Annotated in this window: 49 protein-coding genes (2 of these 49 cut by a window edge); 27 read left to right on the forward strand and 22 right to left on the reverse strand. The window is 63.1% G+C overall.

Translation table 11 applies throughout. The features are described from left to right. Positions 1-1,586, forward strand: the 3' portion of a protein-coding gene (locus NCT03_RS24900) for an acetolactate synthase large subunit (protein ID WP_250494306.1). The gene continues 79 nt to the left of window position 1, outside the view; 1,586 of the gene's 1,665 nt are visible here — the last part of the coding sequence; its start codon lies off the left edge, out of view; it ends in the stop codon at positions 1,584-1,586. Then, the gene (locus tag NCT03_RS24905) at positions 1,583-2,710 is read left to right on the forward strand and encodes a zinc-dependent alcohol dehydrogenase family protein (protein ID WP_250494307.1); all 1,128 of its coding nucleotides are present in this window, start codon (positions 1,583-1,585) and stop codon (positions 2,708-2,710) included. Before NCT03_RS24900 ends, NCT03_RS24905 begins: the two co-directional genes overlap by 4 nt. Positions 2,711-2,906: 196 nt before the next feature. Here NCT03_RS24905 and NCT03_RS24910 read toward each other — a convergent pair whose 3' ends face one another. From NCT03_RS24910 to tauA, 3 genes are read right to left on the reverse strand one after another with little or no spacing between them, the layout of a single operon-like run. Next, complete coding sequence (locus tag NCT03_RS24910; RefSeq protein WP_250494308.1) at positions 2,907-3,725, reverse strand: ABC transporter permease subunit; 819 nt, start codon at positions 3,723-3,725, stop codon at positions 2,907-2,909. Positions 3,726-3,775: 50 nt separating this feature from the next. Further along, positions 3,776-4,555 (reverse strand): taurine ABC transporter ATP-binding protein, encoded by a 780-nt coding sequence (locus NCT03_RS24915; RefSeq protein ID WP_250494309.1) that lies wholly within the window; start codon positions 4,553-4,555, stop codon positions 3,776-3,778. Beyond that, on the reverse strand, positions 4,552-5,583 hold the full coding sequence (tauA, locus tag NCT03_RS24920; RefSeq protein ID WP_250494310.1) for a taurine ABC transporter substrate-binding protein: 1,032 nt from the start codon (positions 5,581-5,583) through the stop codon (positions 4,552-4,554). The genes NCT03_RS24915 and tauA overlap by 4 nt, the downstream gene beginning before the upstream one ends. A 390-nt stretch (positions 5,584-5,973) precedes the next feature. On the opposite strand from tauA, the gene NCT03_RS24925 reads away from it, so the two are divergent. Beyond that, positions 5,974-6,426: a YjjA family protein gene (locus NCT03_RS24925; RefSeq protein ID WP_284503458.1), complete on the forward strand. Its 453-nt coding sequence runs from the start codon at positions 5,974-5,976 to the stop codon at positions 6,424-6,426. 138 nt (positions 6,427-6,564) lie between these two features. Here the strand turns inward: NCT03_RS24925 and NCT03_RS24930 are convergent, their stop codons facing one another. Next, entirely contained in the window at positions 6,565-7,452 is an 888-nt protein-coding gene (locus tag NCT03_RS24930; RefSeq protein ID WP_250494311.1) for an SDR family oxidoreductase, read from the reverse strand. 98 nt (positions 7,453-7,550) lie between these two features. On the opposite strand from NCT03_RS24930, the gene NCT03_RS24935 reads away from it, so the two are divergent. The 12 genes from NCT03_RS24935 to NCT03_RS24990 all read left to right on the forward strand — a co-directional run bounded on the left by NCT03_RS24935 (position 7,551) and on the right by NCT03_RS24990 (position 21,766). Then, positions 7,551-8,381, forward strand: coding sequence for a helix-turn-helix transcriptional regulator (locus NCT03_RS24935; RefSeq protein WP_250494312.1), 831 nt, complete (start codon positions 7,551-7,553; stop codon positions 8,379-8,381). A 129-nt stretch (positions 8,382-8,510) separates the two neighbouring features. Next, positions 8,511-8,738 carry a hypothetical protein gene (locus NCT03_RS24940; protein WP_244830270.1) on the forward strand — a complete coding sequence of 76 codons (228 nt, stop codon included), beginning with the start codon at positions 8,511-8,513 and terminating at the stop codon, positions 8,736-8,738. 187 nt (positions 8,739-8,925) lie between these two features. Further along, positions 8,926-9,903: a serine O-acetyltransferase EpsC gene (gene epsC, locus NCT03_RS24945; RefSeq protein ID WP_244830271.1), complete on the forward strand. Its 978-nt coding sequence runs from the start codon at positions 8,926-8,928 to the stop codon at positions 9,901-9,903. Next, positions 9,900-10,160: a helix-turn-helix domain-containing protein gene (locus NCT03_RS24950; protein ID WP_250494313.1), complete on the forward strand. Its 261-nt coding sequence runs from the start codon at positions 9,900-9,902 to the stop codon at positions 10,158-10,160. Before epsC ends, NCT03_RS24950 begins: the two co-directional genes overlap by 4 nt. Positions 10,161-10,475: 315 nt before the next feature. After that, entirely contained in the window at positions 10,476-13,217 is a 2,742-nt protein-coding gene (locus NCT03_RS24955) for a winged helix-turn-helix domain-containing protein (RefSeq protein WP_250494314.1), read from the forward strand. A gap of 143 nt (positions 13,218-13,360) precedes the next feature. After that, a complete protein-coding gene (locus tag NCT03_RS24960; protein WP_250468180.1) occupies positions 13,361-14,500 on the forward strand; it encodes an acyl-CoA dehydrogenase family protein in 1,140 nt (379 codons plus the stop codon). A gap of 27 nt (positions 14,501-14,527) precedes the next feature. Next, on the forward strand, positions 14,528-15,715 hold the full coding sequence (locus tag NCT03_RS24965; protein WP_250468181.1) for a lipid-transfer protein: 1,188 nt from the start codon (positions 14,528-14,530) through the stop codon (positions 15,713-15,715). A gap of 93 nt (positions 15,716-15,808) precedes the next feature. Then, positions 15,809-16,966: an acyl-CoA dehydrogenase family protein gene (locus NCT03_RS24970; RefSeq protein WP_250494315.1), complete on the forward strand. Its 1,158-nt coding sequence runs from the start codon at positions 15,809-15,811 to the stop codon at positions 16,964-16,966. 25 nt (positions 16,967-16,991) lie between these two features. Further along, the gene (locus tag NCT03_RS24975; protein ID WP_250494316.1) at positions 16,992-17,996 is read left to right on the forward strand and encodes an acyl-CoA dehydrogenase family protein; all 1,005 of its coding nucleotides are present in this window, start codon (positions 16,992-16,994) and stop codon (positions 17,994-17,996) included. Positions 17,997-18,069: 73 nt separating this feature from the next. Further along, on the forward strand, positions 18,070-18,864 hold the full coding sequence (locus NCT03_RS24980) for a crotonase/enoyl-CoA hydratase family protein (protein ID WP_250494317.1): 795 nt from the start codon (positions 18,070-18,072) through the stop codon (positions 18,862-18,864). 23 nt (positions 18,865-18,887) lie between these two features. Continuing rightward, positions 18,888-20,444: a long-chain-fatty-acid--CoA ligase gene (locus NCT03_RS24985; protein ID WP_250494318.1), complete on the forward strand. Its 1,557-nt coding sequence runs from the start codon at positions 18,888-18,890 to the stop codon at positions 20,442-20,444. Positions 20,445-20,605: 161 nt separating this feature from the next. Further along, a complete protein-coding gene (locus NCT03_RS24990) occupies positions 20,606-21,766 on the forward strand; it encodes a CaiB/BaiF CoA transferase family protein (RefSeq protein WP_250494319.1) in 1,161 nt (386 codons plus the stop codon). Positions 21,767-21,848: 82 nt separating this feature from the next. Here the strand turns inward: NCT03_RS24990 and NCT03_RS24995 are convergent, their stop codons facing one another. From NCT03_RS24995 to NCT03_RS25030, 8 genes are all read right to left on the reverse strand, one after another. Beyond that, positions 21,849-22,673 carry an SDR family NAD(P)-dependent oxidoreductase gene (locus tag NCT03_RS24995; protein ID WP_250468187.1) on the reverse strand — a complete coding sequence of 275 codons (825 nt, stop codon included), beginning with the start codon at positions 22,671-22,673 and terminating at the stop codon, positions 21,849-21,851. 23 nt (positions 22,674-22,696) lie between these two features. Further along, positions 22,697-23,113, reverse strand: coding sequence for a MaoC family dehydratase (locus NCT03_RS25000; RefSeq protein WP_244830293.1), 417 nt, complete (start codon positions 23,111-23,113; stop codon positions 22,697-22,699). A gap of 12 nt (positions 23,114-23,125) precedes the next feature. Further along, positions 23,126-23,566 (reverse strand): MaoC family dehydratase N-terminal domain-containing protein, encoded by a 441-nt coding sequence (locus NCT03_RS25005; protein ID WP_250494320.1) that lies wholly within the window; start codon positions 23,564-23,566, stop codon positions 23,126-23,128. A gap of 28 nt (positions 23,567-23,594) precedes the next feature. Further along, positions 23,595-24,779 carry a lipid-transfer protein gene (locus tag NCT03_RS25010; RefSeq protein WP_250494321.1) on the reverse strand — a complete coding sequence of 395 codons (1,185 nt, stop codon included), beginning with the start codon at positions 24,777-24,779 and terminating at the stop codon, positions 23,595-23,597. 30 nt (positions 24,780-24,809) lie between these two features. Next, positions 24,810-25,949, reverse strand: coding sequence for an acyl-CoA dehydrogenase family protein (locus NCT03_RS25015; RefSeq protein ID WP_244830299.1), 1,140 nt, complete (start codon positions 25,947-25,949; stop codon positions 24,810-24,812). A 44-nt stretch (positions 25,950-25,993) separates the two neighbouring features. Then, positions 25,994-27,883 carry a feruloyl-CoA synthase gene (locus NCT03_RS25020; RefSeq protein WP_250494322.1) on the reverse strand — a complete coding sequence of 630 codons (1,890 nt, stop codon included), beginning with the start codon at positions 27,881-27,883 and terminating at the stop codon, positions 25,994-25,996. 176 nt (positions 27,884-28,059) lie between these two features. Further along, positions 28,060-30,900: a winged helix-turn-helix domain-containing protein gene (locus NCT03_RS25025; RefSeq protein ID WP_250494323.1), complete on the reverse strand. Its 2,841-nt coding sequence runs from the start codon at positions 30,898-30,900 to the stop codon at positions 28,060-28,062. Between the two features lie 135 nt (positions 30,901-31,035). Next, a complete protein-coding gene (locus NCT03_RS25030) occupies positions 31,036-31,632 on the reverse strand; it encodes a DUF2889 domain-containing protein (protein WP_250494324.1) in 597 nt (198 codons plus the stop codon). A gap of 382 nt (positions 31,633-32,014) precedes the next feature. Between NCT03_RS25030 and NCT03_RS25035 the strand changes: the two genes are divergently transcribed. Next, entirely contained in the window at positions 32,015-33,178 is a 1,164-nt protein-coding gene (locus tag NCT03_RS25035) for a porin (protein ID WP_250494325.1), read from the forward strand. A gap of 15 nt (positions 33,179-33,193) precedes the next feature. Next, positions 33,194-33,589, forward strand: coding sequence for a BON domain-containing protein (locus NCT03_RS25040; RefSeq protein ID WP_502800418.1), 396 nt, complete (start codon positions 33,194-33,196; stop codon positions 33,587-33,589). 70 nt (positions 33,590-33,659) lie between these two features. On the opposite strand, the gene NCT03_RS25045 is transcribed toward NCT03_RS25040, so the two are convergent. From NCT03_RS25045 to NCT03_RS25070, 6 genes are all read right to left on the reverse strand, one after another. Beyond that, positions 33,660-35,081 (reverse strand): aldehyde dehydrogenase family protein, encoded by a 1,422-nt coding sequence (locus NCT03_RS25045; RefSeq protein WP_250494326.1) that lies wholly within the window; start codon positions 35,079-35,081, stop codon positions 33,660-33,662. 9 nt (positions 35,082-35,090) lie between these two features. Continuing rightward, positions 35,091-36,011 carry a TauD/TfdA dioxygenase family protein gene (locus NCT03_RS25050; RefSeq protein ID WP_244830311.1) on the reverse strand — a complete coding sequence of 307 codons (921 nt, stop codon included), beginning with the start codon at positions 36,009-36,011 and terminating at the stop codon, positions 35,091-35,093. Between the two features lie 28 nt (positions 36,012-36,039). Beyond that, positions 36,040-37,728: a GMC family oxidoreductase gene (locus NCT03_RS25055; protein WP_250494327.1), complete on the reverse strand. Its 1,689-nt coding sequence runs from the start codon at positions 37,726-37,728 to the stop codon at positions 36,040-36,042. A gap of 83 nt (positions 37,729-37,811) precedes the next feature. Further along, entirely contained in the window at positions 37,812-39,125 is a 1,314-nt protein-coding gene (locus NCT03_RS25060) for an MFS transporter (RefSeq protein WP_250468199.1), read from the reverse strand. A 383-nt stretch (positions 39,126-39,508) separates the two neighbouring features. Then, positions 39,509-40,126 (reverse strand): flavin reductase family protein, encoded by a 618-nt coding sequence (locus NCT03_RS25065; RefSeq protein WP_250468200.1) that lies wholly within the window; start codon positions 40,124-40,126, stop codon positions 39,509-39,511. Positions 40,127-40,224: 98 nt separating this feature from the next. After that, complete coding sequence (locus NCT03_RS25070) at positions 40,225-41,154, reverse strand: DMT family transporter (protein WP_250494328.1); 930 nt, start codon at positions 41,152-41,154, stop codon at positions 40,225-40,227. 77 nt (positions 41,155-41,231) lie between these two features. Between NCT03_RS25070 and NCT03_RS25075 the strand changes: the two genes are divergently transcribed. After that, positions 41,232-42,083: a LysR substrate-binding domain-containing protein gene (locus NCT03_RS25075; RefSeq protein ID WP_250468201.1), complete on the forward strand. Its 852-nt coding sequence runs from the start codon at positions 41,232-41,234 to the stop codon at positions 42,081-42,083. Positions 42,084-42,246: 163 nt separating this feature from the next. Here NCT03_RS25075 and NCT03_RS25080 read toward each other — a convergent pair whose 3' ends face one another. Next, positions 42,247-42,504 carry a hypothetical protein gene (locus NCT03_RS25080; RefSeq protein WP_244830318.1) on the reverse strand — a complete coding sequence of 86 codons (258 nt, stop codon included), beginning with the start codon at positions 42,502-42,504 and terminating at the stop codon, positions 42,247-42,249. A gap of 514 nt (positions 42,505-43,018) precedes the next feature. Here NCT03_RS25080 and NCT03_RS25085 point away from each other — a divergent pair. The 8 genes from NCT03_RS25085 to NCT03_RS25120 all read left to right on the forward strand — a co-directional run bounded on the left by NCT03_RS25085 (position 43,019) and on the right by NCT03_RS25120 (position 52,944). After that, positions 43,019-45,040, forward strand: a complete 2,022-nt coding sequence (locus NCT03_RS25085) for an acyltransferase family protein (RefSeq protein WP_250494329.1) — start codon at positions 43,019-43,021, stop codon at positions 45,038-45,040. A gap of 172 nt (positions 45,041-45,212) precedes the next feature. Beyond that, positions 45,213-46,343, forward strand: coding sequence for an acyltransferase family protein (locus NCT03_RS25090; protein ID WP_250494330.1), 1,131 nt, complete (start codon positions 45,213-45,215; stop codon positions 46,341-46,343). Between the two features lie 150 nt (positions 46,344-46,493). Beyond that, a complete protein-coding gene (locus tag NCT03_RS25095; protein ID WP_250494332.1) occupies positions 46,494-47,486 on the forward strand; it encodes an ABC transporter substrate-binding protein in 993 nt (330 codons plus the stop codon). Between the two features lie 35 nt (positions 47,487-47,521). Then, on the forward strand, positions 47,522-48,511 hold the full coding sequence (locus NCT03_RS25100; RefSeq protein WP_250494333.1) for a quinone oxidoreductase family protein: 990 nt from the start codon (positions 47,522-47,524) through the stop codon (positions 48,509-48,511). A 94-nt stretch (positions 48,512-48,605) separates the two neighbouring features. After that, entirely contained in the window at positions 48,606-49,913 is a 1,308-nt protein-coding gene (locus tag NCT03_RS25105) for an MFS transporter (RefSeq protein ID WP_250468206.1), read from the forward strand. Further along, a complete protein-coding gene (locus NCT03_RS25110; protein ID WP_244830328.1) occupies positions 49,910-50,587 on the forward strand; it encodes a response regulator transcription factor in 678 nt (225 codons plus the stop codon). Before NCT03_RS25105 ends, NCT03_RS25110 begins: the two co-directional genes overlap by 4 nt. Continuing rightward, positions 50,568-51,971 (forward strand): sensor histidine kinase, encoded by a 1,404-nt coding sequence (locus NCT03_RS25115; RefSeq protein WP_250494334.1) that lies wholly within the window; start codon positions 50,568-50,570, stop codon positions 51,969-51,971. The genes NCT03_RS25110 and NCT03_RS25115 overlap by 20 nt, the downstream gene beginning before the upstream one ends. A gap of 130 nt (positions 51,972-52,101) precedes the next feature. Beyond that, positions 52,102-52,944, forward strand: coding sequence for a PA4780 family RIO1-like protein kinase (locus NCT03_RS25120; protein WP_244830330.1), 843 nt, complete (start codon positions 52,102-52,104; stop codon positions 52,942-52,944). Positions 52,945-52,969: 25 nt separating this feature from the next. Here NCT03_RS25120 and NCT03_RS25125 read toward each other — a convergent pair whose 3' ends face one another. The 3 genes from NCT03_RS25125 to NCT03_RS25135 form a co-directional block, all read right to left on the reverse strand. Continuing rightward, a complete protein-coding gene (locus tag NCT03_RS25125) occupies positions 52,970-53,812 on the reverse strand; it encodes a polysaccharide deacetylase family protein (protein WP_244830331.1) in 843 nt (280 codons plus the stop codon). Continuing rightward, positions 53,809-54,891, reverse strand: a complete 1,083-nt coding sequence (locus tag NCT03_RS25130; RefSeq protein WP_250468210.1) for a glycosyltransferase family 4 protein — start codon at positions 54,889-54,891, stop codon at positions 53,809-53,811. Before NCT03_RS25130 ends, NCT03_RS25125 begins: the two co-directional genes overlap by 4 nt. Before the next feature lie 720 nt (positions 54,892-55,611). Further along, positions 55,612-56,340 carry a GlcG/HbpS family heme-binding protein gene (locus NCT03_RS25135; protein WP_244830334.1) on the reverse strand — a complete coding sequence of 243 codons (729 nt, stop codon included), beginning with the start codon at positions 56,338-56,340 and terminating at the stop codon, positions 55,612-55,614. A 387-nt stretch (positions 56,341-56,727) separates the two neighbouring features. Here NCT03_RS25135 and NCT03_RS25140 point away from each other — a divergent pair, with 387 nt between their 5' ends. Further along, a protein-coding gene (locus NCT03_RS25140) for a pyrroloquinoline quinone-dependent dehydrogenase (RefSeq protein WP_250494335.1) crosses the window boundary here: on the forward strand, positions 56,728-57,671 show its 5' portion. 796 nt of this gene lie beyond the right edge of the window; the window shows 944 of its 1,740 coding nt (coding positions 1-944); the start codon lies at positions 56,728-56,730; its stop codon lies beyond the right edge, outside the window.

Genomic DNA, 57,671 nt, shown 5'->3' on the forward strand with positions numbered 1-57,671 from the left:
ACCTCGATGTCGTGGAATCGCTGCGCAAATCGAGCATTCAGCTCATCGTGACGCGCCATGAGCAGTCGGCGGCCTTCATGGCGGCCACGCACGGTCGTCTGACCGGTCAGCCGGGCGTGTGCATGGCGACGCTCGGTCCCGGCGCGCTGAACCTCGTCACCGGGGCGGCTTACGCGCAACTCGGCGCCATGCCGATGATCCTCATCACCGGCCAGAAGGCCATCATGACCTCGCGGCAGGCGCGCTTCCAGATCGTCGATATCGTGGCGACGATGAAGCCGCTCACCAAGGCATCGCGTCAGATCGTGAGCGGCGCGAGTATTCCGACGGTCATACGCGACGCGTTCCGGCTCGCCGCCGAAGAGCGTCCCGGCCCCGTGCATCTCGAACTCCCGGAAGACGTGGCGGCCACCGAAGTGAGCGACGACGTGGGCATCGTTCCCAGGCATCCGGTCGAACTGCCCGTCGCGCACGACGCCGCGATCGAACGCGCCGCGAACTTGCTGATGCACGCCGAACGGCCGCTCGTCATGTTCGGCGCGGCGAGCAACCGGCCGCGGCTCGCGGGCCAGTTGACCGACTTCATTCGCCGCACCGGCATTCCGTTCTTCAATACGCAGATGGGCAAGGGCACGGTCGCGGCTATCGGCAACGACGAAGCCACCGAGCTGTGGATGGGCACGGCCGCGCTCAGCGAGCGCGACTATCTGCACGAAGCGATCGACCGCGCCGACCTGATCCTCGCAATCGGTCACGACACGGTCGAAAAGCCGCCGTTCTTCATGGGACCGAAGGGGCCGCAGGTGATCCATGTGGGCTACACGCCCGCCAATGTCGAGCAGGTGTTCTTTCCGCATGCGGAAGTCGTCGGCGATCTGGGCTTGAGCCTGTCGCGCCTCGCCGCGCGCGTCGAAGGCAGGTTGCCGTGCGCGGGTGCGCTGGCGCCGCTGCGCGAAGGCATTCTGAAGCGCACGCTCGACCGCGCCGACGAATCGCGCTTTCCGCTGACGCCGCAGCGGATCGTCCACGACGTGCGCGAAGTCATGCCCGCCGATGGCATCGTCGCGCTCGACAACGGCATGTACAAGATCTGGTTCGCGCGCTGTTACCGCACACGCAGCGCCAACACGCTGCTCCTCGACAACGCCCTGGCGACGATGGGCGCAGGCCTTCCATCCGCGATGATGGCCGCGCTGCTCTACCCCGAGCGGCGCGTGATGGCGGTGTGCGGCGACGGCGGATTCATGATGAATTCGCAGGAGCTGGAAACCGCGGTGCGGCTGAAGCTGAACCTCGTGGTGCTCATCATTCAGGACGACGCGTACGGCATGATTCGCTGGAAGCAGGCCGTCGACAAGTTCATCGACTGGGGCCTCACCTTCGGCAATCCGGACTTCCTCAAGTATGCCGATGCCTACGGCGCGAAAGGGCGGCGCGTAGAATCGGCCGAAGGGCTGGTTCCGGCGCTGGAGGGCGCGTTCGAGGACGGCGGCGTGCAGCTCGTGATCGTGCCGGTAGACTATTCGGAAAACATTCGCGTGCTTGTCGAAGAACTCGGCAACCGCGGCATCGAGGGGACGAAATGAAGATCAAGGCAGCAGTTCTGAACGCGATGGGTACGGCCACGCCTTACGCGGAATCGAAGCCGCTTCGCATCGAAGAGGTCGAGCTTGCGCCGCCCGGCCCGGGCGAAGTGCTGATCAAGGTCGCGGCGGCGGGGTTGTGTCACTCGGATCTGTCGGTCATCAATGGCGACCGGCCTCGTCCCATGCCGATGGCGCTCGGGCATGAAGCGTCCGGCATCATCGAGGAACTCGGCGCGGGCGTGACCGATTTGAAAGTGGGCGATCACGTGGTCGTCGTGTTCGTGCCGAGTTGCGGACACTGCGCCCCGTGCGCCGAAGGGCGGCCGGCGTTGTGCGAGCCGGGCGCGGCCGCGAACGGCGCCGGCACGCTGCTGTCCGGCGAGCGGCGGCTTTCGCATGGGGGCGAGCCGCTCAACCATCATCTCGGCTGCTCCGTGTTCGCCGAGTACGCGACCGTGTCGCGCCGCTCGGTCGTGAAGATCGATCCCGCCGTGCCGCTCGGCGATGCCGCGCTCTTCGGCTGCGCGGTGCTCACGGGCGTCGGCGCTGTCGTCAATACGGCGCAGGTGCGAGTCGGTGCGTCGGTGGCGGTGATCGGGCTGGGCGGTGTCGGTCTCGCCGCGCTCATCGGTGCACACGCGGCGGGCGCGCGGCAGATCATCGCCATCGACCTGGCCGACGACAAGCTCGAACAGGCACGCGCGCTCGGGGCCACGCATACGGTCAACGCGGGTCAGGACAATGCGCTCGAACAGATTCGCTCGCTGAGTTCGGGCGGCGTCGAATTCGCATTCGAATTCGCGGGCTCGATTCGCGCGCTCGATCTCGCGTATCGCATCACGCGTCGCGGCGGAATGACGGTGACCGCCGGGCTGCCGCCATCGACCGCCAACTGGCCGCTGCCGGCGGTGAGTCTCGTTGCGGAGGAACGCACGTTGAAGGGCAGTTATATCGGCACGTGCGTGCCGTCACGCGATATTCCCCATTACGTCGATCTCTATTCGCAAGGCCGCTTGCCCGTGAACAAGCTGCTCACGGGACGCCTGAAGCTCGACGAGATCAACCATGGCTTCGACCTGCTGCATGAGGGAAAAGCGATTCGGCAGGTGGTCGTGTTCGATTGATTCGGCTTGACCACGCGTAGCCGCATGAAGTCCTTCGCGAAGGAAGGCAATCGCGCCTTGCCTTCGCGGACGATGTCTTTCGGTTCGCGAAGCTGCCTTGTGACCGCCGCAGTCCATCGAGAAACGCGCTTCGACGACTGCTTGAGGAACGCATCGCGCTTGTCTTCGCTGTGATGATTGCGTGGAAGGCGCGCCTTCAACGCCCCTTCCACGGCACGAGCCGCCGTTCCAGCGCGCGCATGCCGAAGTCGAAGATCCACGCAATCGCACCGATGAGCACGATGCCCATCACCACTACGTCGGTGCGCAGAAAGCTCGACGCGTTCAGCACCATCTGTCCGAGACCGGCGTTAGCCGCGACCATTTCCGCCGCGACGAGCGTGGTCCAGCCAAAGCCGACCGCTATGCGCAAGCCCGTCAGAATCTCGGGCAACGCGGCGGGCAGCACGACATGCCGCACCACTTGCCGAAAGCTCGCGCCGAGCGACCACGCCGCGTTCACCTGCTCGGTGGTCGCGCTGCGTACGCCCGCGTGCGCGGCCATGGCGATCGGCGCGAAACACGCGAGCCAGATGACGACGATCTTCGCGGTTTCATCGATACCGAACCAGATCACGACGAGCGGCAGATAAGCGAGCGGCGGCAGCGGCCGGTAAAACTCCAGAGGCGGATCGAGCACGCCGCGCGCAATCCGGCTCACGCCCATCAAAATGCCGACCGGCACCGCCGTCACGACCGCGAGCGCGAACGCGCCGAACACGCGAATCGCGCTCCACAGCAGATGCTCCGATAGCGGCAGACCGCCCTGAATGCGCCCGTGCACGGCATCGATGAAAGCACGCCACACGGCCTCGGGCGACGGCAGAAAAAGCGGTGGTAACCAGTGAAAATGCGTGGTCGCCCACCACAGCACGGCGATCGCCACGACGCATAACGTGCTCGGCATCGCAGTGGGTCCTGCGCCCGGCATGCCGCGATAGCGCTTGCCACGCTTTGCGCGCCGGGCGCGAGGCACTGCCGCGCTTTCCGAGGGTGGAGCGAAGCGGGCCTCCTGAACGGGCTGCGTCACACGGCCTCCGTGACAGGACGATGCAATCGCCACGTCAGGCGCTCGCGCCACTCGATGAAGGCGGGCGATGCCTTCACCGCACGGGCATCGCCATTCGCGACGTACTCGCGCGAGAACGGCAGTTCGTGCACTTCCTCGATACGGCCCGGACCCGGCGTCATCAACACGAGACGGGTGGCGAGAAAGAGCGCTTCCTCCACGCTATGCGTGATGAAAAACACCGTCTTTTGCGTGCGCGCCCAGACATCGAGCACGAGTTCCTGCACGGTTTCGCGCGTGAGCGCATCGAGTGCGCCCATCGGTTCGTCCATCAGCAGCACTTCGGGATCGCTGGCGAGTGCCCGCGCGATGCCCACGCGCTGCTGCATGCCGCCCGACAGCGCATAGACCTTCGCGTGCTCGTATTGCGCGAGGCCGACGAGGGCAAGCGTGCGGCGCGCGATCTCGCGACGCTTGTCGCGCTTGACGCCGCGAAAGCGTAAGCCGAGCGCGACGTTGTCGAGCACGTCGAGCCAGGGCATGAGCGCGTACTTCTGGAACACGACGCCGCGTTCCGCGCCCGGCCCGAGAATCGGCTCGCCGTTGAGCGACGCTTCGCCTTCGGTTGGATCGAGAAAGCCTGCAAGGCAATTGAGCAGCGTGGTCTTGCCGCATCCGGAAGCGCCGAGCGCGACGACGAACTCGCCGCTGCCGATTTGCAGATCGACGCCCTTGAGCGCGGGCGCGCTCGCGCCTTCATACGTGACGCCGAGATTGCGGATGGACAGCGAAGTCATTTCGCGGCCTGCTGCGCGAAGCGCGGATCGACGCCCGTCGAATAGTCAGCAAGGACGTTCTGGATCGTGCCTTGTTGCTTGAGGAACTGTGCGGTGGCCGTGAGCGACTTTGCAGCGCCGGATTGCTGACCGCCGCCGAGCCAGGTTGGCGACGCCTGTTCTCTCGCGCTTGGAAAGGCGTAGAGCGAGAGACTCGCGGGCACGTCGGCGGCGGTTGCACCGGACTCTCGCGCCACGGCCTCGACCTGTTTCGAACCGGCGGTCCAGTCGGCTTTGTGATCGCGGTATTGCGCGTCGGTATCGGCGAGCACCTTGGTGAGACCCGCCATGAACGCGGCGTTGTCCTGCGCGAACTTGCGCGAGGCGACGAAGCCATCGAAGGTCGCCTTGCCGCTTTCCTTCGCAACTTCGCCCGATGTCACGAGCACCTTGCCGTTCTGCTTGACCTTGGCGAGCACCGGGTCCCAGATGTAGGTCGCGTCGATATTGCCGCGTTCCCACGCCGCCGCCACTTCAGGCGGCCGCAGGTTGACGATCTTCACCGATGAAGGATCGACGCCCGCTTGCTGCAACGCCACGAGCGCATGAAAATGCGAGGTCGATACGAACGGCAGACCCAGCGTCTTGCCCTTCAGATCAGCGAGCTTCGTCACGCCGGAGCCGTTGCGCACGACGAGCGCTTCAGCGTCGTTGATGTTGTCGAGAATCCAGAAGAGCGAGAGATCGACGCCTTGCGACAGTCCGGCCGCGATCGGGCTCGACCCTGCTTCGCCCACTTGTATCGAGCCGGACGCCAGCGCGCGAATCACGTCCGCGCCGCTGCCTAGCTTGCGGTACGTGACCTTGTAGCCGGTCGCCTTTTCGACCGCGCCGCTTGCCTGCGCATAGCGCCACGGCACGACCATGTCCTGATAGCCGATGACGACCTCGCGTGTCTCCGCGCGCGCGTGCATCGGTGCGAGAACGACGGTTCCAAGTGCAAAAGAGGCGAGGCTGGCGAGGAGTTGACGACGGGTCGTGTGTTTCATGGAGCAGGCGCTATGGTCGTTGTAAAGCCTTCGACTATAGGCACTTCACGTGCCGCGGCTACCAATGTTTTATGCGTAGCAAATCACATCGCGACTGCTTTGGTCTTCATTGAAACCGCACCCTGATGCGCGGCGTAAAAAGCGGCGCGACACTTGACGCCGACACTCGAAGATGCGCTCCGCATCCACGAGCCGATCGCACAGTTCGACGAGTCGGACCGTTTAGGCAAGCGCATCGGGTCGACATTCCGTAAGCTTGTCTGAACGCGTGGCGCGCGTGCATTGCTCGATCTCGCGAGCACTGTTTCATCGAAGGGTTCGAGTCCGGGTCGCCGCTTCTTCGAAACGCACTATAGTGGAGGATGTTTTCAACGAAGAGAGAGGGCTCGCATGATCTCACGCACTCGTTCCACCCTGGCCGCTACGATGTTCGCCGCGACGCTCGCGTATGTCCCCGCCGCGCATGCGCAGCTCGGCAATCTGCTCAATCAGGGGGGCGATAGCGGAGCCGGTGGCGGACTGAGCAGCCTCGGCAGTCTGGGCAGCGGGATGTCGTTGCAATCGCTGACATCGAACAGCACGGGCAACGTAGCCGGCGTGCTCCAGTATTGCATCAAGAACAACTACCTCGGCGGTGGCGCGTCATCGGTCAAGGACGGCTTGATGAGCAAGTTGCCGGGCGGTGCATCGACGAGCGATAGCGGATACACCGACGGCTCCAAGGGCATTCTCAATAGCGGCAGCGGCAAAGTCGATCTGAGCGGCGGCGGGCTCAAGGAGCAGATTACCAAGCAGGTCTGCGACAAGATACTGTCGCAAGGCAAGTCGTTGCTGGGTGGTTGACGGTTTGACGTCGGCAATGGAACGCTTCCGCGAGAGCGTCCTCGATGTTTGCGTCGAAGACGCTCCACCGCCGCTTAAGCGATCCAAAAGCGATGCGCAGCGCTCTCATGCCGAGGCGCCGCGCCGCGCGTTCAAGCGTTAAACATACCGCGCCTCGTCCAGATCGGCGATCAACGTCGGCCCGGTCGGATGCCAGTCGAGCCGCGCCTGCGTCAACGCGCTCGATGCGGGCATATCCAGACCGACGAACATGGCCATCCATCCGAAATGCGCGGCGGCTTCCTCCGGCGCGATGGAAACGGCCGGCAGCTTCAGGCCTCGTCCCAGCGACTCGGCGATCTCCCGGCTGCTGACGCCTTCTTCACCCACTGCGTGATATCGCGCGCCCCGTTCGCCCTTTTCCACGACCAGCCGATAAAGCCGCGCGACATCCGACAGATGACCCGCCGGCCAGCGGTTTTGGCCATCGCCGACATAAGCGGATACGCCTTTCTTCCGCGCGACCTCGACGAGCGGCGTAATGAGTCCCTGCTTGAACGGATTGTGGACTTGGGGCAGCCGCACGACCGAGACGTTGATGCCCGCGTCCAGCAACGCATGACCCGCGAGTTCCGACGCGATGCGCGGGTTCGGATGACTCGCGTTGAACACATCCTCGCTCGCCGCCTCGCCATGCGCGCCACCGCCCATCCCGGTTCCCGACGTGATGACGAGCGGCCGGTCCGAGCCTTCGAGCGCCGAGCCGAGCGCGGCAATGACGCGCTTGTCCTTCTCGCAGTTCTCGATGAACCTCGAGAAGTCGTGATCGAAAGCCGTGTGGATGACGGCGTCTGCTTGCGCCGCGCCAGCGACGAGACTGTCCGGCTCTTCCAGCGTGCCGCGATAAACCTCGGCGCCCGCTTTCTCGAGCGTTTGCGCACCCGCGTCGGAGCGCGTCATGCCGAGCACCTGATGCCCGGCGCGAATGAGTTCGGTAACGAGGGCCGAGCCGATGAAACCGGTCGCGCCTGTCAGAAAAATACGCATGGTCAAAGCTCCCTGGTCGTGACCCGCTTACTATCCGATCGTTTCTTATCCCGTTAAAGTAGTGACTTCATCATGGTAAAGCGACTAACAGGGTCTTCATGTCAGTCAACACCGCACGATCGCTGGGCGATTTCCTGAGGAGCCGTCGCTCGCGGCTCGACCCGGCGAGCTTCGGATATTCCGGGCGCAGACGAACGCCCGGCCTGCGCCGGGAAGAGGTCGCGCAGCGCGCGCATATCAGCCCGACCTGGTACACGTGGCTAGAACAAGGGCGGGGCGGCGCGCCATCGGCGGAAGTGCTCGACCGCATCTCCGGCGCATTGATGCTGACGGATACCGAACGCGAGCATCTCTTCATGCTGGGCCTCGGGCGGCCGCCCGAAGTGCGCTACAAATCGGTCGAAGGCGTTCACCCCCGCTTGCAACGCCTGCTCGATTCGCTCGAAGCGAGTCCGGCAATCATCAAGACCGCCATCTGGGATGTGGTCGCGTGGAACCGCGCCGCCGCTGTCGTGCTGACCGACTACGGCACGCTGCCGCCCGGCGAGCGCAATATCCTGCAGTTCTTGTTTCGCAATCCCACGGTCAGGGCCAAGCAGCACGATTGGGAAAGCGTCGCGCGCTTCGTCGTGGGCGCGTTCAGAGCGGATGTGGCGCGTGCCGGACTCGCTTCCGAGGTGAGCGAACTCGTGGACGAACTCTGCGGCGCGAGCCCGGAATTCGAGGCGTTATGGCGCGACAACGATGTGCTGAACCACGGCGACAGCAATGGCATCAAGCGCCTGCTTCATCCCGTGCTCGGTCAGATCGAGCTGGAGTATTCCGCATTTTCCGTCGATGGCCGGCCCGATCTCGGCATGATCGTCTACACGCCAATGGACCCGGAGATAGCCGCGCGCGTCAAGGTCCTCGCTGCCGCGAAGGCGTAACGATCCTATCCAAGTGAGCGCGATGCGAATTTGCTAAGACCAAAGGCTTCGTTGGTGCGGCATGGCGCGCGTACTAGGATAAAAACGTCGCGGACGCTACGGTCCGCACGCGCATAAACGGAGACCTCCATGCGATACAAGGGATACGACGTGGCACCGTCTGCCCATGCCATGCCGAGCGGCCTGTTCGCGGCAAACCTGACTATCGAGAACAAGGTGTCGCCGCACGGCTCGTCGTTCACGTTCGATGCACTCGATTACTTCTTCGAGGCGGATCACGCGGTTGCGTATGCGTTGCGCTGGGCGCGGATGTGGATCGACCAGCGCAACAAGCGGTTTGCGGCGCTCAGGCGCTAGCAGCAATCTTCACCGCCGCGCGGCGCCGCGCCATCCGCACCATCTTCTATGCAAATGAATTTTGCTTGGTTCCACTTTCCCGCCATGTCTCGCATAGTCGGGATTGATGGCTATAGACGGTTGCCTTTTTGTCGGGCGACTGTCAGGTGACCAAGACGTCGAGCTTCAAACATAGAGGACTGCAACCGTGGCCGTATTCGATATCGATGACATCGTCCAGTCGCTTCAGACGGTGCGCCAGCAATGGCGGGAAGTGCAGCGGCGATCGCTCGAACCGGGCGGGCGCGAACTTCCGGCGCGCGAGGCGCTGACCGATATCGTCGGCGCGATGAAGGGCGCGCTCTTTCCAATGCGGCTCGGACCGCCCGATCTGCGTCAGGAAAGCGAGAACTTTTACGTGGGCCATGCGCTCGACTTCGCGCTGCAAGGGCTTCTCGTGCAAGCAAAGCTGGAACTGCAATACAAGGCGCGTCACGCACCACGCGACGATGCGGCCATCGACGCACGCGCGAGCACCGCGGTGAAGGCCTTCGCGAAGACGTTGCCGCGCATTCGGAGCCTTCTGGACAGCGATATTCTCGCGGCCTATCAGGGCGATCCGGCGGCGGGCAGCGTCGATGAAGTGCTGCTCTGCTATCCCGGCATTCTCGTGATGATTCATCACCGGATCGCGCATGAGTTGTACCGGCTGGAGTTGCCTTTGCTCGCGCGCATCGTCGCGGAACTCGCGCATAGCGAGACGGGCATCGATATTCATCCGGGCGCGAAGATCGGCGCGGGATTCTTCATCGATCATGGCACGGGCGTGGTGATCGGCGAGACGACGGTGATCGGCGACCGCGTGCGCATCTATCAGGCGGTGACGCTCGGCGCCAAACGCTTTCCACGCGATGCCGCAGGCAATCTGGAGAAAGGACTCGCACGGCATCCCGTGGTGGAAGACGATGTCGTCATCTACGCGGGCGCGACCATTCTGGGCCGCGTTACGCTCGGTCAAGGCGCGGTGATCGGCGGCAACGTATGGCTCACGCACGATGTCGCGCCGGGAAGCTACGTGACGCAGGCGCTTTCGCAGAGCGCGGCGGTGTCGCATGCGCAGACGCCGACCCAAACGGTCGTGCAAACGCCCAAGCGCGCGCCGCAAGCCGAACAGGTCACGCCATGAGCACGGTCGTGCGTTACTTCGGCGCGACCGTGCGCGAGTTGCGCGAGTCGTTCGGCTGGACGCAGGAACAACTCGCCGAATATGCCGGGCTCAATCGCTCCTATGTCGGCGAGATAGAACGTGGGACGTGCATCGCTTCCATCGTGACGCTCGACAAGATCGCGCAAGCGTTCAATGTGCCGGCGGGGCGTCTTTTCGGCGCGTCGCGTGGAGATCTGGCGTCGCTGATATCGGAGTCCACGCCATCGGCGAAGTGACGCGGGCGCGTCGGGTTCATCGGCCGTATTGCGTGCGATGCATGCACAGACGCTTCTTTTGAAGTGTCTCGTAAGCCTGCGGCAGCATCGCGCTTGGCCGTCCCGGCGGGCCGCTCCTCAAGACGATCTCAATTCGGAACAAAGGCCGCGGGTCGATGAATCCGCCGATGCCGTCGCCGCATGCGTGGCCATCGGGGTAGGGTGGCCGGCTCGCCAACCCACCCGAATCGGGTGGGTGGTCGTAAGAGGCCTTCGGAATGCATCGACCGGGTCCTACAATCGGGACGAATCACGGCCCCGCTTGCAGAGTCCAGCATGTCCGATCTTGGCGAAACCGCAGTCGAATCCCCCGTGTCTGTCGTGTGTGTGGCGCACAAGTTCGTACCGCCACGCGGCGCACGTCAGTTGATGCCACGAAGCGCCTTGCTGGCCCGCCTGCTCGACGCACGGCGCCAGCGCTGCATCGTCATTCACGGGCCGGCCGGAAGCGCAAAGACCAGCACGCTCATGGCGTGGCGGCACTCCCTTCTGACGCTCGACTTCGACGTGGCATGGCTGTCGCTCGCGCCTGCGGACGACGAGGTGCGCATATTCTTCGCCGGTCTGCTCGCGAGTCTCGCCTTGGTGGACCGGTCGATCGTCGACATGGCGGAACGCCTCACCGCACGCGATGGCGACGAACTTGCCGTGGAACATTGGGTCATCGCTCTCGTGCGGGGTGTCGCCCGCCACAAACGCGAACTCGTGCTGATGCTCGACGATGTCCACCATCTCAGGGACGCGCGCATCTTCGAGGCGTTGCGATGGCTGATCGACTACGCGCCGCCGCAACTGCATGTGGTACTGACTTCGCGGCGGCCGTTGCCGCTGTCGCTCGCGCGATTGCGCGCGCAAGGCCTGACCACGGAGTTCGATCAGCAGGACTTGCGTTTCTCCGCCGAGGAATCGGAGCGTTTTCTTCGTGAGCAGTCCGGCCGGATCGGCAAGCGCGACGCGCAGGTCGTGCACGAACTCACCGACGGCTGGGCGACCGGCCTCCAGTCATTCGCGAACGACCTCAAGGCCAGACGCGGGGCTCCGCTTGCGCCAGCGAGCGTGTGCGAAGGCGCGGCGTTCGTGGGCTACTTCGAACGCGAGGTGTTGGCCCGCTTGCCCCGCGACGATGTGCTCCTGCTCACCTACGCGGCCCTCTGCGGCCGCTTCTGCGCGCCGCTCTGCGCTGATCTGCTGGACCAAGCCGGCGTCGTTGGTGTCGCCATCGACGATATCGCCGCACAACTCATTCGCCTGGAGGCAGACAATCTGTTCGTCACGTCTGTCGCCCCCGAACAGGAGCGCGATGCGTGGTACCGCCTGCATCCGTTGTTGCGCAGCGTCTTGCTGAACCGCGTGGCAAGTCTGCCAGACGAGGCGCAACGTGGGCTTCATGCAGCGGCATGGCACTGGTTCGATGCGCACGGTCACATGGACGAGGCAGTTCAACATGCCGTGCTTGCTGGAAACAGCGAGGCAGCCGCCAATATGGTCGAGGGATTCGCTCACACGCTGCTCGCGCGCGGCGAATTGCGGCAGCTCGCGAGCCTCATGCGCCGCCTTCCGCCGGGACAAGTGGCGGCGCGCTTCGATCTGCTCGTGATGCAGGCGTATCTGCAAATGTATGCTGGCGAAACCGATGCGCTGCAGCAGGGCATTCGGCAGATTGCACGGCGCAGCGAGCGGTCCGGCCCGCGCGAGCGGTATGCGCTTGCCGTGTTGCGGGGTGGACTGGCGCTGCAGCGCGACGATACCGACTCCGTGGCCGCCTTGCTACCGGAATTGCAGCGCGTGCCGTCCGACGCCGACGCCTTCACACGTGCCGGGCGCAGCAACATTCTCTCGTGGATGTTCATCCATCGCGGCGAGTACGCGGAGGCGCGCAAGGTGCTGGAAGAAGGTGCGTCGCGTGAAGGCGCGCCGCGCGGCATCCTGCTCGGCCGATGCATGGGCGGCATGACGCACGCCGCCGAAGGACAGGTGCTGCTCGCGGAGCGCGTTCTGCGCGAGGTGCTGACCGAGGCAGACAAGCAAGGCGCGGCCTATATCGGTATCTCGTGCATGTCGGCGGCGCTGCTGGGCGAGGCGCTTTACGAACTGAACGATGTCGAGGCCGCGCTCGCGCTGCTGGAGAACCGCATCGACCTGCTCGAACGAGTGTCCATTCCCGACACCGTACTGCGCGCGCTGACCGTGCTGGCCGGCGCTCACTGGCTGGCCGGCAGACGCGGCGAAGCGCTCGATTATCTGACGCGTATCGAAGATTACGCGGCGCGCCGCCAGGTCGACCGGCTGCTCGCCTGCGCGCTCCACTGGCGTTCGCGCTGGCTGCTGGACGACGGCCAGGTCGACGAAGCGGATGCCGCGCTGTCGCGGCTGGAGGCGCTCGCCGTGCGTTACTCGGGCGCGGTTCGCAGCACGGCGTGGGAGATCAGCGTATGCGCCGGACTTGCCCGTATCGCCATGTGTCTGCATCAGAACGATTTCGACGGCGCCGTCGCGCGTCTGAAGCCGCTCGCCGCGTTGTCCGAGGCGGGCGGGCGGTGGAGCCGCGTGGCGAGCGTGCGCCTGCAGCTGGCCATCGCGGAGCAAGGCCGTTGCAACGACAAACGCGCCCGCGAGCATCTGACCGAGGCGTTGCGCGTGGGCCATCGCCTCGGACTCATGCGCAGCGTGCTCGATGGCGCGGGCGACTCGCAGGCGATGCTCGACGTCGTCGTGTCGGACCCGCACTTCGATCCCGTGCTGGCGTTCTACGCGGAGCGTCTCGTGAATGCGGGGAAAGCACGCGCACGCGTCCCGGCCGGGGCGAGCAGTCCGCAGGCCTCGGGCGATCTGTTGAGCGAACGCGAGAGCGAGGTGCTGAGTTTGCTCGCGCTCGCGCTGCCGAACAAGAAAATAGCGCGCGTCATGGATGTATCGCTCGACACCGTGAAATGGCATCTGAAAAATATCTATCGAAAGCTCGACGTATCCGGCCGCGATGGCGCTGTCGCCAGAATGCGCGATCTGAACGCCGGCTGACCATGCGCTCGCTGCCCGCTTTCCCGTGCTTTCCACCCTACGCGGGTGGGCTCGTTCCACCCGTTCCCGACGCAGAATGACCTTGTCGAAGCGGCACGCTCCCGCATGCGTGGGCCGCGACAATCCGTCATGAGGAGTGTTCGGTGGAAGTCAAGCGTAATGTCTATCGCGAGGACCATGAAATGCTGCGCGAAACCGCGCGGCGTTTTTTCGAGCGGGAATGCCTGCCCCGTCAGGCCAAATGGGACGAGGCCGGTTGCGTGGATCGTGAGACCTGGCTGAAAGCGGGCCGCGAAGGACTGCTGTGCGTGACCGTGCCGGAAGAATACGGCGGTGGCGGCGGCGACTTCGGGCACTCGGCCATCGTGGCGGAAGAACTGCATCGCGCTGGCGTGTCGGGCTTCAGCTATTCCGTGCATTCGGACATCACCGCGCCGTACATCGTGCGTCTCGGCACCGAGGCGCAGAAACGCAACTGGTTGCCGCCCATTTGTCGCGGCGAGAAGATTCTCGCCATTGCCATGACGGAGCCTGGCACGGGCTCCGACCTGAAGTCCATCCGCACCACGGCGGTCCGCGACGGCGACGAGTACATCATCAACGGCAGCAAGACCTTCATATCCAACGGCCTGAATTGCGACATGGTGGTGGCGGTCTGCAAGACCGACCCGTCCGCGGGCGCAAAAGGCGTAAGCCTCATCATGGTCGAGACCGACCGCGCGGGCTTTCGGCGCGGTCGCAAGCTGGAGAAAGTCGGTCAGGCCGCCGCCGACACGGCCGAACTCTTTTTCGACGACGTTCGCGTGCCCGTCACCAATCTGATCGGTCAGGAAAACGGTGGATTCATCCACCTGATGGAAGAACTGCCGCAGGAGCGCCTGATCATCGCGATCTACAGTGCGGCGAAACTCGAACGCCAACTGGAGCTCACGCTGCAATACGTCAAGGATCGCCGCGCGTTCAATCAGACGGTGTGGGACTTCCAGAACACGAAATTCAAGCTGGCCGATGTCAAGGCGCAAGCAGTGGCCGTACGCACGCTGGTGGACTATTACCTCCGCGAGCATATGGAGCGCAGGCTCACCTTGCAGGAAGCCGCCATCGCCAAGCTGTTCGCGACCGAAACCATGTGGAAGTGCATCGACGAGATGGTGCAGTTGCACGGCGGCTACGGCTACATGCTCGAGTATCCGATCGCGCGCGCGTTCGCCGACATGCGGGTGACGCGCATCTTCGGCGGCACCAGCGAAGTGCTGCGCGACCTGATCTCCAGAAAACTGTAAGCATCCCTACTATTGACGGGAAACATCATGAGCGAAAAAGTGCTGGTGGCAGGCGTCGGAATGATTCAGTTCGCCAAGCCGGGCGCGAGCCAAAGTTACATCGAAATGGGCGCGGAGGCGACGCGCCGCGCACTCGCCGACGCCGGCATTCCCTACGACCTCGTGCAACAGGCCTTTACCGGTTACGTCTATGGCGATTCCACCTGCGGCCAGACCGCACTGTACGAAGTCGGCATGACGGGCATCCCGATCGTCAACGTCAACAACAACTGTTCGACGGGTTCGACGGCGCTTTATCTCGCGCGTCAGGCCATTGCCACGGGCGACGCCGAGTGCGTGCTGGCGCTCGGCTTCGAACAGATGCAGGCGGGCGCGCTGAAGTCGCACTGGGACGACCGCCCGGTCACGCGCGCACGATTCGTGCCGATCATGCATGGCCTGACGGCGGATCTCGCGCATCTTCCACAGGCGTTGCGAACCTTCGGCGGCGCGGGACGTGAACACATGAAGCGTCACGGCACGACGATGGAAACGTTCGCCGCCGTGCGCGCCAAGGCGAGCCGTCACGCCGCCAATAATCCGCTGGCGCTGTTTCGCAAGCAGGTCAGCACCGAAGACGTCATGAACGATACGGTGCTGATCCCCGGTGTGATGACGCGCCTGATGGCATGCCCGCCAACGTGCGGCGGCGCTGCCGCCATCCTCGTGTCGGAGCGTTTCGCGAAGAAGCACGGGCTGCGCAACGACGTGCGGATCGTCGCGCAGGCGCTCACCACCGATCCGCCCGCTTCGTTCGATCCGCCGTCGATGCTCAATTACGTCGGCACGCATATGACGCGTTCGGCGGCCAACAAGGTCTACGAAAACGCGGGTGTCGGACCGGAAGATATCGACGTATGCGAACTGCACGACTGTTTCGCGCACAACGAAGTCATCTGCTACGAGGCGCTGGGCTTCTGTCCGGAAGGCGGCGCGGAAAAATTCGTCAAGGACGGCGACAACACGTATGGCGGCAAGGTCGTGGTCAATCCGTCGGGCGGGCTGCTATCGAAGGGACATCCGTTGGGCGCGACGGGGCTTGCGCAATGTTACGAGCTCACGCATCAGTTGCGCGGCAGCGCGGACCGGCGTCAAGTCGAGGGCGCGCGGCATGCGTTGCAGCACAACCTCGGGTTGGGCGGTGCGTGCGTGGTCACGCTTTACGGCACGAACTGACGCGGCTTCGAGCGTGACCATGCATTCGACTTCGCACTTCGAACACGGGCGCCGTTCATCGGACGTCTGTCATGCAAACACGGGGAGCGAGACGTGAGTAATCTGCTGGATGCCTTTCATCTAACGGCGTTGCCCGCCGAGGCCGAAGCCTTCCGCGCGGAAGTGAAGGAGTTCATCGCGGAACATCTGCCGCCCGCCGCGGCCGACGTCCGCGCCCGTTCATGGATGGGCTTCGATGCCGCATTCAGCCGTCGGCTCGCCGCGCGCGGCTGGGTCGGGCTCACGCTGCCCACGCGTTACGGTGGCGCGGGAATGGATGCGTTTCGACGGTTCGTGCTGGTGGAAGAATTACTTGCCGTTGGCGCACCGGTGGCCGCGCACTGGATCGCGGACCGGCAAAGCGGTCCATTGATCCTGCGCTACGGAACGCAGGCGCAAAAGGACTTCTACCTGCCGCGCATTTGCGCCGCGTCGGCGTTTTTCTGCATCGGCATGAGCGAACCCAACGCGGGCTCGGATCTCGCCAGCGTGCGAACTCGCGCGGCACGCAGTGAAGGCGGCTGGCGGCTGAACGGCCGCAAGATCTGGACGACCAATGCACAGCACTGTCAGTACATGATCGCGCTCGTGCGTTCGTCGGGAGCGCCGGAGGATCGCCAGAAGGGTTTGTCGCAGTTCATCGTGGATCTCGCGTTGCCGGGCGTGATTGTGCGGCCTATCGTGGACCTCACGGGCGACGCGCACTTCTCCGAAGTGACCTTCGACGATGTCTTCCTCAACGACGAAGCGCTGATCGGCGAGGAAGGCGCAGGCTGGGAACAGGTGACCGCGGAACTCGCGTTCGAACGTAGCGGCCCGGAGCGGCTTTATTCGAGCGTCGTGCTGCTCGATAGCTGGGTCGCCCATTTGCGAAGAGAGAGCGCGAAACCCGCTGACCTTGCTTTGCTTGGCAGCCTCGTCGCGCAACTGGCGACATTGCGTTGCATGTCCATCGCGGTGACGGCGCGGCTCGCGCGCGGCGAGAGCCCCTTGGTCGAAGCCGCCCTGGTGAAGGACATCGGCACCGAGTTCGAGCAGACCATACCCGCGCTGCTGGAAGCCGCGATCACGGCCGATCCGGCACGGTCCATCGCACCCGAGCTGTATCGGACGCTGGCCTATCTCAGTCAAGTTTCCCCTGCATTCTCGTTGCGCGGCGGCACGCGCGAAGTGCTGCGCGGCATGATCGCGCGCGGCCTGGGCTTGCGCTAATTCTCATGCATCAGGAAAGACTCCCATGTTCACGGAAGCAATCGAGGCCATTCTGCGCGATTACGCGACTCCGGACGCCATCAGGGCCATCGAAAACGGTGGCTCGCCCTCGGCTATCTGGGCTGCACTGGAAGAAGCCGGCTTTCTGGAACTGCTGACGCCGGAAAGCGCGGGCGGTGCCGGGCTTGCGCTGTCCGCGCTCGCGCCTGTCTTCGTCACGCTGGGGCGGTTTGCCACGCCCGCGCCGGTGGCGCAGAGCATCGCGGCGCGGGCGTTGTTGCGCGAGAGCGGCATTGCGGCTCCAGCCGGCATGATCACGCTGGCGGGCCGCTGCCGACGCCTTGACGATGAGCACCATTCGTTGGAGGCGCCCGCCACGCCGTTCGGGACCATCTGTGAATATGTGCTCGCGAATCTCGATGGCGCTCTGCTTCTGCTCGACGCGAACCATGCCGCACGCGAGCCGGGCGGCGTGCGGGGCAGCCTGTGCGCAACCTTGACATGGCGCGGCGACCGCGTTTCCGCGCCGCTCGGTCGAAGCGGCGAGGAAGTGCCTCTGTTCAGCGCGGCCATTCACGCGGCAGCCATCTCCGGTGCGATGGATCGCGTATTCGGCATGACGCTTCGGTACTGCAACGACCGGTCTCAATTCGGCAAGTCCATCGGCAAGTTTCAGGCGGTGCAACATCAGTTGAGTGTGATGGCCCAGCACACGAGCGCGGCGGCAATTGCAGCCGAATTGGCGTTTTCCGGCGCCGGCCCTGTGCCGGCGCGGCTCGCGACGGCGATCGCCAAGGCGCGCACCAGCATGGCGGTGCCGCTGGTGGCATCCATCGCTCACGCGTTGCACGGGGCTATCGGAGTTACCGCGGAGTACGACCTGCAGCTCTATACGCGCAGACTGCACGAATGGCGCATGGCCGACGGTTCCGAGGCGTACTGGAATTGTGTGGTCGGCGAGGCGGCGCTCGCGCGGATGACCCCCACGATCGCCGACTTCGCACGAACCGCGCCGCTCGAAACAGCCTGAGTGACGGGCCTGAGACGAGGGCCTGAGACAAAACGGCCTGAGACGACGGCCTCTGATAACGACCGGACATTCCATGAACGACTTTCTGAAGTACGAGCAGGACGGTCATATCGTCACGCTGACGATGAACGAGCCCGAGCGCCGCAATCCGCTGACCGGCAACACGGCGGTGGACGAATTCCTCGACGCGATCAGGCGGATCGAGACGGACCGCTCGGTGCGGGCCGTGATCCTGACCGGTGCCGGAACGGCCTTCTCTTCGGGCGGCAACGTCCATGACATGGAGCGGCATGCATCGGGGTCCATGTCAGGCATGGAGATCCGTCAGGAGTACCGGCGAGGCATTCAACAGTTGCCGCTCGCGCTCTTCAATTTGGAAGTGCCTGTCATCGCGGCGGTGAATGGCGCGGCAATCGGCGCCGGACTGGATCTCACCTGCATGTGTGATATACGCATTGCGTCGGAACACGCAAAGTTCGCCGAGAGTTTTGTCCGGCTTGGCATCATTCCCGGCGATGGTGGCGCGTGGCTTCTGCCACGCATCATCGGACTGTCGCGGGCGGCGGAACTGACCTTCACCGGCCGGGTGATCGGCGCCCAGCAGGCGCTCGAATGGAATCTCGTATCGCGCGTCGTTGCGCATGACACGCTGCTTGCAACCGCGCGCGCCCTCGCCGAGGACATCGCGGCCAATCCGCCGCATGCGGTGCGCCTTGCCAAACGGCTGCTGCGCGAAGGCATGCATTGCCGGCTCGACACGCTGCTGGAAATGTCGGCGGCTTATCAGGCGTTGGCTCATCAAACGGACGATCACCGCGAAGCCGTGTCCGCTTTCATCGACAAACGGCACCCGTCGTTCAACGGATAACGCGCCGGCAGAGGGAAGACAGCATGCAGTTGACTCAGGGCCTTCATCGCTCGCTTCGGCAGAACCCGGACCGGACGGCGGTATCGTTCAAAGGGCGCAGGCGGACCTTTCGTGAATTCGGCGATCGCGTCGCGCGGCTTGCGTCGGCTCTGGTCGAACTCGGCCTGACGGAGGGCGAGCGGGTCGGCATGCTGGCGCTGAATTCCGATCGCTACCTCGAGTATGCGATGGGCGTTTGGTGGGGCGGCGGCGTGCTCAATCCCGTCAATATTCGCTGGAGCGCCGCGGAGATCGCCTATTCGTTGAACGATTGCGACACGCGCATCCTGATCGTGGATGACCGGCACCTCGAGACCGCGCGCGACGTATGCCGCCTCGTGCGAACCGTTCCAATACTGATTCACGCAGGCGATGGCGCGGCGCCGGACGGCATGCTGTCGTTCGACGCGCTGATCGCGGCAGCCGCGCCGATGGAGGACATCGGTCGCAGCGGCGCCGACCTCGCTTGCATCATGTACACCGGCGGCACCACCGGTGTTCCGAAAGGGGTGATGCAGACGCATCTGAACATGTGGTCGTCGTGCATCATGCGAATTGCGGAATCGGCGCCGCTCGCCGGGACCGCGGTGCTGCACGCCGCGCCGTTTTTTCATGTCGCGGCTCTAGGGCGTGCGCTCGTGCAGTTCGTTGCAGGCGAGGCGCATGTGATCATTCCCGCCTTCGACGCGCGCGAAGTCTTGAAGGCAATCGATCAAGAGCACGTCAGCGAAACCCTGCTCGTGCCGACGATGATCCAGGCCGTCTTGAATCACCCAGATTTTGCCCAGGCCGATTTGTCGCGCTTGCGGCGTCTCACCTATGGCGCGTCGCCTATTCCCGAGCCGTTGCTGAATCGCGTGATCGAATGCCTGCCGGGTGTCGAACTGGCGCATTCGTACGGCATGACCGAGGCCTGTCCCAGCATCTCCGTCAATCCGCCCGCCAATCACGATGACGCGGCGAGAAGGAGCGGCCTTTATCGCTCCATCGGCCGTGGGCTGCCCGGACTGCTGGTGAAAGTGGTCGATGTGCAGGGCCAGGAAGTGCCGCGCGGCACGGTAGGGGAGCTCGTCGTGCGCGGACCGAACGTAATGGCGGGCTACTGGAACAAGCCGGAGGAAACCGCGCAGGCCCTACGTCGCGGCTGGCTGCATACTGGCGACGGCGCGTATATGGACGACCGAGGCTATCTGTACATCGTCGACCGGCTCAAGGACATGATCGTCAGCGGCGGCGAAAACGTCTATTCCGCCGAGGTCGAAAACGTGATTTCACTTCACGGCGCGGTCGCCGCGTGTGCGGTAATAGGCGTGCCGCATGAGATGTGGGGCGAAGCGGTCCACGCCGTGATCGTGTGCAAGCCCGGCGAAACGACCAGCGAAGAAGAGATACGCAGCCATTGCCGCGCGTTCATCGCCGGCTACAAATGTCCCAGAACGATCGAGTTTCGGGAGCGGCTGCCCTTGTCGGGCGCGGGCAAGATCCTCAAGCGCGAACTCCGCGCGGCATACTGGGCGGGCAGGGCGCGCGCCGTCAACTGACGAAGTCAGGCAGCGAAGCCTTCCACCCGGCCAGGGGGGTGCAGCTTCTCCTGCATTCTGGCTTACTTCCACTGAATCGAGGCCGTCATCCGGAAGACGGAAAGCCGATCTACCGCGGTGCGCCGAACGCACCGTCATGCAAAATCGACAAGGGAGGAACGATGGGTGTTTTGAGCGGTGTACGCGTGCTGGAATTCGAGGCGATCGGTCCGGGGCCGTTCGGCGCCATGTTGCTGGCCGACATGGGCGCGGATGTCTTGCGAGTCGACCGGCCCCGTCCGCACGCCGATCTGGGTCCGAAGACCAACGGCAACCGTGCGGATGTCACGGGGCGCGGTCGTCGTTCGGTTACGCTGGATCTGAAGCAACCCGAAGCGGCCGAAGCCGCGCTGGATCTTATTTCCCGCGCCGATGTGCTGATCGAAGGCTTTCGGCCCGGCACCATGGAACGCCTTGGGCTCGGCCCGCAAGCCGCACTGTCGCGCAACTCGCGACTCGTGTATGGACGCATGACCGGTTGGGGGCAAACGGGTCCGCTCGCCGCGCGCGCGGGGCACGATCTGAACTACATCGCGCTGTCCGGCGTGCTGTCCGGCATCGGCCGCGCCGACGGAGCGCCGGTGCCGCCGCTGAATCTTGTCGGCGACTACGGCGGTGGCGGCATGCTTCTCGCGCTGGGCGTGGTGGCGGCGCTCTTCGACGTTCAGCGTGGCGGCGAAGGTCAGGTAGTCGATGCCGCGATGATCGAAGGCGCGGCGCAACTGGGTTCGATCTTTTGGGGCATGCTCGCTTCGGGCAACTGGCGCGAGGAGCGCGAGAGCAATCTGCTGGATGGTGGCACGCCCTGGTACGACAGCTACCGCACTCGCGATGGTCAATACATGACGGTCGGCGCGGTCGAGTCGCGTTTCTATGCCGAATTCCTCACGAAGCTCGGCCTCGCGGACGCGGGATTGCCGGAGCAGCACGATCGCAGCGGCTGGCCGGTTCTGCGCGAACGCTTCGCGGCGGCCTTTCTCGAACGCACGCGCGATGAATGGTGCGCCGTGTTCGAAGGTAGCGACGCGTGTGTCGCGCCAGTTTTGAGCTTTTCGGAAGCGCCGGCTCATCCGCAGCATCAGGCGCGCGGCAGTTTCGTCGAGGTGGCTGGCGTGGTTCAGCCTGCACCCGCACCGCGTTTTTCTCGCACGCCTTCGAAAGTCACGCGCGCCGCGCCGCAACGCGGTGAAGGGGGGCTGCGTGCGTTGCACGATTGGGGGTTCGACGACGCCGCCATCGATCGCATGCGCCTTCACGGGGTCGGCTTTCAGGCAGAGGACTGAGCCCGTCCGAGTCATACGCGGTAGCAAAAAAAAACGGTCCGGCTTCGAGCCGGACCGTTGCGCGTTCATGTCACTGCCCGCATCACTGCAGATTGCCGGCTACCGCCACCGTCTGCCCCGTGATGTAGTTCGACTCGGGCGAGCAAAACAGATACACGCCGCCAGCCGCTTCTTCCGGCGTGCCCCCGCGTCCCAGGGGATTGCTCATCGCGTGCGCTTTTAGCCGCTCCGCATTCACGCCCACGCGAATATCGCGCCCTTCGATCCTGACCGTCGCGCCGGAATCCGCATCCGCCTTCGTCATGCGCGTGTGAATCAGCCCGAACGCCACGCAGTTCACATTGACGTTGAAGCGCCCCCACTCGCGGCTCAGCGCACGCGTCATGCCGATCACGCCCGCTTTCGCCGACGAATAGTTCATCTGCCCGGCATTGCCGGTGAGCGCCGATACCGACGAAATATTCACGACCTTGCGATATACGTCGCGCCCGGCTTCCTTGTCGGCGGCATGCAACGCCTTCACATGCGGATAGGCGGCGCGCAGAATGCGAAACGGCGCGGTCATGTGACAGTCGATGATCGCGTACCACTGTTCGTCGGTCATCTTCTGGACCACGTCGTCCCACGTATAGCCGGCATTGTTGACGATGATGTCGATGCCCTTGAACGTGTTCATCGCCGTGCCGATGAAGCGGTCGGCGAAGTCGGGCGCGCTTACGTTGCCGACGACCGCGACGGCCTGCGTGCCCATCTTCTTCAAAACCTCGACCGTTTCGTGCGCCGGCTCGGCGTCGAGGTCGTTGATCACGAGACGCGCGCCTTCGCTTGCCAGTTTCTCCGCGATGGCGCGGCCAATACCACGTCCGGAACCGGTGACGAGTGCCACTTTGCCGTCAAGCTTGCCCATATCTTTCTCCTCGATGAACGAAACTACAGTGCGATCGACGCGTCGCCCAGGACGCGCGGCTCGCCGTATTGATTGGTGGTCTGGATCTCGACCTTCACGAGACGTTCGCCATTCGCCTCGGATTTGTCGACGACCCGTCCGCTGCACGTGATCCGGTGTCCCAGTTGCGTGATGCCGACGAAGCGCACGCCGAAGTGCCGCAGATTGCGCTGGTCGGTCCACAGCGTCAGCAGGCGGCCGAGCCAGGCCATCGACAACATGCCGTGCGCAAAAACGTCGGGCATGCCGGCACGCCGTGCAAAATCGAGGTCGATGTGCACCGCGTTGTGATCGCCGGATGCGCCTGCGAAAAGCGCCAGCGTCGTGCGGTCGACGGGCGCCAGCGTGAGCGGCGGCAGTGTGTCGCCCACCTCGATGTCATCGAAACTCAATGGTGTCATTCGGGTTTCTCCTCAGCCGTTGCGATGCACGAGCACGCTGCGTAGATCCGCGACATGCTCGCCATGCTGGTTGGTCACACGCGTTTCGCGCACCACGAAATCGAGCGCGCCGCCTTTCTTGTCGTAGGTGTCGGCGATGCGGCACTCGAAGCGCAGCACGTCGCCCGCATAGGCCAGACGGTGATAGGTGAACGACTGCTCGCCGTGCAGGATGCGCGCGACCTGAATGCCGATCTCGTCGCGCCAGCTTTTATCGGGCTGCTCGAGTTCCAGTGAAAACAGGAAGGTGGGCGGCAGTGGCAGGCCGGGGTGGCCGGCATCGCGCGCCGCCGATTCATCGAAATAGATCGGGTTGGTCTCGCCGATCGCCTTCGCGAAAAAGCGCAGTCGTCCCGCTTCGGCCACGGTACGAAAGGCCGGAATCACCAGGCCGATGTGCTTCTTGTCGATCATGTCGGATACTCCATCGGAAGGCGCGGCATCAGGCGGCCTTGTACACGGTCGTGACGCACGCGCCGCCGAGCCCGAGGTTATGCGCCAGCGCGACCTTCGCGCCTTTCACTTGACGTTCGTCGGCCGTGCCGCGCATCTGATGGGTCAGCTCGTAGCACTGAGCAAGGCCGGTCGCGCCGAGCGGATGACCCTTGGACAAGAGCCCGCCCGAGGGATTGACCACCCACTTGCCGCCGTATGTGTTGTCGCCGTCGTTGACGAGTTTTTCCGCATCGCCTTCGGCACACAGACCAAGGCCCTCGTAGGTCAACAACTCGTTCTGCGCGAAGCAGTCGTGCAATTCGATTACGTCGATGTCTTCGGGACCGACGCCTGCCTGCTCGTACGCGAGCTTCGCGCCGGAGCGCGTCATGTCGAAGCCGACCACGCGGATCATGTCGCGGCTGTCATAAGTGCTCGGCTCGTCGGTGGTGAGAGACTGGCCGGCGATCAGCACGTCGGTGCGCAAGCCGTGCCGCCGCGCGAACGCCTCCGACACGACGATCGCCGCAGCTGCCCCGCAAGTCGGCGGACAGGCCATCAGGCGCGTCAGCACGCCTTCCCAGATCATCGGCGAGGCCAGCACGTCTTCCGGCGTCACGACATTGCGGAACACGGCGAGCGGATTGCGCGCCGCATGCTGGCTCGCCTTCGCGCGAATCTTGGCAAAGGTTTCGAGGCGGGTGCCGTACTTCTCCATGTGCGCCCGGCCCGCGCCGCTGAATTGGCGGATGGCAGACGGCAGATCGGTTCGGTCGACCAGTTCGTTGACCAGATCCAGCGCGCGTTCGAGCGCCGGTGCGCGGTCGCTCCACTTCGATGACAGCGCGCCCGGCTGCATGAATTCGAAGCCGACCGCAAGCGCGCAGTCCACCGCGCCGCTCTGGACGGCCTGACGGGCGAGGAACAACGCCGACGAACCGGTTGCACAGTTGTTGTTGACGTTGATGACCGGAATGCCGGTCATGCCCACGCGGTAGAGCGCTTTCTGACCGCAGGTCGAATCGCCGTAGACGTAACCGGCGTAGGCCTGCTGGACGTCGGCGTAGTCGAGCCCGGCATCGGCCAGTGCCTGGCGAACCGCGCCGGCGCCCATCACGTCGTAGGTGTCGCTGGTGCCGGGTTTCTTGAACGGGATCATGCCGACGCCGGCGACGAAGACGTTACGAGTCATATCACTGCTCCGTGGAAAAGAAGGTTCGACTTACAGCTTGCGGGAGATGAGGTCGCGCATGACCTCGCTCGTGCCGCCATAAATGCGGTTCACGCGCGCATCGGCGAAGGCGCGTGCGACGGGGTACTCGAGCATGTAGCCGTAGCCGCCGTGAAGCTGCACCATCTCGTCGAGCGCCTTGCCAAGAGTCTCGGTGGCGTAGAGCTTGGCGATGGCGGCTTCTTCGAGCGTCAGGCGACGGCGCACGTGCTCCGCCAGATAGTGATCGACCATCAGGCGCACGGCCGTGGCCTGGGCCTTGATGTCGGCAAGCTTGAACTTCGTGTTCTGGAAGTCCCATACGGTCTGATTGAAGGCGCGGCGGTCCTTCACATAGTTCAGCGTATGTTCGAGACAGGCTTCGAGCTTCGCCGCCGCGCCGATGGCGATGGACAAACGCTCCTGCGGCAGTTCACCCATCAGGTAGGCAAAGCCCTGACCTTCCTCGCCGAGACGGTTGGCGACCGGAACGCGCACGTCGTCGAAGAACAACTCGGCGGTGTCCTGCCCGTGCATGCCGACCTTGTCGAGCTTGCGGCCACGGCGAAATCCCGGACGAGTTGCCTCGACCACGATCAGGCTCACGCCCTTCGAACCCGCGCTCGGGTCTGTTTTGCAGATCACGATGATCAGGTCGGCATTCAGACCATTGCTGATGAAGGTCTTGCTGCCGTTGATGACGTACTCGTCGCCATCGCGCACGGCGCTCGTCCGCACGGACTTGAGGTCGCTGCCAGTACCCGGTTCGGTCATTGCGATGGCGAGAATTGCCTCGCCCGAGCAGACTTTGGGGAGCCACTTCTGCTTTTGCTCTTCGCTGCCGATGCGCGCGATATAAGGCGCGATGACGTCCGAGTGAACGCCGAAGCCCAGCCCGCTCAGGCCCGCGCGATTCACTTCTTCGTTAAGCACGGCCGCATGCCCGAAATCGCCGCCGCCGCCGCCGTATTCGGCTGGCAGCGTCAGGCACAGCAGTCCTTCACGGCCCGCCTTCAGCCAGGTTTCGCGATCGACGCGGCCGGTCTTGTCCCATTCGGCCTGTTTCGGAACGCATTCCCGTTCCAGAAAGCGGCGCACGCTGGTGCGCAGCATTTCGTGATCGTCGCGGAAGACGGTTCGAGTAATGTGCATGACTAAGTTCCTGAGAAAAGATCCGCCTGATCCGGGTGTGAGGCTTACCGTGCGCAGGCGATATGCGCGGCCGGCTCGGCGTGAAAGAGAGGCTCGATCAGATGAGCGCGCCGCGCGCGGGTGACGGCCTGATTGACGTAGCCTTTTTCGGCGATCTCGTTGGCGTCGATGGAAGGCGGTTCCGCCATCAGCATCACGCGTTCGATGGTGCGGCTGGCGCCACCGCCTCGCTGAGTGACGAGGCGTTCGCGCAGCGCGGCCACCACGAGCGGATGCCGGGCGAGCGCTTCCGCGTCCAGTTCGGCAAGCTCGGGGGCGAGCCGTTTGCAGGCGGCCACGTTCGGCCATGCAAGCGCGGTGAGATAGTCGTGATCGTGACCGCAGATCACCGCGTCCGAAATGAGCGGGGCGCACAGTTCGAGCAAACCGAGACGGACGGCGCCCGTGCGTACCCAGGTGCCGTTGGTGAGCTTGAAGTCTTCGACCACGCGGCCGGCGAAGAGCAGGCCTTCGCCCGCATCTTCCGGATTGGCCAGACGGACGGCATCGCCGAGGCGGAAGAATCCTTCTGAATCGAACGCGGCCGCGCTCAGTTCCGGATTGTCGAGATAGCCACCGAAGACATTCGCGCCGCGCATGCGGATCTCGTAGCGTCCGTCGCCGCCGTCGAGCGGCACCAGCTTCACTTCGGAGCCGGGCACCGGGCCGCCGATGTTGCCGAGGTTCTTCGACGGCCAGCCACAATAGGTGCCCATGCCGCTCGTTTCCGTGCAGGCGAGACCGGTCGAAAAGACGATGCGCCGGCCGATGGTATCGACGGCGACGCGCTGGATGCGATTCCATACGTCGGCGGGAAGGCTGGCCCCGCCATAGCCGAAATACTGGACGTCGGCGAACAGGCTCCGCGCGAGCACGGGGTCACGTTCGAGTTCGCCCGCCAGTACGGCCCACGCCGAGGGAACGCTCGTGAACACGGTGGGCGAGACGTCGCGCAGATTGCGAACCGTGCGCTCGATCAGGCCCGGAAGCGGCCGGCCGTCGTCGATATAGTGGGTCGCGCCGAACTGAATCGAACGGCCGAGATTGAGCACGCCGCCCAGACCGTGGTGCCAGGGCAGCCAGTCGAGAAAGACCGGTGGCGATTCCAGCAGCCAGCCGAGGTTGTCGGCGTAGTAGGACGCGACTGCCCTGAAGTTGCCGTAGGTGAGCGGCACGCCCTTCGGAACACCGGTCGAGCCCGAGGTGAACAGCACGCGAACGGTGTGGGCGCCGTCGATCGATGCATGCGCTGCCGCGACGGCGGCGCTGCGCGCGTGCGTCAATCCGCTGGCGAGCAAGTCGGCCCAGGTGCGGTGGCCGGGCGCGGCGTTGCGCACGGTGATGATCGATGTGCCCGCGACGCCCGAAGCGGCGAGAGCGGCAAGCGCGCGCGCGAACTGCGCCGCATCCTGCACGAACACCGTGGCGGGCGGAACCATTCGCAGCACGCCTTTGAGACGCGCGAAGTCCCGGCTGACGAGCGAATAAGCAGGCGACACAGGCGCACTTGGAATGCCGACGTATTCGGCCGCGAGCAGCAATACCGCCTGCTCGATCGAATTGCCTGATAGCAGGATCACGGGACGCTGCTGACCAAGTCCCATTTCGAGCAGCGCGGCGGCAACCGTCTGGACTTGTACCCACAGTTCGCGCCAGCTAATGGTGCGCCATGCGCCCGTTGCATCGCGCTCGGCGAATGCCGTGTCGTCGCCGCGACGCTCGGCCCACGCGGGAATGAACGCGGCAAAGCTGCGCTCGGCAATGACCGGCGGCGCGCTCGCCGAACTGAGGATAAGCGTGCCGTCGGGACGGTGCTCGATGTGCGGCCGGCGCTCCGGGAAACGCACGGGACGATAAGGCGCTACTGCAGATACGTCATCCATCAGCGTACTCATTTACGCCTGTCTCCTTGGCTTCAGTGCGCACCGCGGCGCGCACCGGCGTTATTTCGTGGAGTTTTGTGTGCGCAATGATTACGCACTACCCCTTGAATCGAAGGATAGTGCGTTGCGGCTGCGACGGAACCACCCAAGGCGGGTGGCGTGGCTGCGCAAGAACGAATCAGGGCTCGTCAGCCTGCTCCACTGGCGGCACTGCCCAGCGTCGCGTTGCTCAGTTCGAGATCGCGCACGCGCGCGACCGCTTCGTCGCGGCTTGCCACGCCGAGCTTCCCGTAGATGTTTTTCAGATGCCACTTGACGGTTTCGGGCGAAATGCCGAGCGTGCGCGCGATTTTCTTATTCGGCAGCGCGTGCGCCAGCAATCCGACCACGCGCGTTTCGCGTTCGCTCAACGTGTCGATGCTCCCGCCCGCGTTGTTGAGCCGCGCGGCCGGCTTGGCACCGCTGCGCGGCGCGCCTTGTTGCGCGGCATGCAATCGGTCCACGTAAAAGGAAAGCACGGGATCGTGCGGTTCACTCTGCTCGACATGAGTGATGAGATCGAGGGCGCCGGGGTCCGTATCGAGCAAACTGCGTATGAGACCGAGCCGGTGTCCGCGCCGCAATGCGGCCAGCACGGCCACGCGCGCCGCGTCCGGTCGGCCGCGCCGCTCATCGACCAATGCCGACTGCATTTGCAGACAGGCAACGTGCCGCTGCCAGCCGTGCGCTTCGTAAAACGGAATGAGCGATTGCAGACGCAGTGCCGCGCTTTCCCAGTCTTCGTGCGCCATGCACCAGTCGATCTGCCCGCGTGCCGCCATCGCCCGAATCTCCGCGACGGTCGTGGAAGGGGCGGCGTCGCTGTGCGCGGCCATCGTGTCGAGGCGGGTCAGTCCCGCTTGCGCCGCGTCGAACTGTCCGCATGAAAGATGACGCCGCGTCTGTTCTGCCACGGCATGAGCGACGAGCCGCACGAGGCCGTGTTGCGTCGCGTATCGTTCAAGCCGTTCGAGGTATGCGAACGCGTTCAGCCGATGCCCGGTCGTCCAGTGCACCGCCGAAAGCACGGTGAACACGCGCAGCACGGAGTCGGGGATGGAGACACGCTCCAGCACGTCGATACGCTCTTCAAGCAGCTTGCGCGCGGCGCCGGGTTCGCCGAACTCGTAGAGCGCTTCGGCCAGCAACGCGGCGGCGAAACATGCGGCTTCGGCGGCCGCACTGCCGAGTCTGTCGGCCTTGCAGAGTACGTCGCGGGCAATGCGCTCGACCTGCACGAACCTGCCTTCCAGCGCATGGCTGAATCCGATCATGCAGCGGCCGTTCAATGCGCCCGCTGGCGTGCCGGAAAGCGGTGCGCCTTCGAAGAGCAGTTGCGCCGACTGCGTCTGCACGCGCCGCGCCTCTTCGTACGCGCCGTGGCGCATGTGGATCCACGAGAGCAGGTTGGTGCGCGCGCCCGTCGCGAGACTGTCCGCGTCGGCGGGAATGTCCAGCAGTTGCGGCAACATCGAGGCGGCGGCGTCGGGGTCGTCGCGTTGCACGGCAAGCGCCGTGCGCAAAAGAGCCAGGCGGTAGCGCGATTGAGTGTCGGCGAAAGGAATGTCGTCGTGCAGTCGCGCGATGGCCGCCGCGCAGGCGCCGAATTCGCGCGCATACAGATGCAGATGCGCCATCAGGAGCCGCAGACCGATGCGAGCCTGAACCTCGACGCATGGGAGCAGCCGCATGAGCCCGACGAGCTTGCGCAGTTTCCCGGCGACCTGCATGGTGCGGGCAACGCACTGGACGAGATCGGCCGCGGCGGCCGCTTCGCCCGCGAGCAATGCGTGGCGCACCGCCTCGTCGGGATGATCGTGATCGCGAAACCAGGTCCATGCCGCCCGATGCACGGCACGTCGATGCACTTCGCTGCGCGCCTGAAAGCGTTCGAGCAGGGTCTCGCGAAAGAGCGGGTTGAGCCGATACCACGTTTCGCTGCCCGCGCTTTCGATGGGCGCAATGAAGAGGTTGTCGCTTTCAAGCCTCGCCAGCCGCACGCGCACTTCGCCCGCTGTCTGTTCGTCTCCGATCAACGCAATACACAGCGGCGCGCAAAACAGCGTGCAGGCCGAAATTCGAATCAGCAACTCGACCTCGGCAAGCGCAAGGCGCGACAACACTTCCCGCTCGAAGTACTCGGTAAGGCCGCGCGCGTCCTGAAGCCTACCGTGCGTCGAGAGATCGGCTCCGGCGATATCCGCCGCGCCTGGTTTTCTCTTTTTCAAGCGCATCGCGCACAGTTGCAGGCCGGCGACCCAGCCATCCGTCTGCTCATGCGTGTAGCGGGCATCTCGCGGATTGATTTCACCGAGCTGCTCTCTCAGGAATTGTTCGGATTCCGCAGCGGTGAAGCGAAGATCGCGCATGTCCAGTTCGAGCACGAGTCCCTCGTCGCGCGTCCGGCCAAGCGAGAGTGGCACGCTGCCACGCGAAACGAGCACGAGGTGAAGGTTGGGCGGCGCGTAATCGAGGAGCCATTGCAACGCTTCGTGACTGCGTGCGTTGGCGAGATGATGCAGGTCGTCGAGCACCAGCACGACGTCTCCGGGATGACCGGCGATGCCGCGCACGAGCGCGATGACGGTGCGTTCGACGGCTTCGTCATCCAGTCCACGACCGCCCAGCAGCCCGGCTTCGCGGGAGATGGCGGGATCGACGTGCGCGAGGCTGGCGACGAGGCAATCGAAAAAGTGGGCGAGGTCGTTGTCTTCCGGTGCGAGGGTGAGCCACGCGATGTCGAAACTGAGCGACAGCAAGGCCTCGCGCCACGCAATCACGACACTCGTTTTGCCGCAACCGGCGGGACCTTGAAGAATCACGCAACGACTGCGGCGCGCGTCGAGCAACCGGGCGAGCAAGCGCTCGCGCGCAACGATGCGTGCGGCGCCGCGCGGTGCGACCAGACGGGATTCGGTGTTGGGTTCGATCCTGCCGTTTTGCAGGCGGCGCGAGAGCGGACGGTCCTCGAAAGGAGAATTCTGCGGCATGCTGACCTGCGCCTTGCGCGTTCCGGTTAGGCGCCTGAGCGGCGCCTGCCAGAAGACAAAATGATGACCGGCTTATTGTAGCGCAGCGCTAGTCGCGGATTTTCACGCCGGGGCGGGGCGGTCGAGATCGTGCAACTACGATATTTTACCGGCGCGTGAAGGAACAGTCTGAGAAGCTTCGCGCTCGCGCTTGCGCCGGGAGACGAAACGCACGACCTCGCCGTCCGCGCGCCACGCATGGCAGGTGTCGAGCATTGGCATGTCGGCTTGGTCGGACTGCTCTTGACGGACCTTTCCGCTGGCGCGCAAGCCTATGAGCGTCTGGATAGCGGTCGTCGCAATTGGCCCGAGCAGTTCGCTCAGATGCGTGCAACCGCTTGTCCCGGCAAGGCGGCGTCTTACTTCCTTCATGAATCCCGCGCCGATTGCCACGCCCGCGAGGCACGCGTAGGCCGCGTTGATCTCCGCGCAATAGCGGCTTGGCGCGGCCTCGGTGCGAGCCTCTATGCGATGGATCACGAGCCTGCTGTCGACGGTCACGACGATACGCATGTCGTGAATTGGCGAGCCGGCCGGCACGACCTTGAAGATCAGATTGGCGTCGTCGGCCTTGGTGTCGATCATGTGGCCTTCAATATCGAACAGGCCGTCGCTTCTTTCATAACCCGCACACTCGATGCGTCGGGTATGCACAGGCCGCCGCGTGACGGGCATGGATTGAATCGCGGACATTGCCACCTCGCTCAAGGATAAGTGCAGCAGATCAACGCATGGGTCATGCAAGAACCAATGCCCGGGGGCATCGGCACGCTGATGACCGGTTCTGTCGAGCGTAACGGCGCGGCGCGCTTTTGCCGCCCCCTCTTTCGGGTAGGCGTCGAGTGCCGCTCGCCCTTGCCTCGCTCGGGGTATTCCCGTCCCCCCTCGGTTCGGGTAGTGGTTCCGTCCGGCGGTCCCCGCAATATTGACTCGCGACAACAGAGACGTCGATCTTGGGCCCGCGCGCCGACGTGGCGATCCGCGGCATCGGCTCGATGCGTGTTGGCTGGCCACGGTCGACACACCTTGGCATTGCTCATGTTCACCGGATTCAGAACGACAAAGGGAGACATGCATGCGTTTCAGGATCAGACCTGTATTCGGGGCTGTTTTGATGCTCGCCGCCGGGGCGGCTTCCGCGCAGTCGAGCGTGACCCTGTACGGCGTCGCGGACGTGTTCGTACAGTATCTGGATAACGGTGGACGGCATTCATATGCCGAGCGAAGCGGCGGGTCGACAGGTTCGCTGGTCGGCCTGAAGGGTTCGGAAGACCTCGGCAACGGGCTGAAGGCGGTGTTCGATGTCGAGAGCGGGTACAACACGAATAACGGCACTTACTTCGCCGACAGCACCGCCATGTTCTACCGGCAGTCCTGGGTAGGATTGAAGCACGACACCTACGGCCAGTTGAGCTTCGGGCGTCAATATCAGCCCAGCTTCTGGGCGGTGTATTTCACGGACCCGTTCCGCGGCAACGAAGCGTTGTCGCCGCTGGCCGCAGCCGATCTCGCCGGCGCCACCGATCGCGCCACTCTCGCGACCCAGTACGTGTCCGGGCGAACCAGCAGTTCGATCGTTTATCTCTCGCCGGACCTGAGCGGCGTTCACCTCTATGCGATGTACGCGCTGGCGTCTGCCACGACCCAGCCAGTGACCGTCACTTCAGGCAACATGCTCGACCTGGCCGCGAGCTATTCCGGTTACGGCTTTTACGCGGGCGTCGGCTATCAGTATCAGCACGGCTCGAACGAGACCGCGCCGCTGGTGCCTGCCGCGCCTTCCCTCTTGACATCGTTCCCGTTGATGGCGACCGAGCATTTCACCGGGGCGCTGGCGTATCGGCTGGGCATCGTGAACTTCCAGTTCAACTATTCCTACAACCGCCCCAAGGATGTGCCAGATGGCGCGCTGGTAACAGTGACGCCCGCAGTGAGTCTGCCGTTCGGGACTCTGGTGCATTCGTACAGCATCATGGAGCTGGGCGCGACGATTCAGGCCACGCCTTTCGATACCGTTGAACTTGCGGGCATTCAACGCGTCGTGCGCGGCGTTCACGACAATAGCCTCGGTGTCGAGGTCGGCGTCGACCACAACATTTCGAAGCGCACCAGTTTTTATATGCGCGCCGGGTACGTGAAGAACAACGGCAGCGCAAACATGAGCTGGCCCGGCGTGGCGGGAGTCGTCAGCGGCTCGAAACAGGTTCTGGGACTCGTTGGCATGACACATCGTTTCTGACGATGGGGTTCGTTCATGACAACCAAAGAGAGAAAGGAAATCCTGATGCAATCGATTAAAGCGATGCGGCTCGTCGGCGCTGCTTTCATGCTGGCGGCTTCCATAGGCGGGTCTTCCGGTGCGCACGCTCAGAGTAGTTATGCCGCGTCCTCCGTGCCGGCATCGGATGCGAAGGCAAGCAAAGCAGCCAGCAAGGCGGCCGACCGGGCGTTGCAAAAGAGCGTGCTCCGCGCACTCAGCAAAACTCGGGGGCTGCGGGTTGCCAGCATCACGGTTCGCGCGTCTGAAGGGGCGGTGATACTGGAAGGCACCGTACCGGAAGAGGCGCAGATCAGACTGGCCACTCAAGTGGCCGAAGGCGTGGAGGGCGTGAAGTCAGTGAAGAACGCGCTGACCTTGTCCACGATTTGAGGGCGCTTCGCGGCGCCATGAGAAAGGCCTCGTGCTGCAGGCCTTTCTTTCCACCGATTCACGTGTTCCGTCAGGCAGTGACCGACTTGCATTCCAGAAACTCGGCCAGCCCTTCCGCTCCGCATTCGCGCCCGTTGCCGGAAGTTTTATAGCCGCCGAAGGGCACGGTGATGTCCATCATGGCGCCATTGATCCGCACCGATCCCACGCGCAGCCGCGTTGCGATGCGCCGGGCCCGTTGTGCATCGCCGGTGGCGATATAACCCGCAAGCCCGAAGTCCGTGTCGTTGGCGATAGCGATGGCTTCTTCCTCATCGTCGTAGGCGATCAACACCAGCACAGGGCCGAAAATCTCTTCACGCGCGATCTTCATGCCGTTGTGAACATCGGCAAAGACGGTGGGGCGCGCATAGAAACCTCGCGAGATGCCTTCCGGCCGGCCCACGCCGCCCGCCGCGAGCCGCGCGCCTTCTTCGAGCCCGGTGCGAATCATTCGCTGCACTTTGTCATACTGGGCGCGGTTGGAGATCGGTCCCATCTTCGTGGCCGGATCGGCCGGGTCGCCAACCGTCACTGCGTTGGCAACGGCGGCGGCAATCGTCACGGCCTCTTCGTAACGGTCGCGCGGCACCAGCATGCGGGTGGGCGCGACACACGTCTGCCCCGAGTTGGCCATGCATTGTGCGACGCCGCTCGTCACTGCGGCCTTGAGGTCGGCGTCGTCGAGGATCAGGAGCGGCGACTTGCCGCCAAGCTCCTGAGCGACTCGCTTGACTGTCGGCGCGGCGCTCATGGCGACTTCGATGCCAGCGCGCGTCGAACCGGTGATCGACACCATGTCCACGTCGCGATGCGCGGACAAATGCTCGCCCACGACCCGTCCTTCGCCGAAGATCATGTTGAAGACGCCTGCCGGCGCGCCCGCTTCATGCATGATTTCCGCGAAAACGACGGCGTCGAACGGGGCGATCTCGGAAGGCTTCAACACGATGGTGCAGCCCGCCGCGAGCGCAGGCGCGACCTTAGCGGTGATCTGGTTCAGAGGCCAGTTCCACGGGGTGATGAGTGCGGCAACGCCGATCGCTTCGCGGCGTACATCGCTCTTGCCGTGATTCGTCTCGAATTCGAAATGACGCAGGGTTTCAAGGGCCGCCTGAAGCTGCGCGAGGCCGATCGGCGCCTGCAAGTGCCTGCACAGTGCGATGGGCGCGCCGATCTCGCGGCGCACGGCGTCGGCAAGATCGTCGAGACGGGCGCGATACCTTTCGATCACCCGTTCGAGCAAGGCGATGCGTTCCTCGCGGCTCGTCGCTGACCACGCTGGGAACGCAGCGCGCGCCGCGGCCACGGCGCGGTCGGCATCGGCTGCCGTGCCCATCGCGAGCTTGCCGGTTGGTTCCTCGGTGACGGGATCGACGATATCCATCAGCGTGCTGCCGGCGCACGGCTCGACCCACGCGCCGCCGATGTAGAACGTGTTCAATATTGTCATGCCGTCTCCTCAGGCTATGCCGACCGGACGGTCGCCGATTACCGTGGCGCGCATCATATGGCGCGGCGCGGGGAAGTAGTCCTGCACGGCGTAGTGCTGACAGGCGCGGTTGTCCCAGAAGGCGATCGTGTTGGGCCTCCACTTGAGACGAACCTGGTATTCGGGCGCCTGAGCTTGACGGAACAGGTATTGCAGCAGATCCATCTCGGCGAGCTTGTAGTCGAAGCCGACGCGATAAGCCTCAGCCGTCACGTGCCCGTAGTTCGATAGATGCGTGGTAAAGGCCTCATTGACGTAGAGAACCTTCTCGCCGGTTTCCGGGTGCACGCGCACCACCGGATGCGTGACCGGCGGAAACTTCTGGCGCATGACGGGATGCTGGTCCTTCGGCAACGCCGTGCCGAACAGCGGCAGAATGTCGTGGACGGCTTCGAGGTGAGCGATGCGTGCCTTGATCTCCTCGGGAAGGTTCGCATAGGCCGCGACCATGTTGATCCAGATCGTGTCGCCGCCCACGTCCGGGCATTGCACGCAGCGCAGCATCGAACCCATGGATGGAATGTCACGCCACGATACATCCGAGTGGTAGATGTTTTCGCGTCCACGGCGCGTTTCGTTGCGCCCGAGGATCACCAATTCGGGATGCTCCGGGTGATGCGGAAACGCCGGGTGGATCTCCAGTTCGCCGAAGCGCCGCGCCAGCGCCACATGTTGGGCCGGCGTGATGTCCTGATCGCGGAAAAACAGGACCTTGTATTCGAGCAGCGCGCGGCGCAAGGCGAGACAGGTGTCGTCGTCGAGCGGATCGCGCAGGTCGACGCCTTCGATCGTCGCGCCGATCGTCGGCGTGTGACGCTCCACCGCGAAGGGCCATCTTTCGGGTACGGCGTGCGTCGTGTTGAACGCGGGTGCGGTTTCGATTGCTTGCATGTGATGCTCCATTTGAAGCTGTCCGAATCTATCTGTTTGCGGCGCGGACCAAGTCCGCCGCCTTTTCGCCGATCATGATGGCCGGCGCGTTCGTGTTGCCGCCGATGAGCGTCGGCATGATCGACGCGTCCGCCACGCGCAGACCGTCGATGCCGCGCACGCGCAGGCTTGGATCGACGACCGCCTGCGTGTCGATGCCCATCTTGCAGGTGCCGACCGGGTGATAGACGCTGTCGGCCTGACTGCGCACGAACGCACGGATCGCGTCTTCGTTCGAGCCGTCGGGTCCGAAGTCGTCGGTGAGCATTTCTTTGCCGCCTGCATCGGCCAGAGCGGGTTGCGCATAGATGCGGCGCACGATTTTGACGCCCGCAACGAGCGCGTCCATGTCCGCTTCGGCGGAGAGAAAGCGCGGGTCGATCGACGGAGCATCGCGCATGTCGGCCGTGCGCAGACGGACATGACCGCGGCTCTCGGGCCGCAGGACGTATGCATGACAGGAATAGCCGTGTCCGAGCTTCGAGCGCTTGGTTTTGTTGCGATCGCCGAGCAGCGCCAGCACGAAGGCCAGTTGCACGTCGGGCACGGCAAGGTCGTGACGCGTCTTGACGAACGCACCCGCTTCGGCGAAGTTGGAGCTGACCATGCCCGTGCGGTTGCGCCGGTATCGCACGATCTCGGACATGAGACGCAGGAAGCCGCCGGCTGAATAGCCATAGAGGTCCGTCGACCTCACCTGCTTGTTGACGATGACGTCGAGATGGTCCTGCAGGTTTTCGCCGACGCCGGGCAGGTCGTGAATCACGTCGATGCCTACGCTGCGTAGATGTTGGGCCGGACCAATGCCGGAGGTCATCAGCAGTTGTGGCGAATTGAACGCGCCGCAAGCGAGCACGATCTCGCGGCGGGCCCGCAAGGTTTGCTCGACGCCCGCGCGCACGACGTGAATGCCGCTTGCACGCTTGCCCTTGAAGACGAGACGAAGCGCCTGGGCGTCGGTGAGCACGGCAAGATTCGGCCGGCCTCCGTTGAGGCTCGGGTCGCGCTTGTCGCCACGATGCAGATACGCGCGCGCGGCATTCCACCGTTCGCCGTTCCATTGCGTGACCTGATAGAGCCCTGCGCCTTCCTGCTCCGCGCCGTTGAAATCGTCGTTGGGGCGATAGCCGGCTTGCAACGCGGCCGCGACGAAACGCCGGGAGAACGGATTGGGCGTGCGCAGGTCGCTGACGTGCAGAGGGCCGGTGCCGCCGTGCCAGGGATCACCGCTGTCGTCGAGGAAGCGCTGGTTGCATTCGCTGCGACGGAAATAGGGCAGTACGTCGTCGTAGCTCCAGCCGGTGCAGCCGAGCTTTGCCCACGCGTCGTAGTCGCTGCGGTGCCCGCGGATGTACACCATGCCGTTGATCGACGAACTGCCGCCGAGTCCCCGGCCACGCGGCTGGAAGGAGGGGCGACCGCCGAGACCGGGCTGATTCTCGGAGTAGTAGGCGTAGTTGCGCGGACCGCGCTTGCGCACCGTGGCCGCAAGGCCGATAGGCGCCCATACGCTCAGGTGGTGGTCATGGGGACCGGCTTCGAGAAGCGCGACGCTCACCGACGGATCTTCGGCCAGTCTGGCCGCCACCGCACAACCGGCCGATCCCGCGCCCACGACGATGTAGTCATACTCCGCAGCGCTCGTATCGGGCTGCTGGTTTCTCTCAGGTCTATTCATGGCTCGGTTTGCGGTTCAGATGAGCACGGTGTTTCGCTGCTTGTTCGCCGGAAGGCAGTGGGGAGGCCTCGGGGCAAGGTCCATCAGGCGGGGGCGCGGGCGGCCACGTGCTGCAACGTCTTCACGGACTGCTCGGGACGAAGCCAGCGCAGCGCGGCGAGCGCGGCGGCAAGCAGCAAGACGGCACTCACGACGAAGCCGAGTTCATACGCATGGCTAGTGCCGCCGCCGTGGGTCTGCACGATCCGCCCCATCACCGCCGGTGCAATGGCGGCGCCGAGGCTTGCGAGCGCGGTGTGGATCGCGACCAGCGCACCGCGTTGACTATCCGGCACTATCTCCGCGAGCAGGGCGGGCGCGAGCGTGAAGCTCAGTGTCGGCAGCGCGCAGGCGATGGCTAGCAGCGCGACTTTCTGAATGGGCGGCGCATTCAGCAGGATCAGCAAGACGAACACCAGCGCGCCGGCCATGGCGCTCAGGCAGATTGGATGCACCCGCGCCCGGCGGCTCGATGCGCCGCCTGCCAGCATGCGCTGCGAGATCCAGCTGAGGCCAAGGTTCACGGGCGCCGCCGTGGCGACCACTGCCGCGAAGCAGCGGCCTGCCTCGACGCCGGAGAAACCAAGCCCTTTCTCGAGATAAGTGGGCAGCCAGGTCAGGCTGAGTCCGAGTGTCCAGTAGGCCGTGAAGCCGAGCGCGAACACGGAGAGGACCGAACGGTCCGTCAGGATGCGGCGATACGAAAGCCGTTGCGACGAGGCAAGCGCGGATTGATTAACGGTACGCTGGTTGCCGCGCGCTGATCGTCTCTCGTCGATCGGTCCTTCGCGGCCGAAGCATAGCCAAAGCACGCACCAGATCATGCCTATTGCGCCGAGCAGCACGAAGTTCATGCGCCAGCCCCATTGCTTCGTCACGAGCGGAATCAGCATCCCGGCCAGCAACATGCCAGCGGCGGCTCCCTGATTGATTACAGCCACCGGCAGATTGCGTCTGCGATCGGGAAACCATTTGTACAGCGCGTGCACGGAGACCGGAAACGACGGTCCTTCCGCCGCGCCCAAAATCACCCGGCAAGCCAGCAGCCCGAGTGCGCTCGTGGTCAGCGCCTGCGGCACTTGCAGCACCGCCCAGGCCAGCCCCATGGCGAGCAAAATCCAGCGCGTCGCAATGCGGTTGGAGAGAAACCCGACGACGACGGTCGAAGCCGAAAACAGCCAGAAGAAGCTGCCGGCGACGAGGCCGTACTGCTGCGGCGACAGATGAAGTTCCGCCGTCAGCGGCACGGCCACCAGACCCAGCACGATCTTGTCGAGAAAATTGATGAGGGAGAGGGCCGTCAGCATGACGGTCATGGTCCATGCCGGGCGCGACTGGAAATCGGGCGGAGACATCATGCTCAGCCCCGCCGGAAGACGCTGTCGCCGGCGCCTGAAGCGGCCGCGAGGAACCTGGGTTGCATTGTTGTCTCCTTGGTATTTTTCTGGCCTCGCCGCATGCGGCGGCATGCCAATGACGGTTTCGTAACGTCACGGTAATACCTAGCAGTGGGAGGCAACCCACCCGGAACAGGTAGGGGAGGGAAAACCTTGTTGATGGCCGGGGATGAGCGGTGGGCAGAAGACCGCGCGTGGGTTTCCGGCTTCCGCGAAAGGAATTGACCTTGCACCGGTGTCTCGCGCGAATCTTCAAAGAGCGGCCAATGGCTGGCGTGTATGCAAGAAAGTATCAGTCTGCGGTCTCGTCGTTCGGATACGCGGCTGAGTTCCTTGCTCGACCCTCACGCTCTGAACGTCTTTCCGAGTTCGTGATCGGCGAGTCTAAAGTAGTGGCGGAAGTTATAGACCAGCGGTGACCATTTTTTGGCATCGATATGGTGCATGTTCTTGACGAAGGCTTCGTCTGCATGCACGCGAACGATCTCGACTTCTGCGGCGACGCCACCGCCAAGCGCTTGAAGTTGCTCGCCGCCCATTCGGTGAATGTGACGCACGCGAGCCTCCAGATGCATGGGACACTCAGCAACGCGGTAAGGCTTCACGCAATCACTGGCGAGCTGAGTGAACCCCGCTTCCTCGAACTTGCACTTCTCGAAGCGAAATTGCTTTTTCTTCAACTCGGGGACGGGGTTCTTTCCAGTCAGAGGCGCGAGTTTTTCGACCTGCTTCCACATTTCCGGCGACGGAAGATTGATCACGCATTCCGCATGCCGTTCGAGATTTTCAGCCGTCTTTGTCTCGTCCAGCAAGCCGAGCATGAGCGTCCAGCCGAGCGCCCAGAACGACGACATCGGCGCGAGATTGGTCGTGCCGTCCTCGTTGAGCGAGCTGATCAGAGCGACCGGTGTGCCGAAGTAAAGAATCTTCGGTTCGATTGTCTGGAAGATGCGTTGAGCCATCGTGTCCTCCTTCGGGTCAAGGGACAAGCAGATGATGCTCAAGTCATTTTGCGACAGTCGACTGCGGCATGTTTCAGCGTCATGTGAAATGTCGACCGTCAACTCGGCACAGGCGTTCGCGTCATCAAGACGATTCCCATCGCCGCCACGACGGTTCCGGCAAGCATCGACCAGGAAAGTGGTTCACCGAACATGGCCCATGCCCATACGAGCGTGACCGATGGGCTCAAGAAAAGGACGCTCGATACTCTCGCCGCTGACGAACGCTTCAGACATAACCAGTACAGACCATATCCGCCAAGCGTGGAGAGGAGCGCCGTCCAGACCACGCTGGTGGCGAATCCCGTGGTGGCAACCGGCGCGATGCTTCCTTGAAATGTCTGCAGGCCGAGAAAAACCACGCACGTCACGCTGCAATGGAGCCAAAGGGTGGCCAATAGACTTAGCGAGCCAAGACGACCGGACGCGCGTTGCTGCCACACCGTAGCCACGGCCAAGGACGCCATGCCTGCCACCGGCAGGCCGTACGCCCACACAGGAGCAGAACCAAGTGTAAAAGCATCGCGACTGACGAATAGCACGCCTGCCACGCCCAGCGCCATGCCAAGCCACGTCCGGCGTGAACTACGCTCGCTGAAAAACACGGACGAAATCACCACCGTACCGACAGGCAGAAGGTTTGCGATCAGCGCAGAAAGTCCCGCCGATACCCCGAGTTCAATGCCCTTTCCGATGCCAGCGATATAGCCCGCCATCGCGAATAAGCCGATCACGCCGTGCCGCAGTAACACGGCGGGCGGCGTGCGCATGATTTCGCGCGCCACGAACGGAAGCAGGCAAAGCGAGACCGCCGCGCAACGCCATAACACCACGAGGAAAACTGGTGCGTAGTCGGCGGAAAAGCGCATGCCGACGAAGCCGGAGCTCCACGCGACGATCATCAACGCTTCCAATGCCGGTAAAGGCAAGCGCAGCGGCCGCGTTGCGAGCGGGCGGGATGTCGGGCAAGGTGTCGAGAGCTTGGTCATGCACCTAGCGTAGACAGTGCGCGACGATTCGAAAATCAAAATATACTGAGCATCTCGTTCAATTCGGTTAAACCACCATGGAAGCGGTCCTCGACATCGAACTGTTGCGCACGTTTCACGCGGTAGCGCGACTCGGCAAATTTCGCTCGGCAGCGGAGTTCGTGCACAAGAGCCCGGCCGCGATCAGCATTCACATTCAGCGCCTCGAAGCGATTGCTGGCGGCCGCTTGCTCGATCGGGACAATCAGGCGGTGACGCTCACCGTGCTCGGCAAGCGGTTACTTTCCAGTACGAGTGAGCTACTAAACGCGCACGACCGTGTTTTGCAGGATTTTCATGGGAAAGCGCTGGCGGGGAGGGTCGTGCTGGGTGTGCCGGATGAATATGCATCGCATGTGATTCGCGACATTCTCCCCGGCTTTTCGACAATGTGGCCCAACGTCGTGCTCGAAGTGAGGACCGCGCCAAGTCTCAAACTTCGTGACCAGGTGGGCCGGGGCAAGCTCGATGTGGCGCTATTGGTTCAGCCTATCAAGGCAAGCAGGCCCGCTGAGGTGCTGACAGTGACTACGCCGGTATGGGTCGGAAGCGCGGCGTTCACGCTGGACGAGAGCCGTCCGCTTCCGTTGGCTCTTTATGCCGAGCCTTGCCCGTATCGTGCAGCGATGACCAATGCGCTGGAACGCGCCGGGCGAAAATGGCGGGTAATACTCGATAGCGCTTCGAGTCAGGCCATCAAGGCATGCGTCGAATCCGGGCTTGCGGTCACGCTGTTGGACCGCGCGCGGGTGAGCGAAGAGATGAGAGTCTTGGACAAGCTGCCGCGCGTCGTGGACCACGAAGTGGTTTTGATGCGGGATGCCGGCGGCCGTGGTAGCGAAGCGATCGACTTGCTCATTGCCACCCTCCGGGAGAATTTCCGGCTCTAGGAATGGGATGGCTTCGAGGCGTGGGCGTTGTCGGTTTCGCCTTAAGTACTTGGACATGCGCTCGACTTCTCAAAGCAGAGGCTTGAGCGGCGAACGGGCACGCGCCAACAGGAGCATGCCCGCCTGATTCTCGATGCGCGATTGAATCCGCGACTAAATCGCCTTACTGCGGCGCGGCGTTCGTCGTCGTGCTGCTGCTCTTCTTGGCCTTCGAGTGCTTCTTGGGAAACGTCGAGTGCTTGCCGGTCGGGCCCGAAGGCGAGCCGGTTTCGCCGTCGCCGTTGGGCGTACCGACGCCGACGCCACCCCGACCCGCGCCGTTGCTGCCCGGCTCGCCCGCGCCATTCCCTTGCGCGAACGCGCCGCACGACAAGCCGAGCGTCAGTGCCGAGACAAGAATGCCTTTAGTTACGATCTTCATATTGTCCTCTTGATGTTGATAGTCGGCCGCGAGCAGATCCCGCGGCATGGAAGCGTCTAAGGCAATCCGCGTGCCGAGAACCCCGGCGTCGAATTGAGACGAACGCTTGTGCGTCAACGAGTACGGGACTTGATGCTTTCAAGCCACCGTCGGGGAGATTAACACTCTTGTTTGAACCATTGACGTTTGCGTGACGTCGGCAGGGCGAGGTCATCCGCGTGCCGCGAATAATCGAACAAACAACATGTCGTGGCGCGAGAACAACTCAACGCTTTCTTCGTTTTCAGGGTGAACACTTGGACCGCATCGCCGCTCGGCGCTTTGCTGGCGGCCTATCTAACCGCGTGCCGCTGGCACGTCGCGAACACTCCTGGTGCGCTAACGAACCCAGCGACATCGTTTTCAGCGGAAGCAACAAAACAACCCGGTTATTGTTCTTACGATTGCTGAAGGAGGCGGCGCCGTAATTCTTTAGACGGCGCCTCGATCCATCCAGACCTTAGAAAACGAATCCATGCAAACAACGAGAATGCCCGCCGAGACGGGCCTTGCTGGCGAACGGCGCGCGGAATCCGCCGTCCGCACGGCGTTCCGCTACGACATCAATGGCCTGCGCGCGTGGGCAGTGCTTCCCGTCGTCCTCTTTCACTTCGGCATTCCGGGTTTTTCCGGCGGCTTCGCCGGTGTCGATGTGTTCTTCGTCATTTCTGGCTTTCTGATGACTGGAATCGTCGTCGCGGCGCTCGAGCGCGGCCGCTTCTCGCTGGTCGATTTCTATCTGTCGCGCGCGGTGCGTATCGTGCCGCCGCTTATCGCGTTGTGCGTAGTCTTGCTCGGAGTCGGTTGGTTCTGGCTCGTGCATGTCGATTATCGGGAGCTCTCGCTCAACGCGGCCTCCGCGCTCACGTTCGTTTCCAATGTCCTTTTCTGGAGACGCTCCGGCTATTTCGATTCGGCGTCGCATGAGAAGTGGCTCCTGCACACGTGGTCGTTGTCCGTGGAATGGCAGTTCTATCTGTTGCTGCCGCTCGCAGCCGCATTCGCATGGCGCTGGCGGCGCAGAGCCGGTGTCATTGCGCTGTTGTCCGCTGCAGGCGTGGCGTCGCTGAGTTGGTCGATTTATGCCACGTCGCGCTGGCCCGACGCCGCGTTCTATCTCCTGCCAAGCCGCGCGTGGGAAATGCTCGCCGGAGGCATGGTCTGGCTTTACGCCGGACAGCGCAAGTTGCCCGCCGCGCTCACGCGTGTGCTCGAAGGCGTCGGACTTGCGTTGATCGCGCTGGCGGTCGTGCGCTTCGATTCCAGCCTCAGTTGGCCCGGCGGCTTTGCAATCGTGCCCGTGCTCGGCGCGGCGTTGGTCATCGCGGCATCGAGACAGCGCTCCATGTTCACGGGCAACGGCATCGTGCAATGGCTCGGCACGCGTTCGTATTCGCTCTACCTTTGGCACTGGCCGGTCGCGGTGTTGCTGGTCTACTCCGATCGTCTGCACGATCCCATGAGTATCGCGGGCGGTATCGTTGCGGCCGTGCTGCTTGGCGAGGCGTCTTATCAACTCATCGAACGGCCGACGCGCGCATATCTCGCTCGCGCGACGAAGCCCGCACGCTTGCTGTATTTGGGCACGGCGATGGTAGGCGTGACCCTCGTCGCCATTGGCGCGCGATATCAGCACGTCCCCAACCGCGTGCCGGAGTTGTGGGACATGGCCGCGAACGAGCAACTCGATTTCAGCCCGATGCGCGACCAATGCCTCGCGTCGTCCGGAGGCAAATCGCCGGCTTGTACGTTCGGCAGTGGTCCACTTCGGGCGATCGTGCTCGGCGACAGCCACGCCGATGCAATGGTGAGCGCCGTCCAGAAAGCACTGCCCAACGGTTCGATCATGGAGCTGAGTTACTCGGGCTGTCCGACGATCTACGGTGAGCATGCGGTCCCGGGTTCGCGCGATGCCGACGAGCAATGCGCCAACTTCAACGCTTGGGCCTTGCGCAAGCTGGCATCGATCGACTCGGCCATCCCCGTGTTGATCGTCAATCGCACGTCGGACTATGCGTTGGGTCCGATCGATGGCAGTGCACTCAGTCACCATCCGCTGGTCTATTTCTCGCGCCCGTACGATTCGCCGACGCCCGCGTTCCTCGCGGAGTATGCGCAGCATCTCGTGGCATCGGCTTGTCTGATCGCGAAGTCGCATCCGGTCTATCTCGTGCAGCCGGTGCCGGAGATGCCATTCGAGGTGCCGCAAGCCGTGTCGCGTCAGTTGATGTTCAAGCGGGGCACCAACGACCTGTCCATTCCGCTCGACGACTACGACAGGCGTAACCATGTCGTGCGGATGGCGCAGGAAGCGGCGGCGCAATGCGGCATCAAACTTCTCGATCCCAAGCCGCGCCTTTGCGATCACGGGCGATGCTGGGCGAGTCAACAACTGAGACCGCTGTACTACGACGCGGATCACCTGAGCGAATTCGGCAACAAGCGCCTGGTTCCGATGTTCCGTGAAGCCTTTGCGCAATCCATTGCTATGCGTTAGAAGAGACGAGCTAAGCCTCGACCGCAGATAATTACAAATACATTCGGTAAATTAGAAAATCGTAAGATTATGTTCTGCACGAGTATCGGGACACCGTACTCCACCGCACTTTTCAAAATTTTCACGATTGGTAAATTCGCGCAAACCTAACAAAAAAGGCAGCGGGGGATTAATGGCAGAGACCAACAATAGATATGAGGCGCTGGACGGCCTCAGGGGCGTGGCCGCGCTCGCGGTCATGATTTCCCACCTCAGTCAGGAAATGCTTTTCAGGAACGCTTATGAAGCGGTCGATTTATTTTTCGTGCTGAGCGGTTTTGTCATCGCACATTCTTACGGCGCGCGGTTGCAGAACGGCATGACCAACGCGGAATATATAAAGAGGCGCATTATCCGGCTCTATCCGATGCTCATATTTTCGCTGCTGATCGGGCTACCCGTTTTCATCGAGGCGGGGCGCGAGGGGCTCGCAAATTTTTCGTCGGGGAACATCATTTCTTCGACGCTCTATAACTCGTTTCTCGCGCCGTATATCGGCGAGCTGGGCGGTCCCATTTTCCCCAGTAATCCGCCCGCGTGGTCGCTCTTCTTCGAAATGGTGGCCAGCCTTTCGTTCGTGTTGATCGTCAGGCTGCAAATGCGCTCGATATTCAAGATGATCCTTCTGAGCGCGGCGGCGTTCCTGACGACGAGCGCGCTGACGACCATCGACCTGCATGGCCACGGTCTGTTCGATTTCGAGCAGGGCTGGTCCGGCAGCCGGTTCGACGGCGGATTTTTCCGCGTGGCCTTCGGTTTCCTGGTGGGTGTATTTCTCTACAACAAGAAAGATTCGATCACGAGAATCGCGACCGCGATCGTACCTCGCGCGTTCGCCAATATTTACTTTCTGTTCACGCTCGTACTCGTTCTGTTTTTCTTTCCCATGTCGCTGCACGGGATTTACCCGATGTTCGTTATCTTCGGCGTCGCGCCGTGGCTGGTGGCGTTCGGATCGACTGTACGTTGCACATCGGCGGTGGATATCAATATCGCGCGTTTTCTTGGCTGGATTTCCTACCCGATTTATCTGATCCACTATCCGATCGGGCAGGCGGTCTTTATGTACTTCGGAAAAGCGAACCAGTATGCGGTAGCGCCCATGCTGGCGACTTGCGCGATTACCATCGTGTGCGCGGTGCTCCTGACGAAGTTCGTGGAAGAGCCGATTCGCGCGTTTCTCGCCAAACGGTTCATTCGCTCTTCCAAGACTCAGGCGAGCGTAACCGAGCTCGGCATGCGAACGGATCAGCATCCGGTTTGAGGCCGCGCGCGAACGCATACCGTTCGCGCGTCGGGAAACTACGTAGAAAAGAGATGCTTCGCGGAAAGCATTCAGAAGGGCGCGGTTTCTTATACTCCTCGACATCACGACGCCTGCGACGACAGGCGCCCAGATAACAAGGAGACTTCGATGCCGCGTCGTGCAGGAACGTTTGGCCGCGCACTCATTTGCCTGATCGCGTCATGCGTGGCTCAGGTGAGCCTCGCGCAGCCGATCCGGCTCATGACCGGCGGCGCGGCCAAGCTCATCTATCTGCCTGTCGTGCTCGCGGATCGGCTTGGCTACTTCCGCAGGGAAGGGCTCGACGTGCGCGTGCTGTCCGTGCCGGCCGGCATCGATACTTCCACCGAACTGGTCGCGGGCGCAATCGAAGGCGCGGTGGGCTTCTACGATCACACCATCGGTCTGCAAAGCCGCGGCATGGACGTGCAGTCGGTCATCGTTCTCGGGCAGTCGGCCGGACTCATCGAGCTTGGCACGAACGGCATGCGCAACATGGCCGATGCCAAAGGCCGGCGCCTCGGCGTCACGGGCTTCGGTTCATCGACTTACTTTCTCACGCGCTACCTCGCCACGCGCGCCGGCCTCGCGCCCGACGCCTACACCATCGTTCCGCTGGCCAATGAAGCCGCCTTCGACAAAGCGCTTTCGAGCGGCGATGTCGATGCCGTCATGACCGAGGAGCCCACCGCCACGCGCCTCTTGTCGCGCGGCGCGGCAAAGCCGCTCGTCGACTTACGCAGTGTCGCCGATACGCAAAGACAGTTGGGCGGCCCATACGTCGGTGCCTGTCTTTACATGCGGCGCGACTGGATCGACGCGCATCCGGATGAAACCGGCCGGCTCGCGCACGCGTTGCTCGACGCGCTGCGCTTCATCGGCACACACAGCGAAGCCGATATCGAGGCCGCCATGCCGGCATCGCTCAAGGGCAACGACCCGGCAATCTACCGCCAAGCCTTGTCCGTGATGAAGCCGGCGTTCTCCTCGACAGGCCGGATGCCCGCCGGTGCGCCATCGACCGTGCTCGCGACCCTTGCGGACATCGATACCGAGGTATCGGCGCGTCACGTCGATCTCACGCGAACCTGGACCGACCGTTTCGTCGCCGACGCGCACTGACGCGCCGCGACCTTCATTTCAATGGAGACATGCCGATGCGAGCCATTCAAATTCACGAGTACGGCGGACCCGAAGTGCTGCGGCGCGTCGATATCGAGATTCCGAAGCCGCGTGCGGGAGAAGTGCTGGTGCGCGTCGTCGCGGCCGGCATCAACTTCATGGACGTTCACACGCGACAAGGCAAGTATCGCGATTCGCGGACCTATCCCGTGAGCATTCCATGCACGCTCGGCATGGAAGGCGCGGGCGAAGTGGTTGCCGTGGGCGCGGGCGTGACCTCGTGCGGCAAGGGCGACCGAGTCGCGTGGTGCATCTCGTGGGGCGCCTACGCCGACTATGCGATCGTGCCCGCTGCGCGGCTCGCACGCATTCCGGACGCGATTGCTTATGACGTCGCGGCCGCGTCGATCTTCCAGGGTTCGACCGCGCACTATCTGCTCGACGACGTGGCAAGGCTCGAAGCGGGAATGACTTGCCTCGTGCATGCGGCGTCGGGCGGCATCGGCCAGTTGCTCGTGCAGTTGGCAAAACGGCGCGGCGTGGAAGTATTCGCGACGACGAGCACCCCGGACAAGGCGGCCATCGCAAAGGCGCGCGGCGCCGATCACGTGCTGCTCTACGAGAACGGCGGCTTCGCGGATCGCATCCGCGAGTTGACCAACGGCCGTGGCGTCGACGTCGTGTTCGACGCGGTCGGCAAGACTACCCTGCGCGACAGCTTCCGGGCAGCGCGTGTGCGCGGACTCATCGTGAACTACGGCTCCGTCACCGGCCCCATGCGTGACCTCGATCCGTACGAACTCGGCGAGGCCGGTTCGCTCTTTCTCACGCGCCCGCGCCTGGCCGACCATCTCGCCGATGCGACCACCGTGCAGCGACGCGCCGACGACATCTTCGCCGCCATCGTCGAAGGCGCGTTGCGCGTGGAGATCAACGGGCGCTACACGATGGATAACGTCGAGGCGGCGCATGCCGCGCTCGAAGAACGTCGTCAGTCCGGTAAGGCGGTCATGGAAATCGGCTGACCGCTTCACTCACAGGCATCGCATGACTTTTTTCTTCCGGCGCTCGCCGTGCCGCGCCGGTGACGCAACTCGTCCTTTTGCAGAAGGGGACCTCATGGCATCCGTTATTCAAGGCCGTACCGAATCGCCGTTTCGATCAGTGTTCCGCGTGGTCAGCGGCAACTTTCTCGAGATGTTCGACTTCACCGTCTACGCTTATTACGCGAGCGCGATTGCGCACACGTTCTTTCCCTCGGATAACGAGTTCGTCTCGCTGCTTCTCTCGCTCTCGGTGTTCGGCGCGGGCTTCGTCATGCGTCCGGTCGGCGCGCTCGTGCTCGGCGCGTATGTCGATCGCCACGGGCGTCGTCGCGGCCTGATCCTCTCGCTATGGCTCATGGCCGTGGGCACCGCGTGCGTGGCGTTCGTTCCCGGCTACGCGTCGATTGGCGTGGCGGCACCCATCGTCGTGCTGATCGGGCGGTTGCTGCAGGGCTTTTCGGCCGGTGTCGAACTGGGCGGCGTGTCGGTTTATCTCGCCGAGATCGCGACGCCGGGCAAGCGCGGCTTCTTCTGCTCGTGGCAATCCGGCAGCCAGCAAGTGGCGGTGATCTTCGCGGCTTCGCTCGGCGTGCTGCTGAATCAGTTGATGCCGGTCGCCGACGTCAACGCATGGGGCTGGCGTATCCCGTTTCTGATCGGCTGCCTGATCGTGCCGTTCCTGTTCATGATTCGCCGCACGCTGCGCGAGACCGACGAGTTCGCCGCGCGGAAGCATCATCCGAGCATGGGCGAGATCATGATGTCGATGGTCGAGAACGCCGGGCTGATTGTGGCGGGCATGGGGCTCGTCATCATGACGACCGCGTCGTTCTATCTGATCACGACCTACACGCCCACTTTCGGCCGATCGGTGCTGCATCTTTCGTCGCTCGATTCGCTTATCGTCACCGTCTGCGTGGGCGTGTCGAACCTCGTGTGGCTGCCCATTTCCGGCGCCGTGTCCGACCGCGTCGGCAGGCGGCCCATCCTGCTCATCTTTACCGCGCTGACCATCCTAACCTCGTATCCGGCGATGCAATGGCTCGTCGCGGCGCCGTCGTTCGAGCGCCTGCTCGCGGTGGAACTGTGGCTCTCGGTGCTCTATGCGTGGTACAACGGGGCGATGGTGGTCGCGCTCACCGAGCTGATGCCGGCGAACGTGCGCACGACCGGTTTTTCGATGGCGTACAGCCTCGCCACGATGGTGGGAGGCTTCACGCCGGCCATATCGACGTCGCTGATCCACTTCACCGGCGACAAGGCGGCGCCCGGCGCATGGATGGCCGTGGCCGCGCTGTGCGGCGCAATCGCGACGCTCGTCCTTTACCGGTCGCGCGAAGCCCGCAATGGATACCGGTGGCAAAGCGTTCCGGAGCAATGAAACTTCTGCTGATCGAAGACAACCGCCAGCTGGCGCACTGGCTGAGCAAGACGCTGACCGACGAGGGCTTCCTCGTCGAGCATGTGCCCGATGGCGAAACCGCCGGCGCGGCGCTCGCCGGCACGCGCTATGACGTCGTGCTGCTCGACCTCAACCTGCCCGGCATGTCGGGCAAGGCGGTCCTGCGGCGCATGCGCGACCAGGCCAACGACACGCCCGTGCTGGTTCTGACGGCCACGGGCGACATCGGCGAAAAGGTGATTTGCCTGGCCGATGGCGCCGACGATTACGTCGTCAAGCCGTTCGACGAACGCGAACTGATCGCGCGTATCAAGGCGCTTGCGCGGCGGCACGCGCCGGTGCGCTCGAACCGCTTGCGCTGCGGCACCTTGCTCTACGACATGGACCGGCGGCAATTCTTCGTCGGCGATGACGCGCTGTCGCTCACGCCGCGCGAACACGCGGTACTGGAAGCGCTCATTCTGCAAACCGGGCGGACGGTCTCGAAGGCCGTGCTCGCCGAAGCCTTGAACGACCGCGACGCGCCACCGAGCGGCGACGCCATCGAGATCTACGTCTCGCGGGTCAGGAAGAAAATCGAAAAGAGCACGGCTGCGATCATTACGTTGCGCGGGCTCGGCTATCTGCTGGAACATGAAGAGCCGCAAGCATAGCCTGCGCGCGCGGCTCCTGATCTGGCTGATCGTTCCGACGACGATCTTCGGGATCGTCGCGGGATGGGCCACGCACTTGAACGCGCGGCGCACGGCCGACCTGCTGCAGGACGCGGCGTTGCTTGCCGCAGCACGCGTGATGGCCGCCGATGTGCGCTGGAACGACAACGATCTGGTGGCTTCGGTATCGCCGAGCACGATTCAGATCGTCGGCACGCCCGAAGGCGATCAAGTGTTCTATCGCATCGAGATCGCGGGCGGCGCGGTGATCGCGGGAACATCCGACTTTCCGCGGATGCGTCTGAGCGCCTCTCCGCAGTGGTACGACGCGCAGGTGGCAGGCTCGCCCATTCGCGCCGTATCGCTTAAGCGCGCCATGTTCGACAATGGCAAGACCATCGAACTGGTCGTCTCCATAGGCCGCACGCTCGTTGCCCGCGACGCGCTGGTTGCATCGCTCTGGACGCCGCAGATTGCTTATATTCTCGGCAGCATCGCGGTTGCCATGATCCTGATCTGCACCGGGCTCGCACTCGAGTTGAGACCACTCGAGAAGCTCGCGAGCGGCTTGGCCGTTCATCCGCTCAAGAGCAAGGAGCGAATCGACGCGACAGGTCTTCCGGTGGAACTGCATCCACTCGTCACGGCGTTCAATGCATCGCTCGATGTCATCGAACGGCAAACGGCGACGCAGCGCCGGTTCATCGCCGATGCCGCGCATCAGATACGCACGCCGCTTACGTTGCTCGGGTCGCAGCTTCAGTACGCGCGCCGCCAGCACGGTTTAGACGAAGTGAGGGAAACGCTCACTGCCATGCATCAAAGCAACCGCGCAATGGTGACGCTGATCAATCAGCTTCTCATGCTCGCCCAGGCCGAAGCCGCCGACTACACCGCTTACGAAGGCGAGGCGGTGGACTTACGCGCGGTCATCACGCTGGCCGTCGAGAAGCTCGCGCTCGTGGCGCGGCGGCGCGATATCGAACTGGCTGTAGCGTTCGAAGGTGCGCTCGTCGTGACGGGAAGCGAGCCGCTCTTGTCGGCCGTGTTTTCCAATCTCATCGATAACGCCATACGCTACTCGCCGCGCGGCACGCGCGTCACGGTCGATGCCAAGGAAACGCACGTGAACGTGACCGTCAGCGTCGTGGATGAAGGGCCGGGCATTCCGGCGACGTTGCGCGAGCGCGTTTTCGAGCCGTTCTTCCGGGCATCGGCAGAAGAAGGCAGCGGACTTGGACTCGCGATTGCCAAGGAGATCGTGCGGGCGCACGGCGGCGTGGTTGCGATCCACGACGCGCCGGGAGGCGTGGGAGCAATGGCGGAGGTGGTTCTGGCGCGCGAACAGGAGCCGAGGCGGCCGTCCGCGCGCACCCCCGTATAATTCGGCATGAATCGCACAATCTGCCCTTTGGCTGCGCCGCTCTTTTCCATGGCGTCGGTCCGCCAGTCTTCCGCTTGCGGAACGTTACGCATCTCGAACGCTCGCGCCACGAGCCCCATCCGAGGCTCGCATGAAAACGCCTAAACGCCTCATACCGCTTCTCGAAGAAGGACTCATCGACGAGGTCATCAGCCAGCTCATGAGCGGCAAGGAAGCTACCGTCTACGTCGTGCGCTGCCAAGACGCGACGCGTTGCGCCAAGGTCTACAAGGACGCGAAGCAGCGCAGCTTCCGGCAGGCATCGTCGTATCGGGATGGCCGCAAGGTCAAGAACAGCCGGCAAGCGCGTGCGATGGAAAAAGGCACGCGTTACGGCCGCGAAATGCAGGAAGCGTTGTGGCAGAACGCCGAGGTCGATGCGCTCTTTCGCCTGGCTAATGCGGGCGTGCGCGTGCCTCAACCCTTCATCTGCACCGACGGCGTGTTGCTGATGGAACTCGTCGTCGATGAATCGGGAAACGTGGCGCCGCGCCTCAACGACGTTCACCTGACCGAAGCACGCGCGCTGGAACTGCACGCAATGCTGCTCAAGCAAGTCGTGCGCATGCTGTGCGCGGGCGTGATTCACGGCGACTTGTCGGAATACAACATTTTGCTGGCGGCCGAAGGTCCGGTGATCATCGACTTGCCTCAGGCCGTCGATGCGGCGGGCAACAACGAAGCCGCGCCCATGCTCAAGCGCGACGTCGACAACCTCGCGAGTTACTTCGGTCAGTTCGCGCCAAAACTTCTGCGCACCGACTACGGAACGGAGATATGGTCGCTGTTCGAAGCGGGCGGCCTGCATGTCGATGTCGCATTGACCGGTCACGTCGAAGCGCCCACTGGCCCTGTCGATCTCGATAGCGTGTTGCAAGAGATCGAAGACACGCGTCTGGAAGAAGACGCGCGCGTGCGGCGAGAGCTGGACTGAGCGCAGATCGGCTACCGCTTAACGCTTACCGCTTGACGCTGAGGTAAGCGCGGCTCACCAACGGCCGGCTATGCACCCACATACGCGAACGAAGCCACGATGCCGGGCGATCTCTCACCTCGAGACGTCGGATCGATCCACGCGCTTCGTTCGATGCCTCTTGCCCGCGTGAATTGGTGCCGGGATGACAGGTATAGAAGTGGCTAAAGCCCGCATCCAGTGCGACTTCGCGATAGTCCTCGTCGTAATAGCCTTGCGGCCAGCATAGATGGTCCGATACCTGGCCCAGCCGCGCGTTCAAGGTCGCGCGCGAAGTCTTCAGATCTTCACTGAGGCGCTGCCGCTTCTCATCGGCCGACGCGGTCTTTTGGTCCCAACGAACATGCGTATGCGTATGGCTATGAAATTCGAACGTGCCGGCATGGCGCATCGCATCGATTTCGGACCAGCGCAGAATCGTGTCGTCGGCGCGTCCTTCTTCGATAGCGCGTTCGCCCGCATGATGGTCGAGCAGTGCGGGCAATGCATGGGCTGGCGCGTTGGCTGCATTGGGCCGCACGTTGCCATCGCCCGGCCAGCTGCTGACGAGAAAGCACAGTGCGGTAAATCCGTGACGCTGCAGCACCGGATGTGCATGGACCCAGTTATCCAGATAGCCATCGTCGAAGGTAATGACGAACGAGCGCTCCGGCATTTCTTCGCCGCGTAGAAACGCCGCGAGTTGCACGGCGCCGATCGTGCGATACCCCGCGCTCGCGAGATACGCCATTTGCTCCGCAAAATGCTCGGGCTTGACGGTGATCATGCCCGGCGACGGACTGACGTGGTGATACATCAACACGGGAATGGCGCGCGCTTGTTGTTTCATCGGCGAGATTCCCTCTCTTTCAATGCGCGCCGGTAGAAGAGCGCGGTTTCGTATGCCATGTTTGCAATGGTGAAGCCGCGCTCGGTGATACGCATGCCATTGGTGCGCAGACGTTCACGCAAGCCAGGTTCGTCGATCATGCGAGCGATAGCCGCGCGCAATGCCGGCGGATTGCGCGGCGGTACCAGCAGACCATTTACATCGTCTTCGATCAATTCGGGCACGCCGTCCACACTCGTGCCGATGACGGGCAGGCCCGCGGCCATCGCTTCGATGAACGCTTGGCCGAGCGCTTCCTGATGCGTCGGCAGCACGAAGAAATCACTGCCTCGCAAAATGTTGGGGACGTCGGTACGAAAACCGAGCAGATGGATGCGACTCGCAAGACCCAGACGCGTCACGATGCCTTCTATGCGTTCGAAAGCGGGACCGTCCCCGGCCATCACGATATGCAGGTGTGGATGCGTGTCGAATAAAGGCCGTACCGCGTCGATCAGATCTTCGTGTCCCTTCTCGTCGCGCATGATCGCCACCATGCATGCGATGGTGGCATCCGGCCCGAGTTTGAGTTCGTCTCGCAGCGACGAATGCGTGGCGCGCTCGGTCGCGATGCCGTCGTGGATAGTCTCCACGCGCTTCTCGGAGACCCCAGCCGAGATCAGATAGCGGCGCACGAAATGACTGACCGCGATGACGCGATGAGGAATCCACGTATAAGTTGCGAGGGAACTGATAGGCAATGCGAGATGCCGCGTACGCACGACGAGAGGCGTTCCCGCCAATCGGGCGGCCGTGCCGGCAACCAGACTGTCGTGACCGCTGTGCGTGTTGAGCACATCGTAAGCACGGCGTTGCAGCAGCGCCTTGATTCTCATCATGGAGCGCACGTCGCCGCCGCTACGCATGCGCGCGTGGTGCACGGCGAAGCCAAGCTCGGTTGAACGAATGCCGAGACGTGCATCGCTCGGACACAGCAGTTCCACGCTATGGCCGCACTCACGCAGCGCGACCATCTCCTTGAGCGTACGGATTTCCTGACCGCCCCATCCCTTCGAGGACTCGCTATGTAGGATCTTCAACGCACTGATCTCCAAGGCCTTTGCGTCATTAAAAAAACGCTTAGGAAATTTTTGGTAATAATTCGATTGGCTTTCTGCCTTCATGTCTTTAGTAAAGAAAATGAAGGGAAGAAAAGAAAAAGTCTTTGAGGATTTTCTAGCCGAGGGATGAGACAGGCCGCTTTAAACGAAGCAGGTCTGGATCCTCTGCAGAGAATTCGGCTCGATGTCCATCACGGCAAGCGAAGAGGTCGCTACCATGCGGATGCCTGGCATCGATAGCTAACGGGGATGTCTTACTTGCGGTTGACCAACAGCATGCAATTTTTTTGCTATAGCAGAAATAGCTTAACGTGCTTCTAAAGAGGTCGTTAGTTTTTTTAGGCGACTATAGGTCGACATTCGCCGCTGAGACGGTGGCAAACGTATGCGAGTAGCTTTTGGCTAAGAAAGTCGTGATGCCGAAGCTCAAGGGCTTAGTTCCTTGCAATTTTTCGCTACCTAAGCGTGAGAGTCTCATTCGCTTGCAATGGACAATGCCGCAAAGAACGATGCGTCGTTAAGCAAAAGCTAAAAAGATGCGTCTATCAGTTAATGGCAAGCGACTTCATTTGGTTTCGGCTTTGACAGCGGCGCAATCGTTTGCTCATCGACAGGGCGCTTATCGCTTATGCGCTCAGAACACGTCGATGCCGATCAGTCGGACGGGCCGTCCTCTGCCCGTCGCGTCATTGAAGGCGGTCAGTGCGGAATATTCTCGACTCCGCTTGCGCTTAGATCGCTCGGGAAGCAGTGAGGCTGTTCGAATCCCATCGGTGAGGCTCCGGTCGAGTATTTGATATTGTCCGTGTTGTTCGGTCCTTCGCCAGCAGGCACGGAGCCAAGTCCTGCAAGCTTGCGCATGCGATAGGCAATCGCATGGTCGGCGCACGAACTGTCACCGCTCACGCCAAGGCCGCCAATTACTTTTCCACCGGCGTAGAGCGCCACGCCGCCGCCGAAGGTGATCACACCGCCCACGCTATGGTTGATCCCGCTTCCTTGCTCCAGGAAGCGCGCGTCGAAGGGATTGGAATTGTTCAACCCATAAAGCGATCCGCCCGGCTGCGTGGCGGCATAAAGATTTGCGGTGGAAAGCGCAAGCGCATCGTTGCTAAAACCGTTTGCGGTGTACGCCTTGGCTATTGCTATGGCGCGACTGCCAGGCCATGCATCGCCGGTCTTGGTGACCGAACATAGATGACCCTCGCGGTCGACAATGGCGGCCCACATCCGGTTGGGCTTGAAAATTCCGCCGTTCGAGTCGGATAGATTGACGACGGTGTAAAGCTGTCGTTCGACGAGAGAAATCGTTCCTTGTGGAAGCGTGCACCGGCCGGTAGGGACATCGTCGTAATCGTGTGCGTAAATAAATGAGGAAGCCGAAATAAGCACACCCACGGCCAAGCACTTCGCGACTTTTTCAAGCATGGCGATTCTCCCGACAAGAGACGTTTAAGGAAGTAACAAGAAGGGGGTTATGAATTTTTATTTTGGTAAACCGTAGTAGGCCGAATGGAACAGAACGAGCGTTTAATCGCTAAGGAATATGGGCTTTCGAACATTCAAGAATGCGCCATTAATTTATGTGTAATGGATTCGTATGTGTGAGCTTGGGCCGTGTCGGGAAGGGTATGTAGGCGACGGAAGTGTCGGCTGAAGAATGAATCGCTTGGCACGAGCCGCGCGGCTCGTATCAATACGCTCTGGAAGTGCCTCGTTAAATTGCCTATGCTTTTTCTCGGATTCCGCGCGTTTCGCGACGCGCATTTCGAATCCAGCCCACAGGCGCAGAAGAAAACGAATAAGGAGACCGTCATGGCAGGCTATCCCCGTGCTTTGCTTGGTTCAGTCGCGGCTCTTGTCGGCGCTTTCGGAATGATTACAGCGCCTGCGGCTTACTCTGCCGACGAAATCCAGAACGCCAACACGACGGCCACAGCGCCGGTTCCCACGTCATTGCGGCCTATATCGCAGGCGCAACTCGATGCCGCCGCGAATGACAGCGCCTCATGGCTGCATTCGAACGGATCTTATGCCGAGACGCGTTATGCGCCAGCAGCGCAGATCAATCGATCAAACGTAGCGAAGCTGAGGCCGGCATTCATCTTCCAGACGGCGGTGATGGAGTCGATGGAAACCGCGCCGATCGTATCCAACGGCGTCATGTTTCTCACGACCTCCTACAACCACGTCTATGCAATCGACGCGGTCACCGGCAAGGAGTTCTGGCATTACAAGCACAAGATGGGACCGGTTACGACCTTTTGCTGCGGACCGAATAATCGCGGCGTCGCCATATCCGGTGACCGCCTGTATATGGGCACGCTCGACGCCAAGCTCGTCGCGCTCGATGCAAAGACCGGCAGCGTCGTGTGGACCTCGCAGATCGCGGACCCGGAGGACGGCTATTCGGAAACGATGGCGCCGGTCGTCGTCGATGGCAAGGTGTTGATCGGCACGAACGGCGGCGAGTACGGCATACGTGGTTTCGTCAAGGCATTCGACGCGAACTCAGGTCAATTGCTCTGGACCTTCTACACCATTCCCGACTCCGGCAGCGAAGGCGTGTGGGCCGAGAAAGACGCCGTGGGCCGCAACATGAAGCGCTATATCGAGGCGGAGAAAAAGACGCTCGCGGAAAAAGGCCACGACTTCGAGAAGACGCTTGGCGGCGGTGTGTGGATGGCGCCTGCGGTCGATCGCGCGACACGTACGGTGTATTTCGTAGTGGGCAATCCCTCGCCGGACCTTCATGGCGC

Origin of the sequence: Caballeronia sp. GAWG1-1 (assembly GCF_023631465.1) — a bacterium.
Classification (GTDB): domain Bacteria; phylum Pseudomonadota; class Gammaproteobacteria; order Burkholderiales; family Burkholderiaceae; genus Caballeronia.

Bases quoted from the DNA above. Each gene is read 5' to 3' on its own strand.
- NCT03_RS24905 (WP_250494307.1), top strand. From the start codon at position 1,583: ATGAAGATCAAGGCAGCAGTTCTGAACGCGATGGGTACGGCCACGCCT.
- NCT03_RS24915 (WP_250494309.1), bottom strand. From the start codon at position 4,555: ATGACTTCGCTGTCCATCCGCAATCTCGGCGTCACGTATGAAGGCGCG.
- tauA (WP_250494310.1), bottom strand. From the start codon at position 5,583: ATGAAACACACGACCCGTCGTCAACTCCTCGCCAGCCTCGCCTCTTTT.
- NCT03_RS24925 (WP_284503458.1), top strand. From the start codon at position 5,974: ATGATCTCACGCACTCGTTCCACCCTGGCCGCTACGATGTTCGCCGCG.
- NCT03_RS24930 (WP_250494311.1), bottom strand. From the start codon at position 7,452: ATGCGTATTTTTCTGACAGGCGCGACCGGTTTCATCGGCTCGGCCCTC.
- NCT03_RS24935 (WP_250494312.1), top strand. From the start codon at position 7,551: ATGTCAGTCAACACCGCACGATCGCTGGGCGATTTCCTGAGGAGCCGT.
- NCT03_RS24940 (WP_244830270.1), top strand. From the start codon at position 8,511: ATGCGATACAAGGGATACGACGTGGCACCGTCTGCCCATGCCATGCCG.
- NCT03_RS24950 (WP_250494313.1), top strand. From the start codon at position 9,900: ATGAGCACGGTCGTGCGTTACTTCGGCGCGACCGTGCGCGAGTTGCGC.
- NCT03_RS24955 (WP_250494314.1), top strand. From the start codon at position 10,476: ATGTCCGATCTTGGCGAAACCGCAGTCGAATCCCCCGTGTCTGTCGTG.
- NCT03_RS24965 (WP_250468181.1), top strand. From the start codon at position 14,528: ATGAGCGAAAAAGTGCTGGTGGCAGGCGTCGGAATGATTCAGTTCGCC.
- NCT03_RS24975 (WP_250494316.1), top strand. From the start codon at position 16,992: ATGTTCACGGAAGCAATCGAGGCCATTCTGCGCGATTACGCGACTCCG.
- NCT03_RS24980 (WP_250494317.1), top strand. From the start codon at position 18,070: ATGAACGACTTTCTGAAGTACGAGCAGGACGGTCATATCGTCACGCTG.
- NCT03_RS24985 (WP_250494318.1), top strand. From the start codon at position 18,888: ATGCAGTTGACTCAGGGCCTTCATCGCTCGCTTCGGCAGAACCCGGAC.
- NCT03_RS24990 (WP_250494319.1), top strand. From the start codon at position 20,606: ATGGGTGTTTTGAGCGGTGTACGCGTGCTGGAATTCGAGGCGATCGGT.
- NCT03_RS24995 (WP_250468187.1), bottom strand. From the start codon at position 22,673: ATGGGCAAGCTTGACGGCAAAGTGGCACTCGTCACCGGTTCCGGACGT.
- NCT03_RS25000 (WP_244830293.1), bottom strand. From the start codon at position 23,113: ATGACACCATTGAGTTTCGATGACATCGAGGTGGGCGACACACTGCCG.
- NCT03_RS25005 (WP_250494320.1), bottom strand. From the start codon at position 23,566: ATGATCGACAAGAAGCACATCGGCCTGGTGATTCCGGCCTTTCGTACC.
- NCT03_RS25010 (WP_250494321.1), bottom strand. From the start codon at position 24,779: ATGACTCGTAACGTCTTCGTCGCCGGCGTCGGCATGATCCCGTTCAAG.
- NCT03_RS25015 (WP_244830299.1), bottom strand. From the start codon at position 25,949: ATGCACATTACTCGAACCGTCTTCCGCGACGATCACGAAATGCTGCGC.
- NCT03_RS25020 (WP_250494322.1), bottom strand. From the start codon at position 27,883: ATGAGTACGCTGATGGATGACGTATCTGCAGTAGCGCCTTATCGTCCC.
- NCT03_RS25025 (WP_250494323.1), bottom strand. From the start codon at position 30,900: ATGCCGCAGAATTCTCCTTTCGAGGACCGTCCGCTCTCGCGCCGCCTG.
- NCT03_RS25030 (WP_250494324.1), bottom strand. From the start codon at position 31,632: ATGTCCGCGATTCAATCCATGCCCGTCACGCGGCGGCCTGTGCATACC.
- NCT03_RS25035 (WP_250494325.1), top strand. From the start codon at position 32,015: ATGCGTTTCAGGATCAGACCTGTATTCGGGGCTGTTTTGATGCTCGCC.
- NCT03_RS25040 (WP_502800418.1), top strand. From the start codon at position 33,194: ATGACAACCAAAGAGAGAAAGGAAATCCTGATGCAATCGATTAAAGCG.
- NCT03_RS25045 (WP_250494326.1), bottom strand. From the start codon at position 35,081: ATGACAATATTGAACACGTTCTACATCGGCGGCGCGTGGGTCGAGCCG.
- NCT03_RS25050 (WP_244830311.1), bottom strand. From the start codon at position 36,011: ATGCAAGCAATCGAAACCGCACCCGCGTTCAACACGACGCACGCCGTA.
- NCT03_RS25055 (WP_250494327.1), bottom strand. From the start codon at position 37,728: ATGAATAGACCTGAGAGAAACCAGCAGCCCGATACGAGCGCTGCGGAG.
- NCT03_RS25060 (WP_250468199.1), bottom strand. From the start codon at position 39,125: ATGATGTCTCCGCCCGATTTCCAGTCGCGCCCGGCATGGACCATGACC.
- NCT03_RS25065 (WP_250468200.1), bottom strand. From the start codon at position 40,126: ATGGCTCAACGCATCTTCCAGACAATCGAACCGAAGATTCTTTACTTC.
- NCT03_RS25070 (WP_250494328.1), bottom strand. From the start codon at position 41,154: ATGACCAAGCTCTCGACACCTTGCCCGACATCCCGCCCGCTCGCAACG.
- NCT03_RS25075 (WP_250468201.1), top strand. From the start codon at position 41,232: ATGGAAGCGGTCCTCGACATCGAACTGTTGCGCACGTTTCACGCGGTA.
- NCT03_RS25080 (WP_244830318.1), bottom strand. From the start codon at position 42,504: ATGAAGATCGTAACTAAAGGCATTCTTGTCTCGGCACTGACGCTCGGC.
- NCT03_RS25085 (WP_250494329.1), top strand. From the start codon at position 43,019: ATGCAAACAACGAGAATGCCCGCCGAGACGGGCCTTGCTGGCGAACGG.
- NCT03_RS25090 (WP_250494330.1), top strand. From the start codon at position 45,213: ATGGCAGAGACCAACAATAGATATGAGGCGCTGGACGGCCTCAGGGGC.
- NCT03_RS25095 (WP_250494332.1), top strand. From the start codon at position 46,494: ATGCCGCGTCGTGCAGGAACGTTTGGCCGCGCACTCATTTGCCTGATC.
- NCT03_RS25100 (WP_250494333.1), top strand. From the start codon at position 47,522: ATGCGAGCCATTCAAATTCACGAGTACGGCGGACCCGAAGTGCTGCGG.
- NCT03_RS25105 (WP_250468206.1), top strand. From the start codon at position 48,606: ATGGCATCCGTTATTCAAGGCCGTACCGAATCGCCGTTTCGATCAGTG.
- NCT03_RS25110 (WP_244830328.1), top strand. From the start codon at position 49,910: ATGAAACTTCTGCTGATCGAAGACAACCGCCAGCTGGCGCACTGGCTG.
- NCT03_RS25115 (WP_250494334.1), top strand. From the start codon at position 50,568: ATGAAGAGCCGCAAGCATAGCCTGCGCGCGCGGCTCCTGATCTGGCTG.
- NCT03_RS25120 (WP_244830330.1), top strand. From the start codon at position 52,102: ATGAAAACGCCTAAACGCCTCATACCGCTTCTCGAAGAAGGACTCATC.
- NCT03_RS25125 (WP_244830331.1), bottom strand. From the start codon at position 53,812: ATGAAACAACAAGCGCGCGCCATTCCCGTGTTGATGTATCACCACGTC.
- NCT03_RS25135 (WP_244830334.1), bottom strand. From the start codon at position 56,340: ATGCTTGAAAAAGTCGCGAAGTGCTTGGCCGTGGGTGTGCTTATTTCG.